Below are 51,392 nucleotides of genomic sequence, written 5' to 3'. Positions count from 1 at the left end.
ATCAACCGATCGAAGTCGGTGCGCTGCTCGACGCGGGTCGCCTCCACCTTGTAGGTCACCTTGAGCACCGGCGAATAGATCGAGTCGACCGGGATGCGGCCGATCTCGGCGCCGGATGCCTTGTTCTTCCCGACCTCCACGCGGTAGGTCACCGCGGCCTTACCGCTGGGCGCGAAGACGACCGCCTTGTCGCGGCGGGTCGCGAAGTAGCCCAGCGAATCGTCGCCGCCACGCTCGAGCAGGCCCCGGATCGCGGATTCGTCGCTCCCGGTCAGTGCGTTGGTCGCCCGTTGCGACCGGAACAGCACGATCACCGCCGCGATCAGCGCCAGCGCCCCCAGCAGGCCGAGCAGGGTGTTGACGAATCCGTGTGGGCGCCCGCTGAACTGGTCGTTGTCGAGCAGGGACAGGGCGGTCACCCGGTTGACCGCCCACAGCAACCGCTCGTCGGACGGCAGGGTGCCGGGGAACAATTCCACGAGCCCCCACCCGATCAGGGTGCCGACGGCGAGCCCGGCGACGAGGACGCCCAGCGATTTCCACACCGCCCCGCGACGAACCCGCGTGTAGAACTCCGGATACGCCGCGAGCAGGAGCCCGACCGCCGCGACCTGCAGCACCAGACCGATCGCCGCGTCGATGCTGCGGTCCGACACCGCCACGAATCCGTTGTAGATCGCGAATCCGGCCAGGTACACCGTGAGGATCCACCACGCGATCCGCTTGCGGCTCGCCAGTGCCGCCGCGAGCAGGCCGAGCACCAGCGCGTACGACAGGCTGGTGTCGGGCGCGTCGAACAGGTACGTGTCCACGTATTCCCGTGGCGTATGGACGAAGTAGCGCAGGGTGGGGGAGATCGACCACAGCGCCACCGCGACGGCGAAGATCCCGAGGGTCAGGCCCACCACGTGCGGGACCGAGTTCAGGCGGCCGCGGGGCCGGGCAGGCAGGTGGGGGTGCGCCGCAGGTGCCGCAGCAACGTCCGCTGACATGCGTCGACGGTAGCGCCGCCCGGGACGTCGTGCTGCTCGGAACCGGGATTTGGTTACGAATCCGTCGTGCCGGACGTCCGGCGGCGCTGCTCGGACCGCCCCGCTTCGTCCCGCGCGAGTGGCTTCACGGTTCGAAGCGGTATCCCATTCCCGGTTCGGTGAGCAGGTGGCGAGGGTGCGCAGGATCGGGTTCGAGTTTGCGGCGCAGCTGCGTGAGATACACCCGCAGGTAATGGGTCTGGGTCGTGTAGGACGGCCCCCACACCTCTTCGAGCAGTTCCCGTTGGCCGACGAGCTTGCCGCGGTTGCGCACCAGCATCTCGAGCATCCCCCACTCGGTGGGGGTCAGGTGCACCGGTGCGCCGTCGCGGGTGACCTTCTTCGCGACGAGGTCGACGGTGAAGTCGTCGGTGTCGATCGTCGGTTCGGTCGTGTCCGAGGTGGTGCCGGCCCGGCGGACCGCGGCGCGGATGCGGGCGAGGAACTCCTCCATCCCGAACGGCTTCGTGACGTAGTCGTCGGCTCCGGTATCGAGGGCGGCCACCTTGTCGAGGGCGTCGGTGCGTGCCGAGAGGACGATGACGGGGGCCGTGCACCAGCCGCGCAGCCCGGCGAGCACTTCGATCCCGTCGAGGTCGGGCAGGCCCAGGTCGAGGACGATCACATCGGGATGCTGCTGGGCGGCGGCACGGAGGGCGGAGCGTCCGTCGCCGGCGGTGATCACCTCGTACCCGCGTGCGGCGAGGTTGATGCGCAACGCACGCAGGATCTGTGGTTCGTCGTCGACGACGAGGATGCGGGTCATCGCGGCACCCTGGCCGGCGCGGCGGCGAGCTCGACCACCATGGTGGTCCCGCCACCGGGTGTCTCGGTGGCGGTGACGGTCCCGCCCATCGCTTCGGCGAATCCGCGGGCGACGGTCAACCCGAGCCCCGCCCCGCGGCTGCTGCGGTGGTCCCCGGCGCGGGGAAAGGCGGCGAAGACGTTGCCGGTGTCGCCGGGTGCGAGTCCGGGACCGCAGTCCGCGATGGTGACGGTGGTGCGGTCACCGGAGGTGCCGGCGCCGACGCGGATCGGACCGGTGGGTGCGTAGCGCAGGGCATTGTCGAGAAGATTGGCCAGGACCCGTTCGAGCAGCCCGCTGTCCGCAGCGACCACGGTGTCGTCGACGTCGACCTCGATGCGTTCGCGAACGTTGCGGGCGGTGTCCGAACCGCCGCTCGAAAGCGTGACCATGGCCCGGTGCACCACCTCGTCGAGGTAGACCGGCTGCAGGACGGGCGTGATCACCCCGGCCGCGAGCCGGGAGGAGTCGAGCAGGTTCGACACCAGGCCGGTGAGCTGGTCGGTGGATTCCTCGATGGTCGCGAGCAGCTCCGCGGTGTCCTCGGGGGAGAACTCGACATCGGTGCTGCGCAGGCTCGACACCGCGGCCTTGACGGCAGCGAGCGGGGTGCGCAGGTCGTGGCTCACCGCCGACAGCAACAGCCGCCGCAGGCGGTCGGTCTCGGCCAGGGCCGACACCTGGGCGGCCTCGGCGGCGAGTTCCTGCTGCCGGACCAGTCCGGCGGCCTGTCCGGCCACCGCGGTGAGGATCCGGCGGTCGCGGGCGCGCAGCTGCGGACCACCGAGCAGGAGGGCGTACGCGCTGTCGTCGACCTCGCAGACGGTGTCGGCGGCCTGCATCGACGTCGGTGGCGCCGACCCGGCCGTCCCCAGGACCTGTGCCGGCTCCCGGTCGGTGCGGACGAGGCTGACGCCGTGCTGGGCGTAGGTTTCCCGGACCTTCTCGAGCAGCCGGGGCAGGTCCGCACCCCGCAGGACCGCGCCGGCGAACAGCGCGAGCAGTTCGGCCTCCTGGGACGCGAGCCGGGACTCGCGGGCACGGGCCGCGGCGGCATCGACCAGTGCGGCGACCGCCACGGCGACGACGAGCAGCACCACGGTGGTGACGAAATTGGCCGGCTCGGCGATGGTGAAGCTGTGGCGCGGCTCGGTGAAGAAGAAGTTCAACAGCAGGGCCGACAGCAGGGCCGCGACGATGGCCGGACCGATTCCGCCGAACAGCGCGACGGCGAGCACGACGACGAAATACAGCGTGTGCTGGCCCTCGAAGCCCGTGAAGTGGTCGATCAGCGCCATCACGCCGGTGGCGACGACGGGGATGACGAACGCCGCGATCCAGGACTGCAGTCGCCGCTCGTGGCGGCCCAGCAACGCCATCCTCGGCCCACGGGCGGTGTGCTCGTGGGTCACCATGTGCACGTCGATCTTGCCGGAGTCGCGGACGACCGCCGCCCCGATGCCCTCGTCGAGGATGCGTGCCCACCGCGGGCGCCGGGACGTGCCGAGCACCAGCTGGGTGGCGTTCACCTCCCGCGCGAAGTCGAGCAGCGTGGTGGGCACGTCGTCGCCGACGACGCTGTGCAGGCTTGCCCCCAGGCTCGCCGCCAGAGTCCGGACCTTCCCCATCTGCGGCGCCGAGACGCCGGTGAGCCCGTCGCCGCGGACGACGTGCACGACCATCAGTTCCGCACTCGCCTTGGCGGCGATACGGCTGGCCCGGCGCACCAACGTCTCCGATTCGGGCCCACCGGTGACGGCGACGACGACCCGCTCGCGGGCCTCCCAGGTGTCGGTGATGGCGTGTTCGCCGCGGTACTTGGCGAGCGCGAGGTCGACCTGGTCGGCGAGCCAGAGCAGGGCGATCTCGCGCAGGGCGGTCAGGTTGCCCTCCCGAAAGTAGTTGCGCAGCGCGGAATCGACCTTCTCGGGCGCATACACGTTCCCGTGCGCCAGGCGCCGCTGCAGGGCCTGCGGGGTGATGTCCACCAGCTCCACCTGGTCGGCGCGGCGCACGACGTCGTCGGGGACGGTCTCGCGCTGCACCACGCCGGTGATCTGCTCGACCACGTCGTTGAGGGACTCGAGATGCTGGATGTTCACCGTCGACAGCACGTCGATTCCCGCGTCGAGCAGTTCCTCGACGTCCTGCCACCGTTTCGCGTGGCGGCTGCCGGGAACGTTGGTGTGGGCGAGCTCGTCGACCAGGGCGACGGCCGGCCGGCGGGCCAGCACGGCATCGAGGTCCAGTTCCTCGAACACCGCGTCCCGGTAGCCGATCCGTCGGGGCGGGACGCTCTCCAGGCCGGCCAGTTGTTCGGCGGTGCGGGCACGACCGTGCGTGTTCACGATCGCCACCACCACGTCACCGCCCCGGGCGATCCGCCGATGGGCCTCGCCCAGCATGGCGAACGTCTTGCCCGCGCCGGGGGCGGCACCGAGGTAGATCCGCAGCCGCCCCCGGCGCGACGCCTCGGGCGCGGCGGTGCGTGCAGTACCGGTCACGACGCCATCATCCACCCGAGGGGACCCCGTCGCAGTCGGGTGCGGTCAGTCCCAGCGCCACGTTCAGCTCGGGCACGTTCACTCGTTCGGCGCCGAGGAACCCGAGTTGCCGGCCCTCGGTGTGCGCGGCGACCAGCTCCCGGACCCGCTGCTCGGGGATGCCGGTGACCCGCGCCACCCGCGGCACCTGCACCGCGGCGTAGGCCGGGGAGATGTGGGGATCGACGCCGGAGCCGGACCCGGTGACCGCATCGACCGGAATCTCCTGCGGCGGCACCTGCTCGCGCGCGGCGATCACGGCACGCCGTTCGTCGACGAAGGCGGCCAGGACCTCGCTGCTCGGGCCCTGGTTGGACGGCAGCGCGGCGGCCGGGTCGCCCGGCGCGAAGGCGTCTGCGTCGGCGACCGAGCCGACGACCCGAGTGTGGAAGAACGGATCGGGCTCACCGGGCGCGACCTGCGGGTCGACGCCGATCAGCCGGCTGCCGACGACGCAACCGTTCGTGTCGGTCAGTGGCGAGCCCTCGGCGCTCGCCGAACCGAGCCGTCCCACCGCCCACACCGCCGCCGGATAGGCCACTCCGACGATCACGGTCAGGGCGACCAGCATCAGCAGGCCGGCCCGCGCCTGCCGCATCAACCCTGCGAAGAAGTTACCGAATCCCATCAGTGTCACCCGATTCCCAGACGCACCACGAGGTCGATCAGCCAGATCCCGACGAACGGGGTGATCACCCCGCCGAGTCCGTAGACGAGCAGATTCCGCCCCAGCAGCGACGACGCGTTCGCCGGCCGGTACCGCACACCCTTCAGGGCCAGCGGTATCAGCGCCACGATCACGAGGGCATTGAAGATCACCGCCGACAGGATCGCGCTCTGCGGGGTGGCCAGTCCCATGATGTTCAGCCCCGCCAGTTGTGGGTAGATCCCGCTGAACAACGCGGGCAGGATCGCGAAGTACTTCGCGAGATCGTTCGCCAGCGAGAAGGTGGTCAGTGCCCCGCGCGTGATGAGCAGCTGCTTGCCGATCTCGACCACCTCGATCAGCTTCGTCGGATCGGAGTCGAGGTCGACCATGTTCCCCGCCTCCTTGGCCGCGGAGGTGCCGGTGTTCATCGCCACCCCCACGTCGGCCTGGGCGAGGGCGGGCGCGTCGTTGGTACCGTCACCGGTCATCGCGACCAGCCGTCCGCCCTGCTGTTCCGAGCGGATCAGCGCCAGCTTGTCCTCGGGGGTCGCCTCGGCCAGGAAGTCGTCGACCCCCGCCTCGGCTGCGATCGCCTTCGCGGTGAGGGGGTTGTCCCCGGTGATCATCACCGTGCGGATGCCCATCGCCCGCAGCTGGGCGAATCGCTGTCCCATGCCGGGCTTGACGACATCGGACAGCTCGACGACGCCGACCACCGATGCGCCGCGATCGTCGGATCGGGCCACCACGAGCGGTGTTCCGCCGCCGCGGGCGATGTCGTCGACGACGGTGCTCACCGCCTCGGGGATCCGTCCGCCCTGCTCGGCCACCCAGCGGGTCACCGCGTCGGCGGCGCCCTTCCGGATGCGGACCGGGATGCCGGCGTCTCCGGCGGTGTCGAGGCCGCTCATCCGGGTGTGCGCGGTGAATGCGACGAACTCGGCGGAGCGCTCGGCGCCCGACGGGCTCGGATCGAGGTGGAACCGCTCGGCGCACAACTCGACGATGCTGCGCCCCTCGGGGGTTCCGTCGGACAGGCTCGACAGTCTTGCCGCAGAAGCCATTTCGAGATCCGTGACGCCGGGGGCGGGGTGCAGTGCGGTGGCGCGCCGGTTGCCGTAGGTGATGGTGCCGGTCTTGTCCAACAGCAGGGTGTCGATGTCCCCGGCCGCCTCGACGGCACGACCGGACATGGCCAGCACATTGCGCTGCACCAGCCGGTCCATCCCGGCGATGCCGATCGCGGAGAGCAGGGCACCGATCGTGGTGGGAATCAGGCACACCAGCAGCGCGATCAGCTCGACCGGTCCCTGCTCGGCGCCGGCGTACGCACTCATCGGACCGATCGCGACGACCGCGAGCAGGAACACGATCGTCAACGCCGCGAGAAGGATGTTCAGGGCGATCTCGTTGGGGGTCTTCTGCCGGGCGGCCCCTTCGACGAGAGCGATCATCCGGTCCACGAAGGTCTGCCCGGGTGGTGCGGTGATCCGCACGACGATGCGGTCGGAGAGCACGGTGGTGCCGCCGGTGACGGCGCATCGGTCGCCACCCGACTCGCGGATCACCGGCGCCGATTCTCCGGTGATCGCCGACTCGTCGACCGTGGCGATGCCCTCGATCACGTCGCCGTCACCGGGGATCGTCTGACCGGTCTCCACCACGACGAGATCGCCCACGCGCAGCTCGGTGGCCGATACGGATTCCTCGGCGGCCGGACCGGTGAGGCGACGGGCTGTCGTGTCCTGCTTGGCCTTTCGCAGGCTCGCCGCCTGCGCCTTGCCGCGCCCCTCGGCGACCGACTCGGCGAGGTTGGCGAACAGCACGGTGAACCACAGCCACGCCGCGATCGACCACGCGAACAGCGTGGGTTCGACCATCGCCGCGACGGTGGCGACCGCCGATCCGACCAGCACGACGAACATCACCGGATTCCGCGCCACATGCCGGGGATCGAGCTTGCGGATCGCTCCCGGCAGGGCCTCTGCCAGCTGACGGGGGCTGAACACGCCCCCGCCGACACGATGCGGGTGGGAGGTGATGGTCTCCCGGTGGGAATGAAGGTCGATGGTCACCGAAGTATCTCCGTGATCTCCGCCGCGGGGCGGGAGGAAGAGCCGTGGTCGCGGCGCCGCAGGTGCGTGTGAGGCGCCGAGGGGGAGACGAGGGTCAATGCAGTGCCTCCGCGACGGGGCCCAGAGCGAGGGCCGGGAAGAAGGTGAGAGCCGCAACGAGGACGGCCGTTCCGGTGAGCAGCCCGGCGAAGGCCGTACCGGTGGTGGGCAGCGTGCCCGCACCGGCCGGGGTGCGACGCTGGGCGGCCAGCGATCCGGCCAGGGCCAGGACGAACACGATCGGCAGGAACCGCCCGAGCAGCATGCACATGCCCAGCGAGGACTGGAACCAGTCGCTGGTCACGGTCAGCCCGCCGAAGGCGCTGCCGTTGTTGTTCGACGCCGAGGCATAGGCGTAGAGCACCTCGGTGAACCCGTGGATCGCGCCCGGAGTGCCCGGATCCCCGGAGTTGCCGAGATACCCGGTGGTGGTGGACAGGATCACGGTGATCGCGGTGCCGGTCAGCACCAGCGCCGGCATCACCAGCACCGCCAGCGCGGCAAGGGTGATCTCGCGCCTGCGCAGCTTCTTGCCGAGGAACTCGGGCGTGCGCCCCACGAGCAGGCCCCCGACGAACACGGCGATCACCGCGAGCACCAGCATGCTGTACAGGCCGGTGCCGACTCCGCCCGGCGCGATCTCGCCGAGCAGGATGTTCAGCAGGACGGCCCCACCGCCGAGCGGGGACATGCTGTCGTGCGCCGAGTTCACCGCACCGGTGCTCGTGCCGGTGGTCGACACCGCGAACAGCACCGAACCGGGGATCCCGAACCGGACTTCCTTGCCCTCCATCATCGCGCCGGCGGCGTTCGCCGCCACGCCCCGCGTGCCGGATTCGGCGGCCAGCGCCACCGCCAGGACGGTGCCGTAGAGCAACGCCATCACGCCGAGGACGGTCAGGCCCTGCCGTCGGTTGCCGATCATCGTGCCGAACGTGCGCGTCAGCGTCACCGGGATCAGCAGGATCGCGAGGATCTCGACGATATTGGTGACGGGGGTGGGGTTCTCGAACGGGTGGGCCGAGTTCGCGGCGAGGATGCCGCCGCCGTTGGTGCCCAGTTCCTTGATCGCCTCCTGTGAGGCGACCGGCGCCAGCGCGGTGGTGACCGCGTTGCCGTCCAGTCCGGTGGCGGAGAAGCCGCTGCGGTACGACTGGATCACGCCCTGGGACAACAGAATCAACGCGATCACGAACGCCAGCGGCAAGAGAATCCGCAGGGTCCCGCGCACCAGGTCCACCCAGAAGTTGCCGATCTCGCCGCCGCGCCCGACGCGCACCAGGCCGCGGATCAGGGCGATCGCGACCGCCATGCCGACCGCCGCCGAGACGAAGTTCTGCACCGCGAGGCCGGCGGACTGGGTGAGTGGGCTCATCGTCGTCTCGGGCACGTAGGACTGCCAGTTGGTGTTGGTGACGAACGAGACCGCGGTGTTGAATGCCACCGCCGGACTCACTCCACCCAGGTCCCGGCCGAGCGGCAGGACACCCTGCAGTCGCTGCACCGTGTACAGCAAGAGCACGCTCGCGAGCGAGAAACCGAGCACACTCGCGGCGTATCCGTACCAGGTCTGTTCTGCGCGCGGATCGATCCGGCACAGCCGGTACATCAGGGACTCGATCCGCAGGTCCTTCCACCTCAGGTCGGTGTCGGTCGTGTACACCCTCGCCATGTAGTCGCCGAGTGGAACGTATGCCAACGCCAGGACTGCAACGACCAGGCCGATCTGCAGTCCCGCGGCAACAGCTGGAGTCATCGGATCGTCAGAACCTCTCCGGATCGAGCAGCGCGATCAGCAGGTACACCACCAGTGCCGTCGTGAGCACGACGAGCGCGACGCTCGCCACCCCTGCCCAGGTCATCGGCTCTCACCTCGCACATGCAGCGCGCGCAGGACCAGAGCGCATACCAGGAACCCTGCCAGGATCAGCACCACGTACGCGGTGTCGGCCATGTCGTCTTCCCTTGTCGTAGACACGAATCAGGCGCCGATCGGCGCCCCGCACCACACTGTCGCACCGCGCCCGTCCGTGGACCGCGATCCATACGGAATCTTGACGCCCGCGGCCGATGTCCTGACGAATTCTTTACACCCCGGGTCCGGCGTCCCTGCGGCGCAGCGCCCGCGGGCCCCGACGCCGGAACGGCACGAGTCCGGCGGCATCACCATCTCGTCGCGGCGCCGCCAGGAACGCCACGGCCAGGGCGGCGGACACGGCGGCCGGCACGAGCGCCGGGGGGTGCAGATGCTGCAGCGGGACGAGCAGCGCCGCCGTCGCCGCTGCCGGAAGTGCGATCGCCGACAGGACGGCGGGCGCGGCGGGCAGCGGCTGCGGCCGGGGGCGAGCGGTGTGCAGGCGCCGGTGCAGCACCAGGTCGGCGGTGGCGCACAGCTCGGTCAACTCGGCTCGTGCCCCGTCGATCTCCGCGCTCGCCCGGTGTGCGAGCAGCGAGCGCAACCGCGTCGGCGCGATCCGTCCCGGCGCGTCGTCGGGGGGAGCGCACAACAGCGCCACCTCGACCAGGCGCGCACGCACGTCGGCCACCTCGTCGAGCGCGGTGAGGAGCTGCGCACGGTCGTGTGAGCGGTGGGTGCGCAGGTGCCCGAGCAGCCGGCGCCGATCGGTGTGCAGGTGTGCCCGGGCGCCGACCCAGCAGATCAGGTGGTAGAGCATCTCGCGGGTGCCGTCCCCGAGGTAACCGTGACGGTCTGCGGCGCCGAGATCGACCAGCATCGCCCGGGCGTCGTCGCGGACGCCCAGCCGCGCCCCGGCCCGCACCGGCGCATCGGCCAACGGTTCCGGATGCCAGGTGCGCAACCGTCCGGATGCCCGCGACACCCCGTCGGCGAGGGTGCCTGAGCGGGGAGGTCCGACGAGCCGGCGCACCGCATCGGACCCGTCCCCGGCGACCTCCACGACCAGTCCCTCGACGGTGCGCTCGGCCGCAAGCGGACGAGCGGTGCGAACGACCACCTCGCGGAGCGGGCGGTACACCGCGGGGTCGGGCAGCCGGGTGTCGAGCCGGGGGAACACGTCGACCAGGCCGGCATCGGCGGTCACCCGGAACGGCGCCAGAAATGCGTCGAGCGCACGACGGAATCCGGTGTCGGCACCGTCGAAGAGGGGATCGCTGTGCCAGGTCAGCACGGTGCCGGGCGCCTCGGCGGTCAACTCCTCGCACACCAGCACCAGTCCGCCGCCGGGCACCTCCCACAGGGACGCACACGCGCCGGGCGCGCCGACACGGGTCCGGCCGGGCGCCGACGGTGGAGTGTCCGCCGCCGGACGCCGGACCGGTCCGAAGGCGACGGGGCCGTCGCCGGGGTCCGTGAGGTGCCGGAACGCCAGCAGGCTCGGTGCCCGCTCGACGTGATCGGCACCGGGCGCGTCGGCTATGCGTGCCGGGAGGAACGGCTCCGTGCCGGCAACGGCGGGAACGGCGGCGGGAGGAAGCCTGCTCGCTGCGACGTCCAGCGGCAGGAACATCACCTTCAGCACCCCGGCCCGAGCCGGGGAGGGCATCGGTTCGGCGTGCGTGGCAACAACATCGGTATACCGGCGCGGCATCTGATTCTTCGCTTTCGGCACGGGGACGAGGTCGGCGCCTCCGGCGCGAAGCGCTCCGCCCCGGCCCGGGGACGCAGCGCCCGGGCCGGGGCGGAGGGATCCGGAGGGTCAGCCCGCGGCGGTGGCGTCCTCGAGTTCCGTCACGCGAGTCAACGCCTCGCGCAGTCCCCGGCGGAACCCGCGGGTGTGCTCGGCGCGGGCGAGTGTCTCCAGATCATTTTCCAGGTTCGCTCGAATTCTCCCGAGCGCGTGCTGTGCCGTGTTCATGGGAGATGCGATTCTCTCGTCGTTTTTCTGATGGTGGCAGGCAGTGCGGAATGGCGAGCCAATTCGTCGAGGACGTACAGTCGCGCGGTCCGAATTCCCCGGTGATATCCCGGAAGGAATTCGTCCCCGGGGTCCACGAGGGCGATCTCGATTCCGAGCTGCGCGTAGAGTCTCTCGAGAACTGTTGTTGTGAAATCCATTTCGTTCGGATCGGTCGTCGTCGATCCGCGGTCAGCTCTTCCGCTTGCGGAGGAACTGGGTGGACTCGAGCGCCTTGGCTCGTTTTTCCGCGCGCCGCTCCTTCAGGGTGCGGGCGGACTGTTTGGAACTCTTGACGGCGGGCTTGGCGGCCATTGTCAATCCTTTCCGAATCGGCAATCGCAAACTGGCCACGACCATACCCAACAAAAAAATAAAGTCCAGTTCGCCGGAACGGCGCCCGGCGTCGGTGCCCGCCCGCGGTGGCGGTGCCGCCGGAGACGCGCCGTTTTCGAGGAGGTGGGGGTTCGGGCCGTAGCACGCGCCACCGCCCGAGAAGTCCCCTCCGGGGTATTTGCCCGAAATCCGTTGGTGGTGTGACTCTTTCGAGGGTAATACACTGAGGTCGGGTCGGGATCTTCGAGGGTGAAGGAGAGTCCGATGTCTGCCGGATTCGATCTGGGCGTCGCATTCAGCGCGTTCCTCAAGTGGCTGAGCGTGACGTTCGGTCTCGGTGTCGGGTTGAGCTGAACACGCTCGGTCCCGTGGGGTCGTGTCCGCGCCGGCGATACCTGCCGTGCCGGGTCGGCGGCCCCCGGCGTGTCCCGCAATGCCGTCGGGGGCGGTGTTGCGGGACACGTCGTGCCGTCCTGAACGGTCGACGGTGCGGGACGAGGAACTGCGGCGCGTGCACCGCGCCGCCGTACCGGAATCCGCTCGCCGCTCCGGAATCCGCACGGTTGTTTCCCGGAGCGGATTCCGGAGCGGCGCGGCGATTCTCGTCCCGACGACTCCCGGGAGAGTCGTCTACTCGTCGACCTCCATGTGACGGATGGAGGGGCCGCCCTTGTGGTCGGTCGAGCGGCCGAGCTTGGAATCGAGCAGGCTGCGGAGGCGGTGCACGGCGCCGTCGAAGGCCTCCTTCACCGATCCCGCGTTGTGGGTGACCGCGATCGGTTGCTGGCCGGCGATCCGCGCCTCGAGGAGACAACGCTTGTCCGTGGTGCCGAACTTGTCCGCGTTCTCGTCGCTGAGGTGGATCTCCACCCGGGTGATCCGGTCGGCGAACCGGTTCAGTGCGGACTCCAACTCCTCCTCGAGGCGACGGGCGATGTCGTCGTCGATCTGGATGTGGCTGTCCTTGTTGAGCTGGATCTGCATCGCGAGGTGTCTCCTTCTCGAGCGCGTCGGTACGGCCGGAGGTCGTTCTCCGTGCCTTCGCGCGCTGCGTCGTGTCGATTCCACCCGAACTCGGTACGGGTGAGCAACCAGGCCGGCCGTGTCAGCCCACCTCCTCCGGTTCCCTGCGCGCGAGCGTGCTCGGCCACCAGATCCGCTTTCCGATGTCGATCGTCAGTGCCGGCACGAGCAGCGACCGGACCAGCAGTGCGTCGAGCAGCACGCCGAACGCGACGATGAACGCGATCTGCGCGAGGAACAGCAGCGGGATCACCGCCAGCGCCGAGAACGTCGCGGCCAGGACGATGCCTGCGGAGGTGATCACCCCGCCGGTCACGGTCAGGGCCCGCAGCGTGCCGCGCCGGGTGCCCACCCGGGCGCTCTCCTCCCGCACCCGGGTCATCAGGAAGATGTTGTAGTCGATGCCCAGCGCGACGAGGAAGACGAAGCCGAACAGCGGCACCACCGGGTCGGCGCCGGGGAACCCGAGCAGATGGTCGAAGACCAGCGACGACACGCCGAGGGTCGCCGCGAAGGACACGACGACCGTCAGCATCAGCAGCACCGGCGCGACGAGTGCCCGCAGCAGCAGGATCAGGATCAGCAGCACCACCGCGATGACGACGGGAATGATCACCGTGCGGTCGCGGGTGGCGGTGTTCTTGGTGTCCAGATCGACCGCCGTGGTCCCGCCCACGAGGGCCTCGGCCCCCGGCACTCCGCCGACCGCGTCGCGGATGCGCTCGACGGTGTTCTCGGCGGCCGGCGAGTCGGCGGGATCCGAGAGGGTCGCCTGCAGTGCGACGCGGCCGTCGACGACGGTCGTCGCACCGTCCGGGCCGGTCACCGGCGCCACCTCGGTGACGCCCTCGACGCGGGCGGCGGCGGCGACGTCGCCGGCCGCGGACTCGCGGGTGATGATCACGGTGGGGGAGCCGGTGCCGGCGTCGAAGTGTCTGCCGAGCATCTCCTGGCCGGTCACGTAGTCGGTCTCGAGCAGGAAGATCTCCGACTGGGCGACGCCGTCGGCCTTGAACTGCGGCAGCAGCATCGCGAAGCCGACGAGGACGAGGCTCGACACCACCCAGATCCGCCGCGGATGGGCGCCGACCCGCTGTGCGAGCCCGTTCCAGAACCGGTGCGCCGACGCCAGGTCGTCCCGATCGGCGTCGGGGTCGGCCGTCGGCCGCTTCGGCCAGAACGCGGCCCGGCCGAGGAGCACCAGTGCGGACGGCAGGAACGTCATGGAGGCGACGAACGAGGCGACGATGCCGATCGCGGCGACGGGGCCGAGGCCGCGGTTGGAGTTCAGGTCGGACAGCAACAGGCACAGCACGCCGGCGATGACGGTGCCCGCCGACGCGGCGATCGGTTCCAGCGTGGCCCGCCACGCGGTGCGCATCGCGGCGAACCGGTCCTGTTCGAGGCGCAGTTCCTCGCGGTAGCGGGACACCAGCAGCAGCGCATAGTCGGTCGCGGCGCCGAAGACGAGGATGAACAGGATGCCCTGGCTCTGTCCGTTGAGGGCGATGACGTCGGCGTCGGCCAGCAGGTACACGAGCAGGCTCGCCAGCGTGAGGGCGAACACCGCCGAGAGGATCACCACGAACGGCAGCAGGGGACTGCGGTAGACGACGACGAGGATCAGCAGCACCACCCCACCGGCGACCAGCAGCAGCAGGCCGTCGATGCCCTCGAACGCCGTCGTCAGATCGGCGATCTGCCCGGCGGGACCGGTGACGTAGATCGTCAGCCCCTCGGGCGGATCGGCAAGCTCGGCGCGCAGTTCGTCGACGGCGTCCCCGACCTCTCCGGTGCTGTCGATCGGCACGATCATCCGCGCGGCCTGACCGTCCTGCGACGGGACCGGCGGCGGGCCGGCCGACGCCCCCGCGAGGTAGGCGAGGTCGTCGGGGGTGATGCCGGAGGGGCGTTCGGCCACGACGATCGCGGGCACGTACCGGGTGTCGGTGAAGTCCGCATAGAGCTCGCCCGCCCGGGTGGATTCCGCGGAGGCCGGGAGGAACGAGCTGTTGTCGTTCTGCTGGACTTCGCTGAGCTTGCCGGCGAAGGGGCCGCCGGCGCCGGCGATCGCGAGCCACGCGATGAGCAGCAGCGCCGGCAGCAGCCAGCGGATGCGACGAGGTGAACGCGCCGGCGCGGTGACGGTGTTCAATCTTCCTCCAGGAGAATGCGAGTACGCCGAGCCCGGATTACTCAGCTAGCTGAACAATAGTGAAAAGGTATCTCATGGCTGACGATCTCGAGAGCTGGCCGACCGGCCGGCTGCTGTCCACGGCCGCCCGGCTGGTGGAGCAGGCCTGGGAATCGACTCTGCGCGCCCACGGTCTCACCCACGCCGGGTTGGTAGCCCTGCACACGATCGCCGACGGTCCGCGCTCCCAGCGGGAGATCGCCCGGGCCTGCCGCGTGACCGACCAGACGATGAGCCGGACCGTCGAGCACCTCGAGCGGTCCGGATTCGCCACGCGCACCGTCGATCCCGCCGACGAGCGGCGCATGCGCGTCCGGATCACCGAATCGGGGTACGAGCTGTACCGGGCGATGATCGAACTCGAGCGCACCGATGCGCAGCCGACCGCGGTGGTGTCCGACCCCGCCACCTTGCGCTCCCTTCTGATCGAACTGGTCCGATCGGCACAGCGCTGAGCCGCCGCGAGGTGCGGGCGATTCCGTCCCCCGGGTCAGCCCAGCGGCAGTTGGGCGAAGATCTGCGTCGGCTGCGCCGACCCGCCCGGCGGTTCGATGCTGAATGCCAGGGCGGTCGAATGCCCGACACCCTCGAGGACGGCCGTGGTGGACGGCGCCACCGCCTCGGCGTCCATGATGCCCGCGGACTCCGGGCCCTCGGGGGTGATCAGCCACATCTGGTAGACGCTGCCCTCGGCGGGCGGCGCCACGTTGTTCATTACCAGCACCCCGGCGTCGGCTTCCTTCGAGTACACCACCGTGGCGACTCCGCCGCCCTCGATCTCACCCGACGTGGTGCGGACGTCCTCCGCCGCGAACACCTGCGCCGAGGTGGGTGCGGTGTCCTCCTGCAACTGGGCGACGACGGCGAATCCGCCCACGGCGACCAGCAGTGCGGCCGCCGCGGCGAGCAGGAAGTTGCGGCGCCGGCCGCGCCGCTCGTCCAGCGAGATCGGTGCGACGGGCGGCGCCTGCGGGACGGATTCGGCGGCGATCGCGTCCAGTAGACGCTCGCGCAGTCCGGCCGGCGGCTCGGTGGCCGTCGACGCCGACACCACGGCCATGGTCTCCCGGACGGCCGCCGTCTCCTGGGCGAACGCCGCCGCCACCTCGGGAGCGGCTTCGGCCACCCGGGACTCGATGTCGCGGCGTTCGGCATCGGACACCGCGTCGAGCGCGTACACGACCGCGAGGTCGATCAGTTCGCGGTTCACATCGCCGAAACCGGGCCGGGCCTCACTCGTCATCGCCCTGCACCCCCAGACACTTGCGCAGACGGAGCAGTCCGTCTCGGATTCTCGATTTCACGGTCGGTAGCGTGACCGAAAGTTGTTCGGACACCTCGCGGTACGTCAGCCCACCGAAGTAGGCCAGTTCGACGGACCGACGCTGCAGATCGGTCAGCGTGCCCAGACAGTGGGCGACCTGCTGCCGGTCCTCGCGCCGGACCGCCTCCTCGCTGACGACGTCGAACGCCGCGTCGACGTTGCTCGCGCCGTAGCGTGCCTCGCGGTCGGCCCCGGACTGCTCGGACCGCACCCGGTCGACGGCCCGGCGGTGCGCCAGGGTGATCAGCCAGGACAGCGCCGAACCCTGCGCGGGGTCGAAGCCGGAGGCGGAACGCCAGACCTGCAGGTAGACCTCCTGCGCCGTCTCCTCGCTGTAGCCGGGATCGCGCAGGACGCGCAGGATCATGCCGTACACGCGGGCACGGGTCAGGTCGTAGAACTCGGCGAATGCAGCCGCGTCCTGCACCGCCACGCGCGCGAGCAGCGCATCGAGTGTGTCGGTACGTCCGCCGACGCCGGTCATCGGCCCTGTCCGCTCATCGAGCGAAAGCCTAGTCGGGCGATTCGGGCGGCTCAAGCCGTCCTCGGCCGGTCCGTTCGGGCGGCCGGGACCGGCGGGCGAGGCAAGAGTCGAATCGAGCAAGGCGATCACCTCCGGGACGAATTCTCGAGCGCGACGCCGCCGGCCCGTTCCGGTTGGCCGACGCCACCGCTGCCGATCACTGCGACGTCGCGCGGGGTGTCAGGCATGGTCTCCTCCTGCCTGCCGGCCGGCCGGGGCCAGGGATTCACGGAGGAACTCGGCGGTGACGGCATGCCACCAGCCCGGCTTGGTGAGCAGGAAGTGGCCGGCCCCCGCGAGCGGCCGGAACTGGGCATCGACGCCGCGTCCGCGGGCCTGGGCCGCCTGGACCGCGCTCAGGCGCGGATCGCACCTCGTGTCGGCGGTACCGTGCACCACCAGCAGCCGTCGCTCGGGGGGGACGAGAGCGCCGTCGTTGTCGGGCCACCACGGTGCCAGCGCGACGACGGCCTCGACGCCGGGCTGTGCCGCGAGGTGGGCCGCCACCCTTCCGCCCATGGAGTGGCCCACGAGCCCGATCCGGACGTCGCCGCGCCGCCGGTGCACCTCGTCGAGGGCGCGCAGGGCGTCGTGGACGGGACTCATCCGGTCCCCGTTCCATCCGCGGTGGGTGTAGCGCACCTGCCCGACGGTGATGTCGTACATGCTCAGCCGGGAGCGCAGGGATTCGGTCAGCAAGGTCATCCGCAGCGCGGACAGGTGCCACGGCCGGGCGGCGGCCGTGCTGGCCGGCTTGCCACCCGGAAGAACCAGCACGTGTGCGCGGGGCCGGTTCGATGCAATCTCCATGCCGGGTGTTCGGAGCGCGGCCGGAATCGGATGGGTCGAAAAAATCTTGCAGATCCACCCATCCGCCCTTCCGCCCGCGCCGAATGGCAGATGACACACCTGACCGACGTGGTCGCAAGGACCACGACACCGAAGGGAATTGGGGCCATGGTTATCAACACGCGAAAGAGCTTGGCGGCAGTCGGAATCGGCGCAATGGCGATGATGGGTGTCGCGGCGTGCTCGTCCGACGACTCGGGTTCGTCGTCGGCCACGTCGGCGATGGAGAGCGCCACGTCGGCGATGTCGCCCACCACCTCCGAGGATGCGATGGCGTCGGGTCTCGTCGGCCCGGGCTGTGACGCCTATGCGGCCGCGGTGCCGACCGGGCCGGGTTCGATCGAGGGCATGGCGCAGGAGCCGGTGGCCGTCGCCGCGTCGAACAATCCGGAGCTCACGACCCTGACGGCGGCGGTGTCGGGTCAGCTCAACCCCGAGGTGAACCTGGTCGACACGCTCAACGGCGGCGAGTTCACCGTGTTCGCGCCGGTCGACGACGCCTTCGCCAAGGTCGATCCGGCCACCATCGAGAGCCTGAAGACCGATACGGCCACCCTCACCAGCATTCTCACCTACCATGTCGTGCCCGGCCAGATCGCGCCGTCGGACATCGAAGGTACCCAGACCACCGTTCAGGGCGGTACCGTCGAGGTGACCGGTGAAGGCGACGAATGGAAGGTGAACGACGCCAACGTCATCTGTGGCGGCGTGAAGACGGCCAACGCGACCGTCTACCTCATCGACACCGTCCTGCTGCCGCCGGCGCCGCAGCAGTGACCCGGACCCGGTAATTCCCGAGGAGCGACGTGAGACGAACGATCCGAGGCCTCGCGGCGGCCGTCCTGGCCGCCGCGGGCGCCGCCCTCGTGGCGGCACCGGCGCAGGCAGCCCCGCTCACCCCGGTGGCGGAGCTGGATGTGAACCGGTACATGGGCACCTGGTACCAGCTGGCCGCCAATCCCGCGCCGTTCAATCTCGACTGCGTGCGCGACACCACGGCGAACTACACCCTGCTCGACGAGCGCAACGTGCGGGTGGAGAACTCGTGCACCACGGTCACCGGTGAGCGGCGGGGGATCGTCGGCAACGCACGGGTCAACGACACCGCGTCGCTGCACGTGAGCTTCCCCGGTGTGCCGTCCCAGGATTCGCTGGACGGTCCGAGCAACTACATCGTGAGCTACCTCGCGGATGACTACTCGTGGGCGCTCGTGGGGGACCCGACCCGGATCTCCGGGTTCGTACTGTCGCGTTCGCCCGTCGTGGACGACACTGCGTGGCAGCAGATCCGGACCGTGGTCGAGCAACAGGGCTACAACAGCTGCCTCATGCTCACCTCGCCCACCACGGAGGGCCTGCAGGAGATCAAGCCGCTCTGCACCGTGTGAACCGCCTTCTGCGCGTACCGGACTCGTACCGGTGCCGCTCCGCCCAGCCGAATGTCACATTGCATCAGCTCGATCGATCGCATGTGACATTCGGCCCCCGGCGGGGGTGGCCCGGGTGCTCGGCTGCGTTTTCCGCGGGCGCGCGCCGGCTCTGTTAGGTTCGATTCGCGACGTGGGTGAGCCCTCCGAGCGCCGGATCCGGCTCGCCGCGACACGAGGAGCTGGTGAAGATGATTCGCGACGCATGGCGAGGCTTGCGCAAGCCCGTGTTCGTCCCCGCCTCGCTGGTGATCCTGGGGCTGATCGCCTTCGCGGTCGTCTACGCAGGGTCGGCCGAGGGGGCGTTCGATTCGCTCAACCGCGCCGTCACCGACGGCGTCGGCTGGTGGTACATCCTGATCGCCACCGGATTCGTGATCTTCGCGCTGTACTGCGGGATCAGCCGCATCGGCAACATCAAGCTCGGCCGCGACGACGAGCAACCCGAGTTCGGAACCTTCTCGTGGTTCGCGATGCTCTTCAGCGCCGGCATGGGTATCGGACTGGTGTTCTACGGTGTCGCGGAACCCCTGTCGCACTACGTGGATCCCCCGCAGGCGGGACGCATCCCCGGCTCCACGGACGCCGCCGCGAACCAGGCGATGGAGCTGACCCTGTTCCACTGGGGCCTGCACGCGTGGGCGATCTACGTCGTCGTCGGCCTCGGCCTGGCGTACATGACGTACCGCAAGGGCCGTCCGCTGTCCGTGCGCTGGCTCCTCGAACCGCTACTCGGGCGCGCCCGCATGGAGGGTCCGATCGGGCACGCGATCGACGCGATCGCCATCGTGGGAACCCTTTTCGGTGTCGCGACGTCGCTGGGCTTCGGCGTCCAGCAGATCTCCGCGGGCCTCGACTACCTGGGCTGGGTGGAGACCGGAAACTGGCTCACCGTCGCGCTGATCGTCGGGGTGACGGGGCTGGCAACCTTCTCGGTGGTGTCCGGCGTCTCGCGCGGCCTCAAGTGGCTGTCCAACATCAACATGGCTCTCGCGACGGGACTCGCGGTGTTCGTCCTGCTGCTCGGGCCGACGCTGTTCCTGTTGCAGTCGTGGGTGCAGAACCTCGGCGGCTACGTGCAGGCCCTGCCCGAACTGATGCTGCGCACCGCCCCGTTCGCCGAGGACGGCTGGTCGGGGGCGTGGACCGTCTTCTACTGGGGCTGGTGGATGAGCTGGGCGCCGTTCGTCGGTATGTTCATCGCCCGCATCTCCCGCGGTCGCACGATCCGCGAGTTCGTCTTCGGTGTCCTGCTCGCCCCCACCCTCGTCGCGTCGCTGTGGTTCACCATCTTCGGCAACGCCGGGATCCTGCGGCAGCGCAACGACGGCGACATGCTCGCCGCCGACGGCACGGTGGACACCAACACGTCGCTGTTCGTGCTCCTCGACGGTCTGCCGCTGTCCGTCCTGACCAGTCTGCTCGCGATCGTCGTCGTCGTGTTCTTCTTCGTCACGTCGTCGGACTCCGGGTCGCTGGTGATCGACATCCTCGCCACCGGCGGTAATCTCGAGACACCGAAGTGCACCCGTGTCTACTGGTCGGTGCTCGAGGGTGCGGCCGCAGCGGTGCTGCTGATCGTCGGCGGCAGCGGGTCGCTGACCGCCCTGCAGACGGCGTCGATCGTGACGGCGGTTCCGTTCTCGATCGTCATGGTGCTGGCGTGCGTGTCGATGCTGAAGGCGTTCCGGTACGAGGTCGCCACTGCCCCCCGGTACCTGCAGGTGGCCGTGCGGGAACCGGCCGCAGCCCCGGGTGGGCACAAGGCCGGCCACCGGCCGGGAATCTCCGCCACGTTCGCCGGCCTGGATCCGAGCCGGAACGGAGTCGTGGAGCCCGGTGCGCCCGCCCGCCTCGTCGTCGCCGTGCACGAGGTGCCCGCGAATTCCGTCAGCGTCGACGCGCAGACCGGGCAGGTCGCAATCGCAGACGACGCCCACCCGGAGGATCCGCTGGGCGGCGAGGTGTTCGACACGCCGCACTTCGCCGAGTCCGCCGAGGGTGTGGCCCAGCGCGAGGCCGAACACGGGCGCCAGCCCGCGCCGAACTGACGGCCGCGGCGGCTACTCCCGTCCTTCCGCGGGCCGAATGTCACACCGCATCACTTCACGTGACCGTATGTGACATTCGGCCCCGACGTGCGGTGCGCGGTGCCGGCGATGTTCTCGAGCATGCCCTTGAAGATGATGCCGTGGAACGGCACGAGCGCATACCAGTAGATCCGTCCTGCAAGCCCTTTCGGAAAGAAGATCGCCCGCTGGTGCAGCCGGGCCCGGCCGGGATCGAGCGGCTCGATGCGCCACTCGAGCCACGCCCCGCCCGGCGCCCGCATCTCGGCCCGCAGCCGCAGCAGGGTGGGACGTTCGAGGCGCTCGACGCGCCAGAAGTCGAGCGCGTCCCCGGTGTGCAGGGTGCGCGGGTTCCGGCGGCCCCGGGACAGACCGACGCCGCCGGCGAACCGGTCGAGCCACCCGCGGATCGTCCAGGCGAGCGGGAAGGAGTACCAGCCGTTCTCGCCGCCGATGCTCTCGACCACCTCCCACACCGTGCCGACGTCGGTGTCGCAGTCGATAACGCGCTCGTCGACGAAGACCGCCTCCCCCGCCCAGTGCGGGTCGGACGGCAGCGGTTCGGCGGGGGCTCCGACGGGCGACGCACTCGCCCAAGTGGTTTCGACGTCGCCGCGCTCGATCTTGTGCAGGGCCAGACGGACCGCCTCGCGGTAGCCGGTCAGTCCGCCGGGCGGCGGCGGGATCACCTCGTCGATATCGTGTTCGGCGACCACCGCGTCGTTGCTCAACGACTCGATCAGCGCCCGGCCCAGCGACGGCGGGATCGGGGTGACCAGCCCGATCCACAGGCCCGCGAGCTTCGGGGTGAGAACGGGCAGCACCAGGATGCGGCGCCGGCGCAGGCCCGCGACCTCGGCGTACACCTGCATCATCTCGCCGTAGCGCAGCACGTCCGGGCCGCCGATGTCGTAGGTGCGGCTGCGGGGGAGGGGAGCGGTGGCCGCGCCCACCAGGTAATGCAGCACGTCGCGCACCGCGATGGGCTGGATCTTGTTGTTCACCCACTTCGGGGTGGTCATCAGGGGCAGACGGTTGCTCAGGTGCCGGATCATCTCGAACGACGCGGAGCCCGAACCGATCACCACCCCGGCCTGCAGCGCCAGGGTGGGCACGCCGGACTCCACGAGGATCCGGCCCACCTGCTCCCGGGAACGCAGGTGCGTGGAGAGCTCGGCCGTGTCCGGGTGCAGCCCACCGAGATACACGATGCGCTGCACCCCGGCCGCCCGGGCCGCGGCGGCGACGTTCTCGGCCTCCGCGCGTTCGGTGTCGATGAATTCGCCGCGCCCGCCCATCGAATGCACCAGGTAGTACAGGACGTCGATGTCCCGGCAGGCGACGGCCAGGGACTCCGGGTCGGTCAAGTCGCCGCGCACGATCTCGACGTCGCCGGCCCACGGCACGTCCCGCAACTTGTCGGGGGTCCGGGCCAGTACCCGCACCCGGTGGCCCGCGTCGATCAGCAGCGGGGCGAGCCGGCCCCCGATGTAGCCGGTCGCCCCGGTGACGAGGATGCGCAGCGGAGGGGCGCTCATCCGTTCTCCACTCATCCGTTCTCCACGATGTGGCCGAGTTGGTGCCGCAGGCAGGCCTCGAGCTTCGGCCGGCGGAAGCGGTGCCCGTGGTCGACCAGGCACCGCGGGACGACGCACTGGTCGGCCGTGGCGACCTCACGCGCGCCTTCCTCGCCGAGCAGCAGCCGCGGTCCGAACCCGGGCACCGGCAGCAGCGCCGGCCGGTGCAGCACCCGCGCCAGGGTGCGGGTGTATTCGTCGTTGCGAACCGGCTCCGGTGCAACGGCATTGATGGGGCCCGCGATGCGGGGGTCGGCGAGGGCCCGGTGGTAGACGTCGAGCAGGTCGTCGAGGTCGATCCACGACAGCCACTGCCGGCCGGTGCCGAGCCGGCCGCCGAGCCCGGCCTCGAACAGGGGGCGTTGCAACTGCAGCGGCCCGCCGCGCGGTGTCTGCACGATCCCGGTCCGCACCAGCACCACGCGCAGCCCGCCCGCGGCGGCGGGCGCGGTGGCGGCCTCCCAGTCGGCGACGACGTCGGCGAGGAACCCGGTGCCGCGCTGCGCATCCTCGGTGAGCGGCTCGTCGCCGCGGTCGTAGCCGTAGAACCCGATCGCCGACGCGGACACGAACGTCGCGGGTCCGTTCGGAGTGCGTGCCGCGAGATCGGCCAGCAGCCGGGTGGGTTCGATCCTGCTGTCCCGGATCGCAGTCTTGTGGGCGTCGCTGAAGCGCCCGGAGATCGAGGCGCCGGCGAGGTGGACGACGGCGTCGATCCCCTCGAGCAGGTCGGGTGCGGGGTCGTTCGGATCCCAGCGACGTTCGTCGTCGCCGCGCGGTTCGCCGCGTACGAGGCTGACGACGTGATAACCGCCGGTGCTCAGGTAAGCGGTCAGTGCGGTGCCGACCAGGCCCGACGTCCCGGTGACGGCGACCGTGGCGGGCCGGACCCCCTGCTCGTGTGACCACTGGTGGGCGGCGAGGTCGCCGGCGAGCTGGCGGTGCCGGTAGAGGAAGGTCTGCTTCAGCAGCTGCTCCGGGACGGGCGTGTCGACCCGGTCGGTGACGCGGGTGCGACGGTCGCCGAGGGCCTCGAAGGTGTGCTCGTGCCGCCACGACACGGCGATCCCCGCGGGCAGGGACGTGAGCCCGTCGCGGCCGACGCTGTCGACGAACCGTGCGGGCGGGTCGTAGGCGTCGGGCTGGTGATCGGCGATCCAGCGCAATCCGCCCGGCAGGCCGAGGACGGCCCGGCCCGACTCGAGGGAGTCGGATTCGGTGATCACCCGCAGCGGCTGCCACGGGGGGAGCAGGCGCCTGACCGCACCCGGTCGGCTGTGCCAATCGAAGACGTCGCGGCGTGGCGCGTCGACGACGCTCGAGTACGTGATGCCCATCGTGCCTTCCTCGGCCTGGTCCGGGTGTGCGGGAGCGGCGCCGGGAGAGCTCCCGGCGCCGCCGTGGAATCAGCTGGGAATCATGTTGATGAGAATGGTGTATGCGTTCACCAGAGGAGTGTGGATCGCCATGAACGCCGTTTCGACGAGTTCTCGCATTGTCGTGTTCCTCTCGGTTGTCCGTCCGGGACGGGGTGGTCCGTCCCATCGGCATTCGGAGCGGTGCGCGGCCCGGATGGGTCAGCCTTTTCCGCCGATCCGCCCGTACCGGTCGAGTGCCACCTGCCGTTCGTGGGCGTGGTCGACGATCGGCGCCGGGTACCCGTCCGGCGGACCGTCCGGGAGCCGGTGCACGCGTTTGCCGTTCACGCCCCGCAGCTCGGGTACCCAACGGCGCACGTAATTACCCGTCGGATCGAACTTCTCCCCCTGCGTGATCGGGTTGAACACCCGGAAGTAGGGCGCGGCGTCGGTGCCGCTGCCGGCGGTCCACTGCCACCCGTGCTGGTTCGAGGCCAGGTCGCCGTCGACGAGCCGGTTCATGAAATGCCGGGCGCCCCACCACCAGGGCAGGTGCAGATCCTTGGCGAGGAAGGACGCGACGATCATGCGGAGCCGGTTGTGCATCCAGCCCTCGGCGAGCAGCTGCCGCATGCCCGCGTCCACGATGGGGAAGCCGGTACGGCCCTCCTTCCATGCGGCGAAGGCACGTTCGGCGTCGGGGCCGCTGTCGTAGGTGATGTCGTCGAAGCGGCGGTTGTAGTTGCGGCGGGCCGTGTCGGGCCGGTGGTACAGCACGTCCGCATAGAAGTCGCGCCAGGCCAGTTCGCTGCGCAGCCGGTTCGCCGCGCCGCCGTGGTCGGATCGCACGTCGTGCAGCAGGGTGCGCGGGTGGATGCACCCGAACTTCAGGTAGGGGGAGAGCCGGCTGGTGCGGTCGAGGTCCGGCCGGTCCCGCTCGGTGTCGTAGTGCGGCAGGTCGTCGTCGCGGAACTCGTACCAGCGGCGCAGCGCGGCGGCTTCCCCGGCGGGCGGCAGCGTGGTCCCGTCGAGGTCGTCGTCGCCGGGGATCGGCACCCGCGCGTCGAGATTGCCGGGGTCGATCCAGTCGACGGTGCCGGCGTCGGTGTCGGCCGGGGCTCGCCAGCCGTGGTCGTGCCACGCCCGCTGGAAGGGGGTGAACACCTTGTAGGGGGTGTCGTCGGGCTTACGGACGCGGCCGGGCGCGACGGCGTAGGGCGAGCCGGTGCGCACCAGCGGGACATCGCCGAGCGCCCGCTCGACGGCCTCGTCGCGGCGGGTGCCGTAGGGGCCGTGGTCGGAACTGATGTGCACCGCGTCGGCGTCGAGTTCCCGGGCGAGTGCCGGGACGACGGTGACGGGGTCGCCATGGGTGACGAGCAGCCGTCCGCCCAGGTCCTCGTCGAGGGCGCGCAGGCACCGCATGAGGAAGGTGCGGCGCGGGGATCCGGACGGGCGCAGCAGCGACTCGTCGAGCACGAACAGCGCGAGTGCCCGGTCGGAGGTGTCGGCGACGGACAACAGGGTGGGCAGGTCCCGCAGCCGCAGATCACGGCGGAACCAGACGATACCGGGTCGGCTCACTCGTCCAGTGTGCGTGAGAACGGGGCCCGGCGTGGGCCGGGCGGGCGGGTCGAGGTCGGGCGGGTCGAAAGCACTGCGGGTGAGAGACTGGCCTCATGTCCGACGTGTTCGAAGTGCCCATCCGCGACGAGTCCATCCGGCTCGGTCAATTCCTCAAGCTGGCGAGCCTGATCGAATCCGGCGCCGAGGCGAAGGAAGTGATCGCCGAGGGACTCGTCAGCGTCAACGGGGAGGTGGAGGTGCGGCGCGGGCGGCAGCTGCACGTCGGGGACGTCGTGGAGATCGGGGCCGCCGCCGCACGCGTGACGGCAGGGGCGTGAGCTATGAGGTGACGGCCTGCAGCGCCGGTGCGACCAGTGCTGCAGTCTCCGAAATCCTCGGTCCCCTGCGACGTTCAGGGGAGACGCCGCACTTGTTTGCCGAGGGCGAACAGACGGCGGGCGAGCCTCATGACGGGAATACCCAGCGGAATCAGGATGATCGTTACGCACAGCAGCCCACCGACGAGCCATACCACCGCCGCAAGGATCCCCACCACCGCCCCGAGCACGGCCGTGAGGATCCCCAGCACCGCATTGAGCAGGCCCTTCAGCGCTCGCATGATGACCTCCTGGTTACCAGTTTGCGCGCATACGGACCGGGGCGCACTCGTTTTCGGTCGACCTCCCCACACCGGCTCGGCCCGCAGGTGATGCCCGGGTGCGGGAGGCGAAGGCTGTCTCGGAGGTGCTGTCAGTCGGTTTCGTCCGGGTCCTTGTCCTCGCGCCGGTCCAGGATGCCGGCGGTGACGCCGTAGGGCAGGAAGCGCACCGACCGGAGCGGGTCGGTGTTGTTCTTGTGGGCGCGCAGCGCCTCGAGTTCGGTGGGGAAAACCTGCTCGACGCGGGCGGTTCCGTCGCCGTCGAGCGTGTAGATCACCCACACGCCGTCGCCGGTCTCGCCGGCGGTGGGCGGTGCCGGGCGGGTGCGCGGCGCGCCGCCGAGGTCGGGGAAGATGCTCGACCACGGAATCCCGGCGTCCGGTTGCTCGACGAACCGGCCGATCTTGGCGGCCAGGTCCCGCAACCCTTCCCCGGCGTCGCGGAAGACGCGGTCGAGGTCTTCCGGGTCGAATCCGAACGGGTTGTTGTCGCCCATGAGGGCCTCCTGACGTCGCGGGCCGCACGTGCGGCCGTGATCCCTCCAGTGTGGGCACTGCCGCCGAACCTCGCCACCATCGGCTGAGAGGACGGCGGCCCGCGACGTCTGGTGGCGTGTTCGTGCGGCCGGACCGGTTCCGCCTTGCGGCACGCAGGGAGGTCCGCGCCGTTCGCAGCGCCACGAGCGTGCCGGTTCCCTATCGGTCCTCGGCGCGGACGACGATCCCGTCGTGGTCGCTGTAGAGCATCTCGCCCGGGTTGAACGTGACGCCGCCGAACTCCACCGGCACGTTCTTCTCGCCGGACCCGGTCTGGGTGCTCTTGCGCGGGTTGGTGCCGAGCGCCTTGATGCCGATCTCGAGGGTGCGCAGGATGGCCGAGTCGCGGACGGCGCCGTTGACGACGAGACCGGCCCAGCCGTTGTCGACGCCGCGGCCGGCGATGATGTCGCCGACGAGGGCGGTGTGCACGCTGGCATCGCCGTCGACGACGAGGACGCCGCCGTTGCCGGGCTCGCCCAGGGTCTGCTTGACGAGCAGGTTGTCCTGGAAGCAGCGGATGGTGGTGATCCGGCCGGCGAAGACCTCGCGGCCGCCGAACTGGACGAACTGCGTGTCGCAACTGCGGATGTCGGGGCCGATCTCGTCGGCGAGGTCGGCGGTGGCCGGAACGTCGTTGGTGGAGGGTTCGCTCATACCGCCGAGAGTAGTGGGGTGACGGCGTCCACTCGGCGTGGGACGGATAGAGACAGATCATCTGCCTCTTTAGATTTCAAACCGGTAGATTCTTGTATCCTAAGTGCCATCGGGGCTGGGATGGATGACGCACACAGGACGGTGAAATGCCACTCGACGGAAGCTCGACGGTCGTTCGCGTGCCCAAGGCAGGTGAACTGATCGCCGCGAGCCTGCGCCGCCAGATCATCACCGGGGAACTGCACGCCGGCGAGCCGTTGCCGAACGAGGCCGCACTGATGGAACGCTTCGGCGTTTCCCGGCCCACGTTGCGGGAGGCGTTCCGCATCCTCGAGTCGGAAGGCATCATCACCGTCCTGCGCGGCGCCCACGGCGGCGCCCGCGTGCAGGCGCCGGACGGCTCGACCGCCGCCCGCTACACCGGGCTGCTGCTGCAGTACCGGGGTGTCCCGTTGGCCGACGTCTACCGCGCCCGCACCGAACTCGAGGTGGACGCCGTCGGCCTGCTCGCCGCAGCCCCGGCCGCGCGCATCGACACGCTCGCCGAACTGGTCGAGCGGGGCGAGGAACTCCTCGACGACCCCACCGCCTTCGCCAAGTACGACACCGAGGTGCACCGGGCGGTGATGGAACTCGCCGGGAACCAGACGATGGCGGCGCTCGCGGGGATGCTGCTCGACATCATGGACGCACACAATGCGCTGTATCTGTCCACGCGCGCCGATTCGGCGGAACGTCCCGGGGCGTCCGCGGCGTTGCGTGCCAACCGCAAGCTCGTCACGTTGCTGCGAGGAGACGATGCCGAGGCGGCGCAAGCGTTCTGGCGCAGGCACCTCGACAGCGTCGAGCGGTACATGACGGGTGACTCGGCGACCACGCTCGTCGAGGTGCTGTCCTAGGACCCCGAGCTCCCAGGGCACCGTGCTCCCAGGGCACCGTGCTCCCAGGGCACCGTGCTCCCAGGGCACCGCGTCGAGGGGGAGGTTGCCGCGCCGACATGCGAGTGGGGCGCTACGTAGCGGCCCCCTCGGCGCAGGAAACTCCCGCTCGGCTCAGCGCCCGAATCGTCGCTCGTACTCGTTGCGTTCGCGGTCGGCCCGCACCCGCGCCTTCTCGCCGAGCAGGTTGGGGTCGAGGCCGTGCTGCTCCAGGCGGTGCCGCCGCCAGATCTGCATCAGGGCGATCGCGAAGTACACCAGCGGGATGAAGAGCAGCGCCATCATCGCCAGCGGAATCCACACCGGCCCGGGGATGAGCAGGAACAGCGCCAGGAACGGCACGATCGGCAGGGTGAACCGCACGAGGTAACGCATCGTCGCGCCGGGCCCGACGAGGTCGTTGCGGACCCAGTCCTGGAGCGAGTCGGGGAGCGTGCGGCCGAACAGGTATCCGACGTACTGGGTAAAACTCGGTCGCGCACTACTCGTCATGTATCCGAGGATAGGCCGCCTATCCGTACAGCCCGGTGAGCCGGTCGGAGAAGTTGTCGATGACGATCTTGCGGCGCAGTTTCATGCTCGGCGTGAGGTCCCCGGCCTCGACCGACAGCTCGCGGTCGATGATGGTGAACTTCTTGACCTCCTCCCACCGGTTGAGCTGCTCGTTGAGCTGGTCGATGTACCCGGCGATCAGCTCACGGGTCTTCTCGTCCCGGGCGATCTCCGCGAACGACCTGTCGCCCATGCCGTTCTTCTGGGCCCACTCGTGGATCGCCTCCGGATCGAGGCCCACCAGCGCCACGCAGTACGGCCGGCCCTCGCCGTGGACGATGATCTCGCTCGCGTACGGGCACAGGCCCTTGAAGGTCGCGGCGATGGCGGACGGCGCGACGTACTTGCCCTGCGAGGTCTTGAACATGTCCTTCTTGCGGTCGGTGATCCGCAGGAACCCGTCGGAGTCCACCTCGCCGATGTCGCCGGTGTGGAACCAGCCGTCGTCCTCGAACGCCTCGGCGTCCGCGTCGGGACGATCGTGGTAACCGCTCATCACACCGGGACCCTTGATGAGGATCTCCCCGTCCTCGGCGATCTTGACCTCGGTCTCCGGGAAGGGCCAGCCGACCGTGCCGAAGCGGTAGGCGAGCGGCCGGTTGAGGAACGTCGCGGCGGAGGTCTCCGACAGCCCGTACCCCTCGAGGACGATGATGCCGACGGCATCGAACCACTGTGCGACCTCGCGGTCCAGCGGGGCCGACCCGGAGACGAAGAACCTCAGCCGGCCGCCGAACCGCTCCCGGATCTTGGAGAAGACGAGCTTGTCGGCGACCTTGTACTGCAACCGGTCCAGCAGCGACGGGTTGCGGCCCTCCTGCTTGGCCTTCGAGACCCGCGTTCCGACCCCGACGGCCCAGTCGAAGATCTTCTTCTTGGCGCCGCCCTCCTCCTCCATCATCGCCTCGATGCGCGCGTGGGCCTTCTCGAAGACGCGTGGGGCCGCGCCCATGAAGGTCGGCCGCACGACGGCGAGGTTCTCGACGATCTTCTCGACCCGGCCGTCGATGGCGGTGGGCATGCCCACCTGCAGGGGCAGGCTCAGCAGCACCTTGCCGAACACGTGCGACAGGGGCAACCACAGGTACTGCAGATCGTCCGGGCCGAGAATGCCGAGGGCATCGACGGCGGCGGCGGTGTACGTCCACGCCGAGTGCGGCAGCCGCACGCCCTTGGGCTTGCCGGTGGTGCCGGACGTGTAGATGAGAGTGGCAAGGTGCTCCGGCCGGATCTCCCGGACCCGATCCTCGACGACGTTCGGCGACTCCGCGCTCAGCTGCCTGCCCCGCTCCTCGAGGTCGGCCAGGGTGATCACCCAGTCCCCGTCCCCGGGGCCGTCGATCACCACCACCTGCTGCACGTGCGGCAGCTGTGCGCGCTGCTCGACGAGCTTGTCGACCTGCGTCCTGTCCTCGGCGACGACCACGCGGCTGCCCGAGTTGGACACGATGAACCCCACGTCGGGAGCCTTGGTGGTGGGGTAGACCGTCGTGGTCGCGGCGCCCGCGCACATCACCGCGAGGTCGACGATCACCCACTCGTACCGGGTCGACGACGCCAGCGCGATACGGTCCTCGGGCTCGACGCCGAGCGCGATCAGCCCGGCCGTGAGCAGGCGGACACGGTCACCGACCTGCTGCCACGTCACGCTCTCCCAGCCGTCGTCCTTCGGGAACCGGAACGCCTCCGTGCCGGGGCTGGCCGTGACACGATCGAGGAAGAGCTGAGCCACCGACGGTGCCCGCTTCTCGATCTTCGAGTGGTCGACGGGTTCGTCGGAGATTCGCAGCGCTGTCATACCCCGAGTCTAGGAAGGCCGCACGAACCGTGGGGAGGGTTTCGCCTGTTCGTTCCGGCGTCCGGTCCACCCTCACCGCGCCTGCCGGTGCTGCCGGGCGGTACGGAGCACGGCCCGGTCGAGCACGGACAGCTCGAGGGATCGGTGTGTGATCGGGGGCAGGTCCGTGATCGCGTCGGTGAGCGCGTACAGCTGCCATCGGCCGGGCACCCCGGCGAGCCGGTGCCGGGGGCTTCCCCCCGGCGTGTGGACACCAGTTCCTATGCGGCGGTGGCCAGCGTAGCCGACCGCTGTTCGTGCTCGATCGGGCAGATCTGGCCGAGAGTGGAGTGCCTCCTTCTGGTGTTGTAGCACGTGATCCAACGGAACACCGCGGCCCGCGCGTCACCCGCATTGTTCCAGCGCTTTCTGCCCTGGAGTGTCTCCCGTTTCAACGTCGCGTTGAACGATTCGGCGGCGGCGTTGTCCGCGCTCGTTCCGAGCGCACCACGCGATCTGGTGACACCCGACTCACGGCACACGTCGGCGAACTCCGCCGAGGCGTACTGAGCGCCGTTGTCGGAGTGAAAGGCAGCACCGTCGAGACCGGCGGCACCGCGCACAGAAGCAGCGGCCCGCAGTGCGTCGGTGACCAGCCCGGTACGCATGTGGTCGGCGATCGACCACCCCGCCAGCCGTTTCGAATGCAGATCCAACACCGTTGCCAGATAAAGGAAGTCACCATCACCGATCGGCAGATACGTGATGTCGCCGACGTACCGAGTGTTCGGTGCGCTCGCGGTGGAATCCCGCTGGATCAGGTCCGCCCGCCGCGGTCGCGGACGGCTCGGGGACGGTGGTGCGCACCGTTTTGCGTAGATGCACGCCGACGATCCCATGCTCGCGCATCAGCCGTTCCACCCGCTTGTGATTGACGACCACCCCGTCCGCGTGGAGCTCGGCGGTCACCCGTGGGGACCCGTAGGTGCCGTCGGAGTCGGCGTGGATCCCACGGATCCGCACGGCCAACTCCTCGTCGGCGCGGGCGCGTTCGGCGCGGGCCGCAGCTGCGGCCCGCCATCGGTAGAAACCGGAACGGGACACCTCGAGGATCTGGCACAGCCACTTCACCGAAACGGTGTCGCGGTGGTCGTCGACGAACTGAAAGCGCTCACCAGTTCGTCTCGCCCGCGAAATACTTCGCGGCCTTGCGCAGGATCTCCCGTTCGGTCTCGAGTTTCCGGATCTGGGCCTTGAGCTGCCTGTTTTCCTCCTCCAGCACGGACTCGGACGATACCTCGCCAGCAGGCGCCGGCTTCCGGGCCCGCTCGACGGTCCCGGACGCACCGCGGCGTTTGCGTTCGGCGCGGACCCAGTTGCGCAGGGTTTCCCGGCTGATCCCCAGGTCCTTGCCGATGCCCTCGAAGGTGTGGCTCGGATCGGACAGGTACAGCGCGACGGCATCTGCCTTGAACTCCGCCGAGTATGCCTTCATCACCATCAGTGACATCTCTTCCTCTGGATCCTCACGACCCAGTGTTCAGGATGTCCACACTCAAGGGGGAGCCCCCCGGCTGTGCGACGTCGTCGCGTGACTCCTCGATGGGTCATGCAGTCAAGGCCAGTCTCACCTCCTCGGCAGGGTCGGTGACGGTCTCGACGGGCTTGTCGTTGCGGGGACGAGCCAGGACGTTCCGTCAACGCCAACGATTGCCGCGAGATCCTGGGCTTGGATGCGACTTCCGCCGAGGACGGGGCCGGCTGGCCGACCTCTTCCCGCTCGCTGGTCGCCCGCGGGCTGACCGGTGTGAAGCGGCGACCTCCGATGCTCTCGCTGACGTCGGGGATCGGAGCGACCCTGCCCGGCGACTTGTGGCAGAGGTGCCGCACCTTTGCGCGACGAACTTCGCGGCTGTCACCCCGAGGTCGTCGTGGCCTAGGGGTACCGCCCGCTTGCGGGGACGATGAAGACCCTGCTGCATTCGGTCTACGACCAACCGGATGGTGCTGAAAAATGCCATTTACGCAGCGATCCCGGCGAACCCCCAGCTGAGCGTGTTTTCGGTCGCCGGGACGGTGTCGGAGCCGTCCGGTACCGTGCCCGACCGTGGACATGGAGACGAACGACGCGGGAGATGGGCAGATCGTGGTGCCCGGGACCCCGGCGGGGCCCGCACTGCCGGACCTGGCGCCCGATACGGCGGCGCGGATCGCGGCGTCGGTGGCCGCGGCGCGGGCCGCCGGCACCCGCCGCACCTACGCCTCCGCGTGGCGGGCCTTCACCACCTGGTGCCAGCGGGAAGGCCACACCGCGGTGCCGGCGCATCCGGTGACCGTGGCCGCGTACCTGGTCGCGTGCGCCGACACCGTCACCGAGGCGGGGGAGCGGGCCTACACCCCGGCCACCCTGGCGCACCGCCTCGCCGCGATCGCCCACCACCACCGCCAGAGCGGGCACCCGAGTCCGACCGGTGACGACCTGGTGAAAGCGACGATGTCCGGGATCCGCCGCGGCTACGCCACCGCGGGCGAGCGGCCCCGCATCCCGCGGGCCCCGCTGCTCACCGCCGACATCGTGGCGATCGTCGACAAGGCCCGCGCCGGCTGCCGGGGCTGGGCGGACGAGGTGGTCGAACGCCGCGACACCGCAATGCTGCTGCTCGGCTTCGCCGGCGCGTTCCGCCGCAGCGAACTCGTCGCCCTGAGCTGCGGGGACGTCAGCCTGCACCGGCTCGACGGGCTGCACATCCGCCTCCGCAAGTCGAAGACCGACCAGGAGGGCCGCGGCACCGTTCGCGCGCTGCCCTTCACCCACAGCCACACCAGCTGCCCGCCGTGCGCGTGGATGCGGTGGGCCCAGGTGGTCGCCGCGTTCGACACCGGCGCCCGGCCCGGGGTCATCCGGCTGCTGCGGACTGCGGAGCCGTTCGAGAGGCACGTGTGCCGCGGCCCCCGGCCGCGCACCGGCGGGGGAGTGCCGTTGTTGCGTGCGGTCCGCAAGAACGGCCACCTGTCGGCCACCGCGTTGTCGGGGGCGGCGGTCCATGCGGCGATCCGCCGCCGCGCCGAGTTGGCCGGCTACGACCCCGAGCTCGTGAAGCAGTTGGGTGGGCACTCGCTGCGGGCCGGGTTCGTCACCCAGGCCTTCCGCAACGGCGCCTCCGCGCACGCGATCATGCGCCAGACCGGACACACCACCCCCGCCATGCTCGAGGTCTACGCCCGCGAACACGCACCCCTGCTCGGCAACGCTGTCACCAATCTGGGCTTGTAAGCGATGACCAGCACCGACACCTCCCCGCGGCGACCCGACGACATCCACGACACGGAGCGTGGGCTGCGGGTCCCGCCGCGGTACCGGCACGACTGGGCGCTGTTCGCCGACTGGTGCGTTGCCGCCGAACAGTGCCCGTTGCCCGCGAGTCCGGAGGCGCTGGCGCTGTTCCTCCGGGAGCATCCCGCCGCGCCCGCGACTCAGCGGCGGCGGGTGTCGGCGATCAACACCGTCCACACCCGCCACGGCCACCCGGCGCCGGGTCGCAGCGAGACCGTCCGGCGCCGGCTCGACACCGCCCGCGCCGCCCGGTTCGACAGGCTCGCCCCGTTGCTGCACCGGCGCGCCGCCGAGCTACCCACCACCGGCTGGCCGAGCGGACTGTTCGGCCGCCGCGACGCCCTCCTCCTGACCCTCGCCGCGACCGGGATGCCGTTCGCGCAGCTGGCCCGGCTGCGCCGCGACGACGTCACCGTCGACGCCGGCACCCTAGTCGCCACCACCACCACCGACGGGGAACGATTCTGTCTGTCACCCGAGTTTGGCAGCGGCGTGAGCGCGGCGGTGGGGGTGTATTACAGGTGGGCGGAGATTCTGGCGTTCCTCGATCAGTACCCGAACACCGACCTGCTCGCCCAGCACCTGACCGACCCCGTCGAGGTCGACCAGGGCGCGCTCACCGACCGGCAGGCCTGCCAACCCCTGCTGGCCCCGATCGACCGCTGGGGACACCTACCCCTGATGCCGCAACCGATGACCGCGCAGTCCATCGCGGCGCTTGTCCGGGATTATCTGTCCGGCCGGGTGTGGGCCCGGGCGCCGCTGCCTCTGCGTAAGCAGAGCGACAGCGACGGTGGGCCGACCGTGCGGATCGACTCGGAGATCGACCTCGATCCGCACTACTACGAACGGGGCGTGGCTGCGCGGCGCAGTGCCCGCGACAGTCTGGACGGTCTCGCCGACGTCTTCGACGACATCGAAGCCCGCGCCGACGCCCTGCTCAAGGAACTGCTGACCGTGCTGGAGGAGCTGTGACCGCACTGCAGGATACGGAACGGGACCTTGTTCATCAGCACCCGTCAGTCCTTCGTCAATGATTGTATTGGCACGCACTAGCATGGTTGGAAAGACGCAGCTCAAGACTGACTGCTGCGACGGACGGCTGGTCATCTAGACCAAGGTCCGATAGGAAATTTCCAAGCTTCGAACTCGGTACCGCTCAAGATAAGCGGGACATTCCCCCCATAGGGTAAGAATGCATTGACGAAGGCAAGGTGGGGCTCCAAGCAGGAGCCTAGAGGTCCAGGGAGCTCACTGTGGCAACTACCGTCCATCAAGTGCGTGTTCAGCAACTTGAGCTTTCACCACCGCTGACAGTGCTTTGCCCGGGCTATGAGCTGGGTGAATGGCGCGCACAGGCGCTGGTCGACGACCTCTTTAGTAGGCACCTTACTTCGTTCGCGCTAAATTATACAGAGTGGAATTCCATAGATGGAGAGACTGCTGCACAAGCGTTGAGGAATGCGGCGAAATCTGTATACGCAAGCGACAAATATAAACGGCGTGGTGAATTCGGCGAGCTGATCCTGCATGCGGCAGCAAAAGATTTCTTCGACGCTCATCCAGCTATTAGTAAGATATACTACAAAGACAGTGACAATGACACGGTCAAAGGTTTCGATTGTGTTCATATAATTGAGAACGATGGGGCAATCGAACTCTGGCTCGGTGAGGTCAAGTACTATAAATCACTCACTGAGGCAATAAGAGACTCAACCAAAGAGCTTCAAGATCACCTGAATAACAACTTCTTGCGGAGAGAGTTCATGGCGATCACTAGTAAGCTCGATCCAAATTGGCCGCACACCCAAGCGGTCAGAGAATTATTAGATGAAGCCCGAAGTTTGGATGACATATTGCCGCATCTAGTCATCCCAGTTCTGCTTACGTATGATAGCTCGACCGTCTCCGGCTACAGTAAGATCTCACGCGATTTTGTATGCGACCTCAAGGACGAGTCCGAGAAAGCATGGAAAAGATTCATTAAGGCACTTGATATTCCGTATCCAGTGACGTTGCACTTGATACTCGTGCCAATTGAGGATAAGGAACGACTCACGAACCTTTTCCATCAGAAACTGAACATCTGGAAGCACATATAATAAGAGAGGTTTCGATGGCCCAGCCTCAAGAGTCCGTCTTCCAGCAATTGCGTGCAATTTCGCTCCTTACGCACAACCCCGACAGAGAAGCTGAAGGACGAGAACGCTTAATTAGGTTCCTCGATCGGTACAGAGGAACAACCGCTGAGGCACCGATCGTAGACTCACTCTGCGCTCGGTTCGGATTATTTCCCTACATGAGTGTCTCGCAGCCGCGGCTATTAGGGGATAGTGAGGCTCTTGCCATGGAGTTTCATACGCCCGAATCTCTGGCGGATGAGGGGTTTGTGTTCCACTCGATGCAACAACGTGTGTATCAGCGACTGATGGACGGCGAAAGTCTAATCCTCTCCGCTCCTACATCGTTTGGGAAATCTGTAATAATCGACGCTCTCATTGCCGCAGAACGTTGGTCGAATCTGGTGCTAATAGTACCGACTCTAGCTCTCATAGACGAGACACGGCGTCGACTTTCTCGATTTCGATCTACCTACAGAATAATTACGCATCCTGCGGAGAAAATTGGGGACCGCAACATATTCATCATGACTCAAGAAAGATTTCTTGAGGTTGATGATCTGCCTACAATTGATTTCTTCATGATCGACGAGTTCTACAAGTTGGGTTCAGGTCAGAAGCGCGACGGACGAAGAGATCTGTTGAACGTCGCATGGAACCGATTGAAGGCGACTGGCGCTCAATACTACCTTCTAGGGCCAAATATTGACGCGCTCGACTCGCGTCTTCCTGAAGAGTTACATGCACAGTTACTAAGAACCGATTTTCAGACGGTAGCGGTCGATATAGACGATCGATCGAGTGTCGAAAATCAGCGAGCTGACCTGGCAAGTTTTCTTGAAAACGAGGCAGAAGGCTCGTCGCTTGTATTTACAGGAAGTCCTCAAAAGGCAGAAAACCTTGGGGTCTATCTTGCGCAAAATGCCAAGTCGTCGGCACGGGGCCTTGCGGGCGAAGTGGCGGAGTGGATCGCTGAGAACTATGACCCCGATTGGGACATCGTTACAGCTCTTCGAGGGGCAGTTGCTGTGCATACCGGCCCACTACCTCGTGGACTACAGAGAATCATGGTCAGACTCTTCAACGAGGCGAGAGTTCCAACACTCATATGCACTTCAACTCTAATCGAAGGTGTAAATACGTCAGCCCGGAATGTGGTGATTTTTGAAAAGAAGATTGATAACCAGCTGATCGATTTCTTCACGTTTAGCAATATTCGTGGACGAGCTGGCAGAATGTTTCGACATTACGTAGGTAACGTAATTACATACATGCCGCCTCCTGAGGCGGGAAGCACAACCGTTGATATACCGATCGAGTCTCAGTCCGCATCGGCCTCGGAGGCGACGTTGGTGCAGATTTCTGACGACATGCTGGGTGCATCCGCTCGGGAGCGAATGGAAGCCATACTTAATCAAACTGCGCTAAGCCTGAAGACGATACGAAAGAATCGTGGTCTAGATCCAAGTCGCCAAATTTCCCTAGCTGAACGTCTACTTGGTTCCGATGATTCGGAGCTTGAGCTACTTTCTTGGTCGGGTGCTCCCACTAATTCTCAGGCTCGCGCGGTGCTGCAGATGGCTTTTGAAGAGCTCTTAGAGCCTTCCCAACGCCGGGGGATTAATTTTGAGATGCTGTGGGGACAACTTCAAGCGGTACGTATTTATGGTGATAATTTTTCCGAGTTAGTGGACCGCCAGCAGCGATTCGCGCGAAAGGGGCAGACCCGAAGTGACGTAATAAGTGCTGTTCTTCGTTTTCAGCGCAACTGGATGGGATTCGTAATTCCCTCAATGTTGCGAGGATTCAGTGCCATCCAATCTGAAGTATTGCACGTAAGAGGTGTCTCTCCTGGAAATTACGAGTACTTCCTGAGAGAGATTGAGAGTGTATTTCAAGCACCGGGACTTGCTGATTTGGAGGAGTATGGCCTTCCACTGCCTTTGGCTCGGAAACTGTTGAATCTTGGTTTGGCCGGAAGTGATGTAAGCGAACTATTAGATTCGCTTATTCGGTTAGGATTTGATCCTCACGTTCAGTCCCGTCTGGACACCGTCGAACAATGGATTCTTGAGGATGTTCTTGATGGGCTTATTGGGTTCGACCGCCGGAGAACGTAACCGGCGGCCCCTAGACTGGATCATGCTTGAAGGTAGCGAATCGGTGATCTTTATAGGTCCGACCGCGACAATAGTTGTGCGTTTGAGGACCAGTTCTTGATCAGCCATTCAATTCGATCATCGGGCTGCGCCCGATTGCGGTCATTCACAGGCGACGCCGTTGGCATGTCGGGACGTCGGTCTGCCCAGGATAAGCACAACGCAGGTCGCCGTCAGGCGAGAAGGGGATACTCCCATAAAATCAAATACGTTAGGAAGACTGCTGCAAAGGTTAGTTGATATATGGCCTGGTTATCGGATTCGCGACGGCGCGTACCGATATGTGTGCATCGCTTAGCGGCGACGACAGCTGATGGTGCGTCGCGCTTTGAGTATTACAGGCGGCGAGCCCGTGGCTTATGGAACGGCGCCCATCGGCGATACTGAGCACAAGCGATAATTGCTCCTGCATCCTTCTCCACGTCGCAGTGATTGATGATGGCCTTCTCCGGACTCCTGACATCCGGTCTTCTTTACGATCCCGACCATCTCGGTAGACGCTTCTCCCTGAAGGCTGTGGCGCCTTCGCGTGCGTCGTTCGAGAAGAGAATTTGAGGCACAGCAAGGTCGACCATGTCGAAGGCGTCCTCAGTGGTTAGGCACAGACTGGCGGTGAACAGTTCTTTCGTTCGAGCGACCGCAAGGGGCGCGTTTCGACTGATTCGGTGTGCCAGATCGATGGCGGCGTCCAAGGCCATTCCCGCCGAGGAAATCGAATTCACGACGCCGATCCCCTTTGCTTCACCTACCGGAATAGTATCTCCGGTAAGGAGGAGGTGGGCTGCCTGGTTACGCGGGACCATCTGCGCCAGACGGACGATTCCACCACCCGCGGCGATAAGGCCTCTTTTCACCTCGGGTAGCCCAAATCTTGCAGTTTCCGAGGCGATGACGAGATCGCAGGACAGGACAAGTTCGAAGCCACCCGCCACCGCATGACCTTCGACGGCAGCGATCAACGGTTTGCGCGGAGGCACGCGCGTAAGTCCAGCAAGGCCGCGCTCTCGTGTTTCCGGCATCACCCCATCGGCAAAGGCTTTGAGATCCATGCCGGCGCAGAAGTCGGGACCTTCGCCCGTGAGAACCCCGATTTTGAGACTGTCGTCCGCGTCCAGTCGGTCGAAGGCGTCGGCCAACGACTCGGCCATCTCGCGATTGATGGCATTCTTCAACTGCGGTCGATCGAGAGTAATGACCAGCACGCTCCCGATTTCCTTGCATCTGAGCGGGGATGACACCACTGGTCTCCTTACAGTAGTTGACAACGATTTCATGACTTGAGCCCTTTGCGAACCCCGTCACTCGTGACAAGGCCATGAGAGCGTGCCAGAGCACGTGTTCGACACCTGCGATCGCGATAATCCCAGTCTGATGGGCTCTTCCCGAACAGCATCCGTTTCGAAGGGGGAGTCGCCCCAGATGCGGAGCTTCAGTGCCGACGGATGCGCCAGTGCGACGAACGGTGGACGCATTCGCACGGTGCATCGTGGGATTGGCTCCTCCCGCCCCACGACTCGTCAGCAGACACCGAGCCTGCGGTACCACTCTCCTTCCACGGGGCTGGAACATCACGGGGCCAGGAGTCCACCACGTCCGGAGTACGGGCGCGGCCTGCGCGGTCACCTCATCCGGATCGGCGGGGGTTCCGGCCTTGAGCGTGATGAGGTCGCCTCTGCCGTTCAGTACCCCCTTTGGTGGAGCACGGTCTATTTGCTGCAGTCGACGTCTTCGGTGCGGAGCACTCGACCACACGATCGGCCGGGCGACAACAGCTCGTCTTCCGCCGCTGACATCCGGCACACCGTCGAGGCCGCGGTCTATCCTGCAAAGTTCCTTGCATCACCGAGGAGTTGACCACCGTCGACGACCAGTGTCTCGCCCGTGATCCAGCGGGCACCGTCGGAGGCGAGGAACAGGATCGCCGATGCGACGTCGTCCGGCTCACCGATCCTTCCGAGTGGGGTGGCCGCGGCCACCGATTGTTCCTGTTGCGCCCATAGCGCTTCGGCGAGCTTGGTGCGCACCACTCCTGGCGCCACGGCGTTGACGCGGATCGCCGGTGCGAGTTCCATTGCGAGCTGCTTGGTGAGATGGATCAATGCTGCCTTCGAGGCGTTGTACACGCCGATTCCCCTCTCGGCGACCATGCCTCCGATCGAGGCGGTGTTCACGATCGCGCCACCGTTGTCCGCCATCCATGCTTTCGCGGCGAGACCGCTCCACAGCAACGGTGCCCAGAGATTGACGTCGAACGTCTTCGAGAATCGCCCATGATCCTGTTCTGTCATCCGGCCGTAGGCGGGATTCGTGCCGGCATTGTTCACCAGGATGTCGAGACCGCCGAATCGCTCGATGACGTCGTCGATGCACCGCCGGGCACCGTCTTCGTCGACGGCGTGCACGCCTACCCCGATCGCCGTCCCCCCGACCTCTGCAGCAGCGGCGTCAGCGGACTGAGCGGAGCGGGATGTGAGTACGACGTCGGCGCCGGCGGCAGCGAACGCCTGCGCTGTGGCCAATCCGATGCCACGGGAGGCACCGACGACGAGCGCGGTGCGTCCTTTCAACTCGTATGGGCTCATCGGACGACCGCGACCTTCGCAGTGTCGGGCCTTACCGCTTCCCGGGTGGCGGACCTGTACTTCTTCAGTTCTCCCTTGGCAATGGCACGCAGGTGGACCTCGTCGGGCCCGTCGGCGATCCGGAGTGTGCGCAGGTGGGCGTACGCCATGGCCAGCGGAAAATCGTCGGTGACACCGGCGCCGCCGTGCACCTGGATGGCACGGTCGACGATTTTCAGGGCGATGCGGGGCGCGGCCACTTTGATCGCGGCGATCTCGGTTCGGGCCTGTTTGTTGCCGACGGTGTCCATCATGTGAGCCGCCTTCAAGGTGAGCAGACGGACCATTTCGATGTCGATGCGAGCCTCGGCGATCCAATCCTGAATGTTGGCACGTTCGCCGAGTGGTTCTCCGAAGGTCGTGCGCGTGAGCGCCCGGGTACACATCAACTCGAGTGCTCGTTCGGCCATTCCGATTGCACGCATGCAATGGTGAATTCGTCCGGGGCCCAGTCGCGCTTGGCTGATCGCAAAGCCCTCTCCTTCCCCGGCGAGGAGGTCTTCCTTCGGTACGCGGACGTTGTCGAAGAGCACCTCGGCGTGGCCCTCACGGTCGACATAACCGAAGACCGGGAGGTTACGCACCACGGTGACACCCTCGGCGTCGATCGGCACCACCATCATCGACTGTTGCCGGTGCGGTGGCGCGGACGGATCGGTCTTTCCCATCACGATCAGCACGCGGCAGTTCTGGTGCATGGCGTTGGAGGCGAACCACTTGCGGCCGTTCAGCACATAGACGTCACCGTCGCGTTCCATCCGGAGTTCGATGTTGGTCGCGTCCGAGCTGGCAACTGCGGGTTCGGTCATGGCAAAGGCGGAGCGGATTTCCCCGGCCAGCAACGGTTCGAGGTATGTCCGCTTGTGCTCGTCGGTGCCGAAGAGTGTGAGCACCTCCATGTTTCCCGTGTCCGGTGCACTGCAGTTGCAGGCCTCCGATGCGATGTGGCTGCGACCCATGATTTCGGCGAGGGGTGCATACTCCAGGTTGGTCAATCCCGGTCCCCATTCCGGATGCGGATGGAACAGGTTCCACAGTCCGCGCCGCCGTGCCTCGTCTTTGAGTTCTTCGAGGATCGGGGGTTGGAAGTGAGGATCTCCGGACTCACGCATCTGCCGGTCGTAGACGGACTCGGCGGGGTAGATGTGCGAGTCCATGAAGTCGAGCAGTTCGGCTCGGTAGTGCTGGGTGCGTTCGGAGAGTTCGAAGACGCTCACCGGGGCTCCTGTCTGGCTGCGGCGACCACGGAGGTCGCACCTGCGGCCGGCAGGGTCCGAGTCGATATCGGACCCCCGCCGGCCACAGGTAGGTGTGTGAGATGTAGCTGATGAATCAGAGGTCGAGGTGTCGACGGACGAAGGCGCCTGCCGCCGCGATGGACGCGTCGGCTTCTGGAGACCGTCCAGCCATGAACTGGAAGACGTGCTGCATTTCCGGTGTGATCTCCAGAGTCACCTCCACCCCTGCGCCGCGTGCCAGATCGGTGAAGCGTTCCGCGTTGTCCCGAAGCGTTTCGTAGCCGCCGGCGGTCAGGTACATCGGCGGCAGACCGGCGGGATCGGCGTAGAGGGGGTTGGTCAACGGATCGGTGGGTGACCCGTTCTCGCCGAGGAACATCTGGGCCATCATCTCCACGACGGCCCGGTCGATGAGAGCGTCGGTGCCGGCATTGGTTTCGAGGGTAGTGCCCCTGTGTTCCAGGTCGTACCAGGGCGAGAACGCGACAATCGCGGCCGGAAGGCGTTCACCGGCATCGCGCAGAGCCAGGACAAGGGTGGTGGCGAGATTGCCGCCGGCCGAGTCCCCTGCTGTGGCGATGCGTGTCGGCTCGATGCCTTGGGCAAGCAACCACCGGTAGACCTTCTGTGCCTCGTCGAGTTGGGTGGGGTACGGGTATTCGGGTGCGCGACGGTAATCGACGTTCAGCACTTTCACACCGGCCGCCTTGGCCAGGTGGCCGGCGAGTTTGCGGTGACTGTGCATCGACATCACCGAACATCCGCCCCCGTGGGTATAGATGATGGCGGCGTTGTCGGGTGCGCCCGCAGGAACGATCCACATCGCGCTGACGCCATCTGCGTCGACCTCGCGGTAGGTGACGTCCTCGGGTTCGGTTGCCAGAAGATGCGCTTCCTCGTAGATGTCGCGCATGGTGGCAAGGTCCATGTCGGGGTTGTCGGCGGCCCGCTTGGCCCAGCTTCCGTAGAGATCGCGCAGAGCGTCGGTGCGCACGTCGTTCGTCATCGTCGGTACTCCTGATTACTAGAGATGGGCTAGTGGGCGTAGGCGGGCTCGGTGGTGGTGATCTCGAAGCCGGAGTAGTTGTCTGCGGCGACCTGCTCGCAGATGTCCATGTACTTGTCGGCGCCGCCGAAGAAGACGTTGATGACGGCGGCCTTGCCGTCGACGTTGGTGCCGGTGAACCAGGAGTGCACGTCCTTACCGGCAGTGAGCAGGGTTTGTTCGGCGATGGCGGTGATCTGTTCGGTCCAGGCCTGCTCGGCTGCCTCGGTGGCTTCCATGCGGGTCGCGCCTTCGCGGCGGAGGTGGGCGATGGCCTCGGCGATCCAATCGGCAGTGTTCTGCGCACACGGGGGGATGTTGGTGAACGGGCTCTGCGGTCCGGTGATCATGAACATGTTCGGGAAGCCGTGCGTACCGATGCCCAGGTGGGTGCTCGGGCCGGGGGCCCACTTGTCGGCGAGAACGCGTCCGTCGCGGCCGACGATGTTCATTCGGGTCAGTGCTCCGGTGGAGGCGTCGAAGCCGGTGGCGAAGACCAGCACTTCGACCTCGTGTTCGGTGCCGTCGGCCAACCGGACTCCGCGGGGGGTGATCTCGGCGATCGCGTTGGTGGCCACGTCGACCAGGGTTACGTTGTCTCGGTTGAACGTCTCGTAGTAGCCCGTGCCCGACGGCGGACGCTTGGCGCCGAAGGGGTAGCGCGGGCACAGCAACTCGGCCACGGCCGGGTCCTCGACCGCGGCACGGATCTTGGTGCGCACGAACTCGGCTGCCGACTCGTTCGCGACGGGATCGAACAGCAGATCGTCGAAGGTGAACAGGAACGGGAATCCGCCGTTTGCCCAGCCCTGCTCGTAGATCCGGGTGCGCTCGGCCTCGTCCGTCGAGCCCGCGAGCAGGTTGGCCATGTCGAACGGGAACGAGAACCAGTGCCGGCGCACTTTGGCCCATACCTCGTCGTAACGCGCCTTGACCTCGTCCATCTCCTGCTGTGAGACGGGCCGGTTGCGGGCGGGGATCACATAGTTCGGGGTCCGCTGGAACACGGTCAGGTGCTCGGCCTGTTCGGCGAGCAGCGGGATGGCCTGCACTCCGGTCGAGCCGGTGCCGATGATCCCGACTCGCTTGCCGGCCAGGTCCACGCCCTCCTCGGGCCAGTACGCGGTGTGGTACCACTGCCCCTCGAAGGACTCGACGCCGGGAAAGTTCGGCAGGTTCGGGGCCGAGAGGATTCCCACGGCGGTGATCAGGTACGTCGCCGAGGTCCGCTCACCGGCCTCGGTGCGCACCTGCCACCGCCCGGAGTCCTCGTCGAACACCGCCGCCTCGACGCGAGTCCCGAACCGGTAACTGCGCCGCAGATCCAATTTGTCGGCCACGTACCCGAAGTAGGCCCGCATCTCCGGCTGGGTGGGATACCGCTCCGTCCAGTTCCACTGCTGCAGCATCTCCGGGTCGAACGAGTAGCAGTAGTAGTACCCCTCGCAGTCGGTCCGCGCGCCCGGGTAGCCGTTCCAGCACCACGTTCCCCCTACGTCCGGAGCGGACTCGTAGCCCTGCACCGTCAGTCCCATCTCCCGCAGCCGGTGCACCATGTACAGCCCACCGAACCCGGCCCCGACCACCACGGCATCTACTTCCCGACCCGGCTGCTGTGCGGTGATCTCACCGGTTGCTGATGCGGACATCGCTCCTCCAAACAAACGTAGGGTGTGATGGGAATCACCGTCGCAGTCCGATGACATGCATGTCAATAAATTGGCCCGTCCTCGGCGAGACGTATTCGATATCACCGCAGAAGAGAGCCGAAAAACCGAACATGACATGACCCCGATCCGGCAGGTGGGAGTGTCGAGTCCTGCGGCAGGCGGTTGCTCGGTCCACGATTGAGGTGGACAGCCTTCAGTGCAGATGGGGCCGCTTTCCGGCGCGGAAGGCTGGGCAGCGGCGGCAGTGGGGCATCCACGGGGACGGCCCCGTGCGGCCGGGCCGATCGACCGAACCGATACGACGACGTCAGGAGGTCGCCCACGCGGTCGACCGGCAGACTGGGGCAGAACCGGCGGGAGGTCCTCGGGATTGCCGGGGAGTCGTGTCCCGCCCAGGGTGCCCGCCTCGACTGTTGTCCCGCCGCTGCGGCTTGCTCCGAATCGGCGATGTTGCGCAAACTCTCGTCCGGAACCCGAGCCGGACACAGCCGTGGCGAAGCGAATCGCGCCCCGGTTTTCGCCGTCGTATCCGCTCTGCCTCGTGAGGTCGGCGTATGACGGCCGCGTCAGCTCAGGCGCTCGAGCACCATCGCCATGCCCTGACCGCCGCCGACGCACATGGTCTCCACGCCGAACTGCTTGTCGTGGGTCTGCAGGTTGTTGAGCAGGGTGGCGGTGATCCGCGCGCCGGTCATGCCGAACGGGTGGCCGAGGGCGATCGCGCCACCGGAGACGTTGAGCTTGTCCTCGTCGATGCCGAGCTCGCGGGCGGAGCCGAGCACCTGCACGGCGAACGCCTCGTTGATCTCGAACAGGTCGATGTCGGAGATGGTCTTGCCGGCGTGGGCGAGGGCCTTCTTCACGGCCTCGATCGGGCCGAGACCCATGATCTCCGGCGACAGGCCGGACACGCCGGTCGAGACGATCCGCGCCAGCGGGGTCAGACCCAGCTCCTTGGCCTTGGTGTCGGACATGATCACCAGGGCCGCGGCGCCGTCGTTGAGCGGGCAGGCGTTGCCCGCGGTGATGGTGCCGTCCGGGCGGAAGACCGGCCCCAGCTGGCTCACGGCCTCGTAGGTGGTGCCGGGCCGCGGGCCGTCGTCGGTGGTGACGACGGTGCCGTCGGGCAGGGTGACGGGGCTGATCTCGCGCTCGAAGAAGCCGGACTTGATGGCTTCCTCGGCCCGGTTCTGCGACCGCACCCCCCACCGGTCCTGGTCCTCGCGGGAGATGCCGGTGAGCGAGGCGACGTTCTCCGCGGTCTGGCCCATCGCGATGTAGACGTCGGGCAGCAGGGCCTCGCTGCGCGGGTCGGTCCACGCGGTGCCGCCCCCGGCGAGCGTGGCGGTGCGGGCCTCGGCGTCGGCGAAGAGCGGGTTCTTGGTGTTCGGCAGGCCGTCGGCGTTGCCGGTGACGAAGCTCGAGACGGACTCGACACCGGCGGAGACGAACACGTCGCCCTCGCCGGCCTTGATCGCGTGCAGCGCCATGCGGGTGGTCTGCAGCGACGACGAGCAGTAACGGTTGACGGTCACGCCGGGCAGGAAGTCGTAGCCCAACTGCACCGCGACGACGCGGGCGATGTTGAACCCGGACTGGCCGGCGGGCTGGCCGCAGCCGAGCATCAGGTCGTCGATCTGGGCCGGGTCCAGCTCCGGCACCTTCGCCAGGGCGGCCGCGACCATCTGGGTGGCCAGGTCGTCCGGACGCACCGTCTTGAGCGACCCCTTCATCGCCCGCCCGATGGGAGAACGGGCGGCGGACACAATCACAGCTTCGGGCATCACGTGCTCCTTGTTTTGTGTTGACGCTTCGAGTCTCTACAGGCCCAGATCGCGGCCGATGAGTTCCTTCATGATCTCGTTGGTGCCGGCCCAGATCTTGGTGACGCGGGCGTCCTTCCATGCACGAGCCACACGGTACTCGTTCATGAAGCCGTAGCCACCGTGGATCTGCACGCACGCGTCCAGGACCTCGGACTGCGTCTGCGCGGTCCACCACTTGGCCTTGGCCGCGTCCACGGCGGTGAGCTTGCCGTCGGCGTGGGCCTCGACGGCCTGGTCGACGTAGGCCTCGGCCACCTCGATCTTGGTGATCAGCTCGGCGAGCAGGAACTTGTTGTACTGCATGGCGCCGATGGCCTGGCCGAACGCCTTGCGCTCCTTCGCGTACTCGATGGTCTCGAGCAGGATGTGCTTGGCGTGGTGCACGTTGTTGACCGCGGACCCGAGCCGCTCCTGCGGCAGCATCTTCATCATCGAGATGAAGCCCATGCCCTCCTCGCCGATGAGGTTGGCGTGCGGGACGCGGACGTCCTTGAAGAACAGCTCTGCGGTGTCGGCCTCGGGTTGGCCGACCTTGTCGAGCTTGCGACCGTTCTCGAAGCCCTCCATGCCGCGCTCGACGGCGAACAGGGAGATGCCCTTCGCGCCCTTCGACGGGTCGGTGCGGGCCGCGACGACGACGAGGTCGCAGTTGTAACCGTTGGTGATGAAGGTCTTGGCGCCATTGAGGATCCAGTCGTCACCGTCGCGCACGGCGGTGGTCTTCAGGTTGGCGAGGTCGGAACCGCCGGAAGGCTCGGTCATACCGATGGCGCAGATGAGCTCACCGGTGGCGCAGCGCGGCAGCCAGCGCTCACGCTGCTCCTCGTTGCCCAGGTGGACGATGTAGGGAACGGTGATGTCCGAGTGGATGCCCATCGACGACGACAGCGCCATGTTCGCGCGGGCGAACTCCTCGCCGAGGATGGCGTTGAAGCGGTAGTCGTTCGCCTCCATGCCACCGAAGCGCTCCGGGATCTCGAGTCCCAGGAAGCCTGCCTTACCGGCCTCGATCCAGATGTCACGGGGAATCTCGTGACGTTCGATGAGCTCCTCCGCACGGGGCATGACGAACCGGTTCACGAACTCGCGCGCCGACTCGCGGAACGCCTCGTGATCGGGGCCGTACAGGGTGCGTTGCATCAACCGCTCCTCAAATCTGTAAGCATCTGCTTATTTTCTAAGCGTGCGCTTATAGTGAACCGCGGCCGCTATCTTGTCAACCAGGGCCGTAGCAGGAACGGGAGCAGGACGTGAGCACATCGAGGGACGCGGTGATCAGCGGATCGAAGGCCGCGGCCCGCCTACGCGAGGCGGCCGTCGAGGTGTTCGCCGAGAACGGCTACGGCGGCACCACCACCAGGCTGATCGCCGCCCGCCTCGACATGAGCCCGGCCGCGATGTATCCCCACTACAAGTCCAAGGAAGAGCTGCTCTACGCGATCAGCTATGAGGGCCACGACCTGGCCCTCGAGGTCGTGCGCGACGCCGACCTCCCCGGCGAGGACGCCACCACTCGGCTGGCCAACGTCATCGGCCGGTTCGCCGAGTGGCAGGCCGAGCACCATCGCCGCGCCCGCGTCGTCCAGTACGAGCTCACCGCCCTGACGCCCGAGCACTACCGCGTCATCACCGGCCTGCGGCGGCGCACCACCCAGGTCGTCCGCACCATCGTCGACGCCGGCGTCGCCTCGGGTGAGTTCACCGTCCCCGACACCGAGGGCGTCACCCTTGCCCTGATGTCGCTGTGCGTCGACATCTGCCGCTGGTACCCCTCCGGCCGCTACCACGAGCCCCACGCCCTCGCGCACCTCTACTCCGATCTCGCCCTCCGGCTCGTGGGCGCCGTCCGCTAGCATCTGTCCCCACACGACGGATCGGGGGGTCCATGGGTGGGGGGCAATGTTCGCGCGGCTGTCGGTCGTCCGCGCCCGCAATCGACGTCGCGTGCGACCGGGAAGCGAGCGAACGAGAGCGACGACGACACCTGCGCACTCGCGGATGGATCGTCGCCCTCGTCGCGGCGGCGGTCAGCGCGTGCACCGCCGTCACGCCCGCGGCACCCACGGAACCACCCGCCACCACCACGACGACACGCACACCCCGCATCGTCGACGAATCCGACCGCCCCCCAGTCACGTTCGACCCCTGCCTCGACATCCCCGACCGAGTGCTCGTCGAGGCGGGCTACGACCCGAGGTCGGAGGAGATCAGCGACTTCGCCGCGACGCACTACACCTTCCTCGGGTGCAGCTATCACGGCACGCTGCGCATCCCCGGCGTTCTCCGTCGCTACGGACTCAATCTCAATTCCGGCAACATCACCTTCGCCGAGGTGCAGGAGAAGGTCGCCGAGTACGCCACTCCCATCGAGATCAACGGACGACGCGCCCTCCTCGAGGTCGACCCGAGCTTGCGTCAGTCGTGTGCCGTCACTGTGGAGACGTCGTACGGGGTTCTCATCATCTCGCGCATCTATCACCCCGACCACGGCAATGGAGTCCCGAACAACGAATGGTGCGCCGGGCTCGAGGACACAGCCTCGCGCATGGCCGCCGTCATCGACGACTGATCGAAAGGCCCGAGGTGAGCGAAGCGCTGCGACTCGACCCACATACCATCGACGAGATCGTCGCCATCTGCGACACCATGCTCGCGACACTCTCCGATGCGATCGACAATTCGGAAGACCTGGCCAAAGTCGGAAGCTTCGGTGGATTCGAGTCCGCGGAACAGCTTCGGCAAGGTTTCCTCACCAAGGCCAGAGGCACCCCCGAGTCCGCCTACGAGCGTCTCACCCAGTTCCACGAGGTGCTCTCCCGCATGCGCGATACGTTCGCCGCCGGTGGACAGGGCTTCCTCGACGCCGACTACGACTGGGCCCGGCAACTCGGCACCACCGACTCCGCGTGAACCGCCGCCACTGCGCATCACTCCGAAACCCGGAGAATTCCACGAGTCGTGCTGTATCCGCGCGGGCGCCAGTCGTCCGCGAACACAATTGGGGGAGCGCATGACTGGAAAAGTCGCGGATGGCTGATGCCGTTCGTTCCTCGGCACGACTCGCCACGAGACCGCACGGTCCGCTACGATGCTGCGCACTACCACGGAATCGGGGGGACTCCATGGACACGTCACTTGATGTTTCGCACGGCACCGGAAGACGCACGGCGCAGCACGTCGCGACCGTGAGCGAAAGCACCGAATAGGGTGCCGGAGAACGAGAATCCCGTCGCAGCGATGCTCGAACCGCTGCTCGAGCATCGGGTACCGGAGCGGGTCGGCGCGCTGGCGGACTGGCACACCAGACTGGTGGCACGGCTCGAAGGCAGCTTCGATCCCGACTACGCCACCGCATTCGAGAACTTCCACAGTATGGAGCACGACGCCATCTATCGAGACGTCCAGAGAATGGACCCGGGCGCGATGCGAAGCCTGGCGGAGAGCTGGCGCAAGATCGCGACCGACATGAGCGTCGGTTTCATCTTCGGAACCCAGATGATCTGCAACAAGATTGCCGAGGGGTGGGATGGTGACGCGGCGCGCCGCGCCGTGGCGGCGACCCGCTCCTTCGCGAGGTCGACCGAACAACTCGTGACCGCGCTGCTTGCGGTGTCGACCAAACTCGCTGCGGCATCGGAGGTCGCTTCGGCTGTGCGGAACCACGTGCCACCACCGCCGGCGCAGATTCCGATGCCGTTGGGCGTGGTGGTGCCCCAGGACACGACCAAGTTCGCGCGGGCGGCGGAGGCGGCGCACGCCGAGGCGGTACGCGTCATGGAATTGCTCTACGTCCCGCACTACCGTGAATCCGGCACGGCGGTTCCGGTCCTGCCGTCGCCGCACGAGGCGACGGCAGGATCCGGTCCGGTCGGGGCAGATCTGTCGCGGCACCCCTCGGGCAGCGCGGAGGGCCGGGGCGGCGGCATCGGCCCCTCGGCCTCGGCGGCCGGCACCGGGCCCTCGGCCTCGGTGGCCGGCGCCGACGACGGGCAGGTCACGGACGCTCCGTCCCGCGGCACCTCCGCGACAGACGGGGAAGCAGACCCTGGCGGCCCGGCGCCGGGCGCCGGCGAGCCTGCAGCCACCACCCCGGCCGCGACGACGACGGCCGGCGCGACGTCGGGCCCGGAGCGGTACCCGGGTTCGGGTGGACCTCCGGGCGGACCCGGTGGTCCAACGTCCGGAGGCGCCGGCGGTGGAAGCGGCGGCTCCGGCGCTGCCGGTCCCGGCGGGCTCGGACCCGTGGGTGGCCTACCGGTCGCGAACGGTACGACGAACCCGGCGACGTCGGGCGCCGGCGCCCGCGCCGGGTCGGCCCGTCCGGGCGGCATGTACCCGGGCATGCTGGGCGCCCCGGCGCGTCCTGCGCGCGACGACGAGGCCGCCCGCACGGTGCCCAGTTATCTGGTGGGCGCCGACAACGGGAACGAGCTCGTCGGTCCGATGCCGCTCACCGCGCCGCCGGTGCTGGGGGTCGATCCGGCATGAGGTGGCGGCTCACCCCCGACCGGTTCCTGGCCCTGTGGACCGCGACGGGACTCGACGAGATTCCGTTTCCTCTGCGCTACCGCTCCACCGCGCTGTGGGAGGACGAGCACGCCGCGAACCTCGAGGCGGCCCACCGGTGGCGGCGCACGAATCCCGACGAGCGGCTCACCGCGGCGATAGCGACGATGCGATACGCGGAGGTCGCCGTCGAGGTGTACGGGCAGTTCTCGGAGGGCTCCGAGTTGCGGCTGCGGGGATGCATCAGGCACGACTCCGCCGTTCTGGCGCGGCAGGATCCGGGACGTGCCGGCGATCTCGTCGTGACGGCGACTGCGGCGCACACACTGGCGGAGGCGGTCGTACAGTGCCTACCCGGCGCGCCCCCGGGTACGGCGCCGGCGCTGTCGGCACCCACCGCGGAAGTGGCGGAGTTCGCGCGCCCGACGCAGGTGCTCCGGACCGCGCAGGCGCCCCCGGCCGTCCGGTTGCGGCGGCTGCTGACCGATCCG

At 67.8% G+C, this 51,392-nt stretch carries 46 protein-coding genes and 2 pseudogenes; 16 read left to right on the top strand and 32 right to left on the bottom strand.

What is annotated here, in order from left to right; all coding sequences use genetic code 11:
* The 12 genes from AIIKEEIJ_RS16645 to AIIKEEIJ_RS16600 form a co-directional block, all read right to left on the bottom strand.
* On the bottom strand, positions 1–992 hold a 992-nt coding region (locus tag AIIKEEIJ_RS16645; RefSeq protein WP_238406441.1), incomplete at its 3' end, for a phosphatidylglycerol lysyltransferase domain-containing protein.
* Positions 993–1,116: 124 nt separating this feature from the next.
* A complete protein-coding gene (locus AIIKEEIJ_RS16640; RefSeq protein ID WP_161996176.1) occupies positions 1,117–1,797 on the bottom strand; it encodes a response regulator in 681 nt (226 codons plus the stop codon).
* Entirely contained in the window at positions 1,794–4,340 is a 2,547-nt protein-coding gene (locus tag AIIKEEIJ_RS16635; RefSeq protein ID WP_161996175.1) for a DUF4118 domain-containing protein, read from the bottom strand. The genes AIIKEEIJ_RS16640 and AIIKEEIJ_RS16635 overlap by 4 nt, the downstream gene beginning before the upstream one ends.
* Positions 4,341–4,347: 7 nt before the next feature.
* Positions 4,348–5,007 carry a potassium-transporting ATPase subunit C gene (locus AIIKEEIJ_RS16630; protein WP_044476248.1) on the bottom strand — a complete coding sequence of 220 codons (660 nt, stop codon included), beginning with the start codon at positions 5,005–5,007 and terminating at the stop codon, positions 4,348–4,350.
* Between the two features lie 5 nt (positions 5,008–5,012).
* Positions 5,013–7,103, bottom strand: a complete 2,091-nt coding sequence (gene kdpB, locus AIIKEEIJ_RS16625; protein ID WP_443217112.1) for a potassium-transporting ATPase subunit KdpB — start codon at positions 7,101–7,103, stop codon at positions 5,013–5,015.
* Between the two features lie 94 nt (positions 7,104–7,197).
* Complete coding sequence (gene kdpA / locus AIIKEEIJ_RS16620) at positions 7,198–8,898, bottom strand: potassium-transporting ATPase subunit KdpA (protein ID WP_161996174.1); 1,701 nt, start codon at positions 8,896–8,898, stop codon at positions 7,198–7,200.
* A 7-nt stretch (positions 8,899–8,905) separates the two neighbouring features.
* Positions 8,906–9,004: a K(+)-transporting ATPase subunit F gene (gene kdpF / locus AIIKEEIJ_RS16615; RefSeq protein ID WP_065923246.1), complete on the bottom strand. Its 99-nt coding sequence runs from the start codon at positions 9,002–9,004 to the stop codon at positions 8,906–8,908.
* 225 nt (positions 9,005–9,229) lie between these two features.
* Positions 9,230–10,666: a hypothetical protein gene (locus AIIKEEIJ_RS16610; RefSeq protein ID WP_202917134.1), complete on the bottom strand. Its 1,437-nt coding sequence runs from the start codon at positions 10,664–10,666 to the stop codon at positions 9,230–9,232.
* A 153-nt stretch (positions 10,667–10,819) separates the two neighbouring features.
* Entirely contained in the window at positions 10,820–10,978 is a 159-nt protein-coding gene (locus tag AIIKEEIJ_RS32670; RefSeq protein ID WP_006931502.1) for a hypothetical protein, read from the bottom strand.
* A 231-nt stretch (positions 10,979–11,209) separates the two neighbouring features.
* Positions 11,210–11,332 carry a hypothetical protein gene (locus AIIKEEIJ_RS33685; protein ID WP_006931504.1) on the bottom strand — a complete coding sequence of 41 codons (123 nt, stop codon included), beginning with the start codon at positions 11,330–11,332 and terminating at the stop codon, positions 11,210–11,212.
* Between the two features lie 651 nt (positions 11,333–11,983).
* Positions 11,984–12,337, bottom strand: a complete 354-nt coding sequence (locus AIIKEEIJ_RS16605) for an HPF/RaiA family ribosome-associated protein (RefSeq protein WP_006931507.1) — start codon at positions 12,335–12,337, stop codon at positions 11,984–11,986.
* Positions 12,338–12,458: 121 nt separating this feature from the next.
* Positions 12,459–14,531, bottom strand: a complete 2,073-nt coding sequence (locus AIIKEEIJ_RS16600) for an efflux RND transporter permease subunit (RefSeq protein WP_161996173.1) — start codon at positions 14,529–14,531, stop codon at positions 12,459–12,461.
* A gap of 74 nt (positions 14,532–14,605) precedes the next feature.
* Between AIIKEEIJ_RS16600 and AIIKEEIJ_RS16595 the strand changes: the two genes are divergently transcribed.
* Entirely contained in the window at positions 14,606–15,025 is a 420-nt protein-coding gene (locus AIIKEEIJ_RS16595) for a MarR family transcriptional regulator (protein WP_161996172.1), read from the top strand.
* Positions 15,026–15,060: 35 nt separating this feature from the next.
* On the opposite strand, the gene AIIKEEIJ_RS16590 is transcribed toward AIIKEEIJ_RS16595, so the two are convergent.
* The 3 genes from AIIKEEIJ_RS16590 to AIIKEEIJ_RS16580 all read right to left on the bottom strand — a co-directional run bounded on the left by AIIKEEIJ_RS16590 (position 15,061) and on the right by AIIKEEIJ_RS16580 (position 17,227).
* Positions 15,061–15,813, bottom strand: a complete 753-nt coding sequence (locus tag AIIKEEIJ_RS16590) for an anti-sigma factor domain-containing protein (RefSeq protein WP_161996171.1) — start codon at positions 15,811–15,813, stop codon at positions 15,061–15,063.
* Positions 15,803–16,378, bottom strand: coding sequence for an ECF RNA polymerase sigma factor SigK (locus AIIKEEIJ_RS16585; RefSeq protein WP_161996170.1), 576 nt, complete (start codon positions 16,376–16,378; stop codon positions 15,803–15,805). The genes AIIKEEIJ_RS16590 and AIIKEEIJ_RS16585 overlap by 11 nt, the downstream gene beginning before the upstream one ends.
* 219 nt (positions 16,379–16,597) lie before the next feature.
* Complete coding sequence (locus AIIKEEIJ_RS16580; protein ID WP_161996169.1) at positions 16,598–17,227, bottom strand: dienelactone hydrolase family protein; 630 nt, start codon at positions 17,225–17,227, stop codon at positions 16,598–16,600.
* Between the two features lie 147 nt (positions 17,228–17,374).
* Here AIIKEEIJ_RS16580 and AIIKEEIJ_RS16575 point away from each other — a divergent pair, with 147 nt between their 5' ends.
* The 3 genes from AIIKEEIJ_RS16575 to AIIKEEIJ_RS16565 all read left to right on the top strand — a co-directional run bounded on the left by AIIKEEIJ_RS16575 (position 17,375) and on the right by AIIKEEIJ_RS16565 (position 20,744).
* Positions 17,375–18,043: a fasciclin domain-containing protein gene (locus AIIKEEIJ_RS16575; protein WP_161996168.1), complete on the top strand. Its 669-nt coding sequence runs from the start codon at positions 17,375–17,377 to the stop codon at positions 18,041–18,043.
* A 29-nt stretch (positions 18,044–18,072) separates the two neighbouring features.
* Complete coding sequence (locus AIIKEEIJ_RS16570; protein WP_161996167.1) at positions 18,073–18,654, top strand: lipocalin family protein; 582 nt, start codon at positions 18,073–18,075, stop codon at positions 18,652–18,654.
* 230 nt (positions 18,655–18,884) lie between these two features.
* The gene (locus tag AIIKEEIJ_RS16565; protein WP_161996166.1) at positions 18,885–20,744 is read left to right on the top strand and encodes a BCCT family transporter; all 1,860 of its coding nucleotides are present in this window, start codon (positions 18,885–18,887) and stop codon (positions 20,742–20,744) included.
* A gap of 50 nt (positions 20,745–20,794) precedes the next feature.
* On the opposite strand, the gene AIIKEEIJ_RS16560 is transcribed toward AIIKEEIJ_RS16565, so the two are convergent.
* From AIIKEEIJ_RS16560 to AIIKEEIJ_RS16550, 3 genes are all read right to left on the bottom strand, one after another.
* Entirely contained in the window at positions 20,795–22,300 is a 1,506-nt protein-coding gene (locus AIIKEEIJ_RS16560; RefSeq protein ID WP_161996165.1) for a DUF2867 domain-containing protein, read from the bottom strand.
* An 11-nt stretch (positions 22,301–22,311) separates the two neighbouring features.
* Entirely contained in the window at positions 22,312–23,676 is a 1,365-nt protein-coding gene (locus AIIKEEIJ_RS16555; RefSeq protein WP_161996164.1) for a TIGR01777 family oxidoreductase, read from the bottom strand.
* A 240-nt stretch (positions 23,677–23,916) separates the two neighbouring features.
* Entirely contained in the window at positions 23,917–25,281 is a 1,365-nt protein-coding gene (locus AIIKEEIJ_RS16550) for an FAD-binding domain-containing protein (RefSeq protein ID WP_161996163.1), read from the bottom strand.
* 95 nt (positions 25,282–25,376) lie between these two features.
* Between AIIKEEIJ_RS16550 and AIIKEEIJ_RS16545 the strand changes: the two genes are divergently transcribed.
* Positions 25,377–25,601 carry an RNA-binding S4 domain-containing protein gene (locus AIIKEEIJ_RS16545; protein ID WP_029546849.1) on the top strand — a complete coding sequence of 75 codons (225 nt, stop codon included), beginning with the start codon at positions 25,377–25,379 and terminating at the stop codon, positions 25,599–25,601.
* 74 nt (positions 25,602–25,675) lie between these two features.
* Here the strand turns inward: AIIKEEIJ_RS16545 and AIIKEEIJ_RS16540 are convergent, their stop codons facing one another.
* The 3 genes from AIIKEEIJ_RS16540 to rraA form a co-directional block, all read right to left on the bottom strand.
* Complete coding sequence (locus AIIKEEIJ_RS16540) at positions 25,676–25,882, bottom strand: hypothetical protein (protein ID WP_006931527.1); 207 nt, start codon at positions 25,880–25,882, stop codon at positions 25,676–25,678.
* A 131-nt stretch (positions 25,883–26,013) separates the two neighbouring features.
* A complete protein-coding gene (locus AIIKEEIJ_RS16535) occupies positions 26,014–26,418 on the bottom strand; it encodes a hypothetical protein (RefSeq protein WP_050034305.1) in 405 nt (134 codons plus the stop codon).
* A 199-nt stretch (positions 26,419–26,617) separates the two neighbouring features.
* Positions 26,618–27,115 carry a ribonuclease E activity regulator RraA gene (gene rraA / locus AIIKEEIJ_RS16530; RefSeq protein WP_161996162.1) on the bottom strand — a complete coding sequence of 166 codons (498 nt, stop codon included), beginning with the start codon at positions 27,113–27,115 and terminating at the stop codon, positions 26,618–26,620.
* A gap of 146 nt (positions 27,116–27,261) precedes the next feature.
* On the opposite strand from rraA, the gene AIIKEEIJ_RS16525 reads away from it, so the two are divergent.
* Positions 27,262–28,014, top strand: coding sequence for a GntR family transcriptional regulator (locus tag AIIKEEIJ_RS16525; protein WP_161996161.1), 753 nt, complete (start codon positions 27,262–27,264; stop codon positions 28,012–28,014).
* A 153-nt stretch (positions 28,015–28,167) separates the two neighbouring features.
* On the opposite strand, the gene AIIKEEIJ_RS16520 is transcribed toward AIIKEEIJ_RS16525, so the two are convergent.
* From AIIKEEIJ_RS16520 to AIIKEEIJ_RS16510, 4 genes and pseudogenes are all read right to left on the bottom strand, one after another.
* Positions 28,168–28,545 (bottom strand): DUF5313 family protein, encoded by a 378-nt coding sequence (locus AIIKEEIJ_RS16520; RefSeq protein WP_006931544.1) that lies wholly within the window; start codon positions 28,543–28,545, stop codon positions 28,168–28,170.
* A gap of 19 nt (positions 28,546–28,564) precedes the next feature.
* Positions 28,565–30,403, bottom strand: a complete 1,839-nt coding sequence (locus AIIKEEIJ_RS16515; RefSeq protein WP_161996160.1) for an AMP-binding protein — start codon at positions 30,401–30,403, stop codon at positions 28,565–28,567.
* 72 nt (positions 30,404–30,475) lie between these two features.
* The gene (locus AIIKEEIJ_RS32665) at positions 30,476–30,613 is read right to left on the bottom strand and encodes a hypothetical protein (protein ID WP_202917142.1); all 138 of its coding nucleotides are present in this window, start codon (positions 30,611–30,613) and stop codon (positions 30,476–30,478) included.
* Positions 30,614–30,663: 50 nt separating this feature from the next.
* A pseudogene (locus AIIKEEIJ_RS16510) lies at positions 30,664–31,883 on the bottom strand (IS3 family transposase).
* 195 nt (positions 31,884–32,078) lie between these two features.
* On the opposite strand from AIIKEEIJ_RS16510, the pseudogene AIIKEEIJ_RS16505 reads away from it, so the two are divergent.
* From AIIKEEIJ_RS16505 to AIIKEEIJ_RS16485, 5 genes and pseudogenes are all read left to right on the top strand, one after another.
* A pseudogene (locus AIIKEEIJ_RS16505) lies at positions 32,079–32,385 on the top strand (transposase); the annotation flags it as partial.
* A 110-nt stretch (positions 32,386–32,495) separates the two neighbouring features.
* On the top strand, positions 32,496–33,656 hold the full coding sequence (locus tag AIIKEEIJ_RS16500) for a site-specific integrase (RefSeq protein WP_202917137.1): 1,161 nt from the start codon (positions 32,496–32,498) through the stop codon (positions 33,654–33,656).
* A gap of 3 nt (positions 33,657–33,659) precedes the next feature.
* Positions 33,660–34,691: a hypothetical protein gene (locus AIIKEEIJ_RS16495; RefSeq protein WP_161996157.1), complete on the top strand. Its 1,032-nt coding sequence runs from the start codon at positions 33,660–33,662 to the stop codon at positions 34,689–34,691.
* Positions 34,692–34,972: 281 nt separating this feature from the next.
* Positions 34,973–35,818 (top strand): Hachiman antiphage defense system protein HamA, encoded by an 846-nt coding sequence (locus tag AIIKEEIJ_RS16490; protein WP_161996156.1) that lies wholly within the window; start codon positions 34,973–34,975, stop codon positions 35,816–35,818.
* Positions 35,819–36,015: 197 nt separating this feature from the next.
* Positions 36,016–37,956, top strand: coding sequence for a DEAD/DEAH box helicase (locus AIIKEEIJ_RS16485; RefSeq protein ID WP_161996155.1), 1,941 nt, complete (start codon positions 36,016–36,018; stop codon positions 37,954–37,956).
* A gap of 512 nt (positions 37,957–38,468) precedes the next feature.
* Here the strand turns inward: AIIKEEIJ_RS16485 and AIIKEEIJ_RS16480 are convergent.
* The 7 genes from AIIKEEIJ_RS16480 to AIIKEEIJ_RS16450 form a co-directional block, all read right to left on the bottom strand.
* Positions 38,469–39,269, bottom strand: a complete 801-nt coding sequence (locus AIIKEEIJ_RS16480) for a crotonase/enoyl-CoA hydratase family protein (protein WP_202917133.1) — start codon at positions 39,267–39,269, stop codon at positions 38,469–38,471.
* 543 nt (positions 39,270–39,812) lie between these two features.
* Positions 39,813–40,577, bottom strand: coding sequence for a glucose 1-dehydrogenase (locus AIIKEEIJ_RS16475; protein ID WP_161996153.1), 765 nt, complete (start codon positions 40,575–40,577; stop codon positions 39,813–39,815).
* Positions 40,574–41,833, bottom strand: a complete 1,260-nt coding sequence (locus AIIKEEIJ_RS16470; RefSeq protein ID WP_161996152.1) for an acyl-CoA dehydrogenase family protein — start codon at positions 41,831–41,833, stop codon at positions 40,574–40,576. Before AIIKEEIJ_RS16470 ends, AIIKEEIJ_RS16475 begins: the two co-directional genes overlap by 4 nt.
* 115 nt (positions 41,834–41,948) lie before the next feature.
* A complete protein-coding gene (locus AIIKEEIJ_RS16465) occupies positions 41,949–42,860 on the bottom strand; it encodes an alpha/beta hydrolase fold domain-containing protein (RefSeq protein ID WP_161996151.1) in 912 nt (303 codons plus the stop codon).
* A gap of 29 nt (positions 42,861–42,889) precedes the next feature.
* Positions 42,890–44,548 carry an FAD-dependent oxidoreductase gene (locus AIIKEEIJ_RS16460; RefSeq protein ID WP_161996150.1) on the bottom strand — a complete coding sequence of 553 codons (1,659 nt, stop codon included), beginning with the start codon at positions 44,546–44,548 and terminating at the stop codon, positions 42,890–42,892.
* A gap of 587 nt (positions 44,549–45,135) precedes the next feature.
* Positions 45,136–46,353, bottom strand: a complete 1,218-nt coding sequence (locus AIIKEEIJ_RS16455; protein WP_161996149.1) for an acetyl-CoA C-acetyltransferase — start codon at positions 46,351–46,353, stop codon at positions 45,136–45,138.
* Between the two features lie 36 nt (positions 46,354–46,389).
* A complete protein-coding gene (locus AIIKEEIJ_RS16450) occupies positions 46,390–47,535 on the bottom strand; it encodes an acyl-CoA dehydrogenase family protein (protein ID WP_006940667.1) in 1,146 nt (381 codons plus the stop codon).
* Between the two features lie 110 nt (positions 47,536–47,645).
* Here AIIKEEIJ_RS16450 and AIIKEEIJ_RS16445 point away from each other — a divergent pair, with 110 nt between their 5' ends.
* The 5 genes from AIIKEEIJ_RS16445 to AIIKEEIJ_RS16425 all read left to right on the top strand — a co-directional run.
* Positions 47,646–48,248 (top strand): TetR/AcrR family transcriptional regulator, encoded by a 603-nt coding sequence (locus AIIKEEIJ_RS16445; RefSeq protein ID WP_029546461.1) that lies wholly within the window; start codon positions 47,646–47,648, stop codon positions 48,246–48,248.
* 32 nt (positions 48,249–48,280) lie between these two features.
* On the top strand, positions 48,281–48,964 hold the full coding sequence (locus tag AIIKEEIJ_RS16440) for a DUF3558 domain-containing protein (protein WP_161996148.1): 684 nt from the start codon (positions 48,281–48,283) through the stop codon (positions 48,962–48,964).
* 14 nt (positions 48,965–48,978) lie between these two features.
* Complete coding sequence (locus tag AIIKEEIJ_RS16435) at positions 48,979–49,305, top strand: hypothetical protein (RefSeq protein WP_102800161.1); 327 nt, start codon at positions 48,979–48,981, stop codon at positions 49,303–49,305.
* 297 nt (positions 49,306–49,602) lie between these two features.
* Positions 49,603–50,883 (top strand): WXG100 family type VII secretion target, encoded by a 1,281-nt coding sequence (locus AIIKEEIJ_RS16430; protein ID WP_161996147.1) that lies wholly within the window; start codon positions 49,603–49,605, stop codon positions 50,881–50,883.
* Positions 50,880–51,392 (top strand): ESX secretion-associated protein EspG (locus tag AIIKEEIJ_RS16425; RefSeq protein ID WP_161996146.1); only part of this gene is annotated, 513 nt, incomplete at its 3' end. The genes AIIKEEIJ_RS16430 and AIIKEEIJ_RS16425, both read left to right, overlap by 4 nt.

Source organism: Rhodococcus sp. YH1, assembly GCF_009939605.1.
GTDB lineage: Bacteria > Actinomycetota > Actinomycetes > Mycobacteriales > Mycobacteriaceae > Rhodococcus > Rhodococcus aetherivorans.
This window is presented reverse-complemented; position numbering and strand designations above follow the sequence as displayed.

Coding starts and splice junctions, on each gene's coding strand:
- AIIKEEIJ_RS16535 (WP_050034305.1), bottom strand. CDS start 26,418: ATGGGCGACAACAACCCGTTCGGATTCGACCCGGAAGACCTCGACCGC.
- AIIKEEIJ_RS16630 (WP_044476248.1), bottom strand. CDS start 5,007: ATGGGATTCGGTAACTTCTTCGCAGGGTTGATGCGGCAGGCGCGGGCC.
- AIIKEEIJ_RS16525 (WP_161996161.1), top strand. CDS start 27,262: ATGCCACTCGACGGAAGCTCGACGGTCGTTCGCGTGCCCAAGGCAGGT.
- AIIKEEIJ_RS16590 (WP_161996171.1), bottom strand. CDS start 15,813: ATGACGAGTGAGGCCCGGCCCGGTTTCGGCGATGTGAACCGCGAACTG.
- AIIKEEIJ_RS16640 (WP_161996176.1), bottom strand. CDS start 1,797: ATGACCCGCATCCTCGTCGTCGACGACGAACCACAGATCCTGCGTGCG.
- AIIKEEIJ_RS16595 (WP_161996172.1), top strand. CDS start 14,606: ATGGCTGACGATCTCGAGAGCTGGCCGACCGGCCGGCTGCTGTCCACG.
- AIIKEEIJ_RS16500 (WP_202917137.1), top strand. CDS start 32,496: ATGGAGACGAACGACGCGGGAGATGGGCAGATCGTGGTGCCCGGGACC.
- AIIKEEIJ_RS16455 (WP_161996149.1), bottom strand. CDS start 46,353: ATGCCCGAAGCTGTGATTGTGTCCGCCGCCCGTTCTCCCATCGGGCGG.
- AIIKEEIJ_RS16485 (WP_161996155.1), top strand. CDS start 36,016: ATGAGTGTCTCGCAGCCGCGGCTATTAGGGGATAGTGAGGCTCTTGCC.
- AIIKEEIJ_RS16610 (WP_202917134.1), bottom strand. CDS start 10,666: ATGCCCTCCCCGGCTCGGGCCGGGGTGCTGAAGGTGATGTTCCTGCCG.
- AIIKEEIJ_RS16440 (WP_161996148.1), top strand. CDS start 48,281: ATGGGTGGGGGGCAATGTTCGCGCGGCTGTCGGTCGTCCGCGCCCGCA.
- AIIKEEIJ_RS16515 (WP_161996160.1), bottom strand. CDS start 30,403: ATGACAGCGCTGCGAATCTCCGACGAACCCGTCGACCACTCGAAGATC.
- AIIKEEIJ_RS16465 (WP_161996151.1), bottom strand. CDS start 42,860: ATGACGAACGACGTGCGCACCGACGCTCTGCGCGATCTCTACGGAAGC.
- AIIKEEIJ_RS16555 (WP_161996164.1), bottom strand. CDS start 23,676: ATGGGCATCACGTACTCGAGCGTCGTCGACGCGCCACGCCGCGACGTC.
- AIIKEEIJ_RS16480 (WP_202917133.1), bottom strand. CDS start 39,269: ATGAAATCGTTGTCAACTACTGTAAGGAGACCAGTGGTGTCATCCCCG.
- AIIKEEIJ_RS16545 (WP_029546849.1), top strand. CDS start 25,377: ATGTCCGACGTGTTCGAAGTGCCCATCCGCGACGAGTCCATCCGGCTC.
- AIIKEEIJ_RS16560 (WP_161996165.1), bottom strand. CDS start 22,300: ATGAGCGCCCCTCCGCTGCGCATCCTCGTCACCGGGGCGACCGGCTAC.
- kdpF (WP_065923246.1), bottom strand. CDS start 9,004: ATGACCTGGGCAGGGGTGGCGAGCGTCGCGCTCGTCGTGCTCACGACG.
- AIIKEEIJ_RS33685 (WP_006931504.1), bottom strand. CDS start 11,332: ATGGCCGCCAAGCCCGCCGTCAAGAGTTCCAAACAGTCCGCCCGCACC.
- AIIKEEIJ_RS16575 (WP_161996168.1), top strand. CDS start 17,375: ATGGTTATCAACACGCGAAAGAGCTTGGCGGCAGTCGGAATCGGCGCA.
- AIIKEEIJ_RS32670 (WP_006931502.1), bottom strand. CDS start 10,978: ATGAACACGGCACAGCACGCGCTCGGGAGAATTCGAGCGAACCTGGAA.
- kdpA (WP_161996174.1), bottom strand. CDS start 8,898: ATGACTCCAGCTGTTGCCGCGGGACTGCAGATCGGCCTGGTCGTTGCA.
- AIIKEEIJ_RS16580 (WP_161996169.1), bottom strand. CDS start 17,227: ATGGAGATTGCATCGAACCGGCCCCGCGCACACGTGCTGGTTCTTCCG.
- AIIKEEIJ_RS16585 (WP_161996170.1), bottom strand. CDS start 16,378: ATGACCGGCGTCGGCGGACGTACCGACACACTCGATGCGCTGCTCGCG.
- AIIKEEIJ_RS16460 (WP_161996150.1), bottom strand. CDS start 44,548: ATGTCCGCATCAGCAACCGGTGAGATCACCGCACAGCAGCCGGGTCGG.
- AIIKEEIJ_RS16450 (WP_006940667.1), bottom strand. CDS start 47,535: ATGCAACGCACCCTGTACGGCCCCGATCACGAGGCGTTCCGCGAGTCG.
- AIIKEEIJ_RS16605 (WP_006931507.1), bottom strand. CDS start 12,337: ATGCAGATCCAGCTCAACAAGGACAGCCACATCCAGATCGACGACGAC.
- AIIKEEIJ_RS16520 (WP_006931544.1), bottom strand. CDS start 28,545: ATGACGAGTAGTGCGCGACCGAGTTTTACCCAGTACGTCGGATACCTG.
- AIIKEEIJ_RS16540 (WP_006931527.1), bottom strand. CDS start 25,882: ATGCGAGCGCTGAAGGGCCTGCTCAATGCGGTGCTGGGGATCCTCACG.
- AIIKEEIJ_RS16475 (WP_161996153.1), bottom strand. CDS start 40,577: ATGAGCCCATACGAGTTGAAAGGACGCACCGCGCTCGTCGTCGGTGCC.
- AIIKEEIJ_RS16565 (WP_161996166.1), top strand. CDS start 18,885: ATGATTCGCGACGCATGGCGAGGCTTGCGCAAGCCCGTGTTCGTCCCC.
- rraA (WP_161996162.1), bottom strand. CDS start 27,115: ATGAGCGAACCCTCCACCAACGACGTTCCGGCCACCGCCGACCTCGCC.
- AIIKEEIJ_RS16495 (WP_161996157.1), top strand. CDS start 33,660: ATGACCAGCACCGACACCTCCCCGCGGCGACCCGACGACATCCACGAC.